At 69.0% G+C, this 55639-nt stretch carries 56 protein-coding genes and 1 pseudogene (1 of these 57 cut by a window edge); 27 read left to right on the top strand and 30 right to left on the bottom strand.

What is annotated here, in order from left to right; translation table 11 throughout:
• The 9 genes from WDU99_RS12895 to WDU99_RS12855 all read right to left on the bottom strand — a co-directional run.
• Positions 1-217, bottom strand: the 5' portion of a protein-coding gene (locus WDU99_RS12895; protein WP_337332862.1) for a Fur family transcriptional regulator. The gene continues 191 nt to the left of window position 1, outside the view; the window shows 217 of its 408 coding nt (coding positions 1-217); its start codon is at positions 215-217; its stop codon lies beyond the left edge, outside the window.
• 30 nt (positions 218-247) lie between these two features.
• Positions 248-1663, bottom strand: coding sequence for a DivIVA domain-containing protein (locus tag WDU99_RS12890; protein WP_337332861.1), 1416 nt, complete (start codon positions 1661-1663; stop codon positions 248-250).
• 44 nt (positions 1664-1707) lie between these two features.
• Complete coding sequence (locus tag WDU99_RS12885) at positions 1708-2571, bottom strand: metal ABC transporter permease (RefSeq protein ID WP_337332860.1); 864 nt, start codon at positions 2569-2571, stop codon at positions 1708-1710.
• Complete coding sequence (locus tag WDU99_RS12880) at positions 2568-3380, bottom strand: metal ABC transporter ATP-binding protein (protein WP_337332859.1); 813 nt, start codon at positions 3378-3380, stop codon at positions 2568-2570. The genes WDU99_RS12885 and WDU99_RS12880 overlap by 4 nt, the downstream gene beginning before the upstream one ends.
• Positions 3381-3487: 107 nt before the next feature.
• A complete protein-coding gene (locus WDU99_RS12875) occupies positions 3488-4483 on the bottom strand; it encodes a metal ABC transporter solute-binding protein, Zn/Mn family (protein ID WP_337332858.1) in 996 nt (331 codons plus the stop codon).
• A 205-nt stretch (positions 4484-4688) separates the two neighbouring features.
• The gene (locus tag WDU99_RS12870) at positions 4689-6077 is read right to left on the bottom strand and encodes a dihydrolipoamide acetyltransferase family protein (protein ID WP_337332857.1); all 1389 of its coding nucleotides are present in this window, start codon (positions 6075-6077) and stop codon (positions 4689-4691) included.
• A gap of 100 nt (positions 6078-6177) precedes the next feature.
• Positions 6178-7143: an alpha-ketoacid dehydrogenase subunit beta gene (locus tag WDU99_RS12865; RefSeq protein ID WP_337332917.1), complete on the bottom strand. Its 966-nt coding sequence runs from the start codon at positions 7141-7143 to the stop codon at positions 6178-6180.
• An 11-nt stretch (positions 7144-7154) separates the two neighbouring features.
• Entirely contained in the window at positions 7155-8282 is a 1128-nt protein-coding gene (locus WDU99_RS12860) for a thiamine pyrophosphate-dependent dehydrogenase E1 component subunit alpha (protein WP_337332856.1), read from the bottom strand.
• A 160-nt stretch (positions 8283-8442) separates the two neighbouring features.
• Complete coding sequence (locus WDU99_RS12855) at positions 8443-9510, bottom strand: histidinol-phosphate transaminase (protein ID WP_337332855.1); 1068 nt, start codon at positions 9508-9510, stop codon at positions 8443-8445.
• Positions 9511-9559: 49 nt separating this feature from the next.
• Between WDU99_RS12855 and WDU99_RS12850 the strand changes: the two genes are divergently transcribed.
• The 3 genes from WDU99_RS12850 to WDU99_RS12840 all read left to right on the top strand — a co-directional run bounded on the left by WDU99_RS12850 (position 9560) and on the right by WDU99_RS12840 (position 10616).
• Entirely contained in the window at positions 9560-9766 is a 207-nt protein-coding gene (locus WDU99_RS12850) for a ribbon-helix-helix protein, CopG family (protein WP_337332854.1), read from the top strand.
• Positions 9766-10137: a type II toxin-antitoxin system death-on-curing family toxin gene (locus WDU99_RS12845; protein ID WP_337332853.1), complete on the top strand. Its 372-nt coding sequence runs from the start codon at positions 9766-9768 to the stop codon at positions 10135-10137. The genes WDU99_RS12850 and WDU99_RS12845 overlap by 1 nt, the downstream gene beginning before the upstream one ends.
• A gap of 74 nt (positions 10138-10211) precedes the next feature.
• Positions 10212-10616, top strand: coding sequence for a phage holin family protein (locus WDU99_RS12840; protein ID WP_337332852.1), 405 nt, complete (start codon positions 10212-10214; stop codon positions 10614-10616).
• Positions 10617-10618: 2 nt separating this feature from the next.
• Here WDU99_RS12840 and WDU99_RS12835 read toward each other — a convergent pair whose 3' ends face one another.
• Both WDU99_RS12835 and WDU99_RS12830 read right to left on the bottom strand, forming a co-directional pair.
• Positions 10619-11926, bottom strand: coding sequence for a hypothetical protein (locus WDU99_RS12835; RefSeq protein WP_337332851.1), 1308 nt, complete (start codon positions 11924-11926; stop codon positions 10619-10621).
• On the bottom strand, positions 11926-12192 hold the full coding sequence (locus WDU99_RS12830; RefSeq protein WP_337332850.1) for a hypothetical protein: 267 nt from the start codon (positions 12190-12192) through the stop codon (positions 11926-11928). Before WDU99_RS12830 ends, WDU99_RS12835 begins: the two co-directional genes overlap by 1 nt.
• Positions 12193-12305: 113 nt before the next feature.
• On the opposite strand from WDU99_RS12830, the gene WDU99_RS12825 reads away from it, so the two are divergent.
• Positions 12306-12851, top strand: coding sequence for a low molecular weight protein-tyrosine-phosphatase (locus WDU99_RS12825; RefSeq protein WP_337332849.1), 546 nt, complete (start codon positions 12306-12308; stop codon positions 12849-12851).
• A 5-nt stretch (positions 12852-12856) separates the two neighbouring features.
• Positions 12857-14230, top strand: a complete 1374-nt coding sequence (gene purB, locus WDU99_RS12820) for an adenylosuccinate lyase (protein ID WP_337332916.1) — start codon at positions 12857-12859, stop codon at positions 14228-14230.
• Positions 14231-14416: 186 nt separating this feature from the next.
• Here the strand turns inward: purB and WDU99_RS12815 are convergent, their stop codons facing one another.
• Complete coding sequence (locus tag WDU99_RS12815; protein WP_337332848.1) at positions 14417-17926, bottom strand: glycosyl hydrolase family 95 catalytic domain-containing protein; 3510 nt, start codon at positions 17924-17926, stop codon at positions 14417-14419.
• A gap of 208 nt (positions 17927-18134) precedes the next feature.
• Here WDU99_RS12815 and WDU99_RS12810 point away from each other — a divergent pair, with 208 nt between their 5' ends.
• Positions 18135-19232: a PQQ-dependent sugar dehydrogenase gene (locus WDU99_RS12810; protein WP_337332847.1), complete on the top strand. Its 1098-nt coding sequence runs from the start codon at positions 18135-18137 to the stop codon at positions 19230-19232.
• Between the two features lie 19 nt (positions 19233-19251).
• On the opposite strand, the gene WDU99_RS12805 is transcribed toward WDU99_RS12810, so the two are convergent.
• Positions 19252-19665: a hypothetical protein gene (locus tag WDU99_RS12805; RefSeq protein ID WP_337332846.1), complete on the bottom strand. Its 414-nt coding sequence runs from the start codon at positions 19663-19665 to the stop codon at positions 19252-19254.
• On the bottom strand, positions 19662-20294 hold the full coding sequence (locus WDU99_RS12800) for an acyl-CoA synthetase (protein ID WP_337332845.1): 633 nt from the start codon (positions 20292-20294) through the stop codon (positions 19662-19664). The genes WDU99_RS12805 and WDU99_RS12800 overlap by 4 nt, the downstream gene beginning before the upstream one ends.
• A gap of 191 nt (positions 20295-20485) precedes the next feature.
• Between WDU99_RS12800 and WDU99_RS12795 the strand changes: the two genes are divergently transcribed.
• The 4 genes from WDU99_RS12795 (at position 20486) to WDU99_RS12780 (ending at position 23135) form a co-directional block, all read left to right on the top strand.
• On the top strand, positions 20486-21400 hold the full coding sequence (locus WDU99_RS12795) for a hypothetical protein (RefSeq protein WP_337332844.1): 915 nt from the start codon (positions 20486-20488) through the stop codon (positions 21398-21400).
• Positions 21401-21443: 43 nt separating this feature from the next.
• The gene (locus tag WDU99_RS12790) at positions 21444-21788 is read left to right on the top strand and encodes a PadR family transcriptional regulator (protein WP_337332843.1); all 345 of its coding nucleotides are present in this window, start codon (positions 21444-21446) and stop codon (positions 21786-21788) included.
• On the top strand, positions 21778-22731 hold the full coding sequence (locus WDU99_RS12785; protein WP_337332842.1) for an HAAS signaling domain-containing protein: 954 nt from the start codon (positions 21778-21780) through the stop codon (positions 22729-22731). The genes WDU99_RS12790 and WDU99_RS12785 overlap by 11 nt, the downstream gene beginning before the upstream one ends.
• A 77-nt stretch (positions 22732-22808) precedes the next feature.
• On the top strand, positions 22809-23135 hold the full coding sequence (locus tag WDU99_RS12780) for a helix-turn-helix domain-containing protein (RefSeq protein WP_337332841.1): 327 nt from the start codon (positions 22809-22811) through the stop codon (positions 23133-23135).
• Between the two features lie 97 nt (positions 23136-23232).
• Here the strand turns inward: WDU99_RS12780 and WDU99_RS12775 are convergent, their stop codons facing one another.
• From WDU99_RS12775 to WDU99_RS12760, 4 genes are all read right to left on the bottom strand, one after another.
• Complete coding sequence (locus WDU99_RS12775; RefSeq protein ID WP_337332840.1) at positions 23233-23820, bottom strand: ClpP family protease; 588 nt, start codon at positions 23818-23820, stop codon at positions 23233-23235.
• The gene (locus WDU99_RS12770; RefSeq protein ID WP_337332839.1) at positions 23817-24434 is read right to left on the bottom strand and encodes a ClpP family protease; all 618 of its coding nucleotides are present in this window, start codon (positions 24432-24434) and stop codon (positions 23817-23819) included. Before WDU99_RS12770 ends, WDU99_RS12775 begins: the two co-directional genes overlap by 4 nt.
• A gap of 86 nt (positions 24435-24520) precedes the next feature.
• Entirely contained in the window at positions 24521-24931 is a 411-nt protein-coding gene (locus WDU99_RS12765; RefSeq protein WP_337332838.1) for a hypothetical protein, read from the bottom strand.
• Positions 24932-25105: 174 nt separating this feature from the next.
• Positions 25106-26617 carry an MATE family efflux transporter gene (locus WDU99_RS12760; protein ID WP_337332837.1) on the bottom strand — a complete coding sequence of 504 codons (1512 nt, stop codon included), beginning with the start codon at positions 26615-26617 and terminating at the stop codon, positions 25106-25108.
• A gap of 197 nt (positions 26618-26814) precedes the next feature.
• Between WDU99_RS12760 and WDU99_RS12755 the strand changes: the two genes are divergently transcribed.
• The 4 genes from WDU99_RS12755 (at position 26815) to WDU99_RS12740 (ending at position 30171) form a co-directional block, all read left to right on the top strand.
• On the top strand, positions 26815-27777 hold the full coding sequence (locus WDU99_RS12755) for a DNA topoisomerase IB (RefSeq protein ID WP_337332836.1): 963 nt from the start codon (positions 26815-26817) through the stop codon (positions 27775-27777).
• Between the two features lie 100 nt (positions 27778-27877).
• Positions 27878-28105 carry a hypothetical protein gene (locus WDU99_RS12750; protein ID WP_337332835.1) on the top strand — a complete coding sequence of 76 codons (228 nt, stop codon included), beginning with the start codon at positions 27878-27880 and terminating at the stop codon, positions 28103-28105.
• Positions 28092-29366: a baeRF2 domain-containing protein gene (locus tag WDU99_RS12745; RefSeq protein ID WP_337332834.1), complete on the top strand. Its 1275-nt coding sequence runs from the start codon at positions 28092-28094 to the stop codon at positions 29364-29366. The genes WDU99_RS12750 and WDU99_RS12745 overlap by 14 nt, the downstream gene beginning before the upstream one ends.
• 37 nt (positions 29367-29403) lie before the next feature.
• Positions 29404-30171: an alpha/beta fold hydrolase gene (locus WDU99_RS12740; RefSeq protein ID WP_420064012.1), complete on the top strand. Its 768-nt coding sequence runs from the start codon at positions 29404-29406 to the stop codon at positions 30169-30171.
• Between the two features lie 31 nt (positions 30172-30202).
• Here WDU99_RS12740 and WDU99_RS12735 read toward each other — a convergent pair whose 3' ends face one another.
• The 7 genes from WDU99_RS12735 to WDU99_RS12705 are packed head-to-tail and all read right to left on the bottom strand — an operon-like array spanning position 30203 to position 35699.
• Entirely contained in the window at positions 30203-30382 is a 180-nt protein-coding gene (locus tag WDU99_RS12735) for a hypothetical protein (protein ID WP_337332832.1), read from the bottom strand.
• Between the two features lie 52 nt (positions 30383-30434).
• Positions 30435-31355, bottom strand: a complete 921-nt coding sequence (pucL, locus tag WDU99_RS12730) for a factor-independent urate hydroxylase (RefSeq protein ID WP_337332831.1) — start codon at positions 31353-31355, stop codon at positions 30435-30437.
• Between the two features lie 3 nt (positions 31356-31358).
• Positions 31359-31700, bottom strand: coding sequence for a hydroxyisourate hydrolase (uraH, locus tag WDU99_RS12725; RefSeq protein WP_337332830.1), 342 nt, complete (start codon positions 31698-31700; stop codon positions 31359-31361).
• The gene (gene uraD / locus WDU99_RS12720; protein WP_337332829.1) at positions 31697-32191 is read right to left on the bottom strand and encodes a 2-oxo-4-hydroxy-4-carboxy-5-ureidoimidazoline decarboxylase; all 495 of its coding nucleotides are present in this window, start codon (positions 32189-32191) and stop codon (positions 31697-31699) included. Before uraD ends, uraH begins: the two co-directional genes overlap by 4 nt.
• Before the next feature lie 2 nt (positions 32192-32193).
• On the bottom strand, positions 32194-33567 hold the full coding sequence (gene allB / locus WDU99_RS12715; RefSeq protein WP_337332828.1) for an allantoinase AllB: 1374 nt from the start codon (positions 33565-33567) through the stop codon (positions 32194-32196).
• 3 nt (positions 33568-33570) lie between these two features.
• Positions 33571-34437: a bifunctional allantoicase/(S)-ureidoglycine aminohydrolase gene (locus tag WDU99_RS12710; RefSeq protein ID WP_337332827.1), complete on the bottom strand. Its 867-nt coding sequence runs from the start codon at positions 34435-34437 to the stop codon at positions 33571-33573.
• The gene (locus WDU99_RS12705; protein WP_337332826.1) at positions 34434-35699 is read right to left on the bottom strand and encodes a DUF6986 family protein; all 1266 of its coding nucleotides are present in this window, start codon (positions 35697-35699) and stop codon (positions 34434-34436) included. Before WDU99_RS12705 ends, WDU99_RS12710 begins: the two co-directional genes overlap by 4 nt.
• Before the next feature lie 175 nt (positions 35700-35874).
• On the opposite strand from WDU99_RS12705, the gene WDU99_RS12700 reads away from it, so the two are divergent.
• The 3 genes from WDU99_RS12700 to xdhC are packed head-to-tail and all read left to right on the top strand — an operon-like array spanning position 35875 to position 40621.
• Positions 35875-37356, top strand: coding sequence for a xanthine dehydrogenase small subunit (locus tag WDU99_RS12700; protein ID WP_337332825.1), 1482 nt, complete (start codon positions 35875-35877; stop codon positions 37354-37356).
• A gap of 32 nt (positions 37357-37388) precedes the next feature.
• Positions 37389-39758: a xanthine dehydrogenase molybdopterin binding subunit gene (gene xdhB / locus WDU99_RS12695; RefSeq protein WP_337332915.1), complete on the top strand. Its 2370-nt coding sequence runs from the start codon at positions 37389-37391 to the stop codon at positions 39756-39758.
• 20 nt (positions 39759-39778) lie between these two features.
• On the top strand, positions 39779-40621 hold the full coding sequence (xdhC, locus tag WDU99_RS12690; RefSeq protein ID WP_337332824.1) for a xanthine dehydrogenase accessory protein XdhC: 843 nt from the start codon (positions 39779-39781) through the stop codon (positions 40619-40621).
• A 27-nt stretch (positions 40622-40648) separates the two neighbouring features.
• Here xdhC and WDU99_RS12685 read toward each other — a convergent pair whose 3' ends face one another.
• Entirely contained in the window at positions 40649-41179 is a 531-nt protein-coding gene (locus WDU99_RS12685; protein WP_337332823.1) for a nucleoside deaminase, read from the bottom strand.
• Positions 41180-41281: 102 nt separating this feature from the next.
• On the opposite strand from WDU99_RS12685, the gene moaA reads away from it, so the two are divergent.
• Positions 41282-42379 (top strand): GTP 3',8-cyclase MoaA, encoded by a 1098-nt coding sequence (gene moaA, locus WDU99_RS12680; RefSeq protein ID WP_337332822.1) that lies wholly within the window; start codon positions 41282-41284, stop codon positions 42377-42379.
• 16 nt (positions 42380-42395) lie between these two features.
• Here moaA and WDU99_RS12675 read toward each other — a convergent pair whose 3' ends face one another.
• On the bottom strand, positions 42396-42971 hold the full coding sequence (locus tag WDU99_RS12675) for an NADPH-dependent F420 reductase (RefSeq protein WP_337332821.1): 576 nt from the start codon (positions 42969-42971) through the stop codon (positions 42396-42398).
• A gap of 96 nt (positions 42972-43067) precedes the next feature.
• Here WDU99_RS12675 and WDU99_RS12670 point away from each other — a divergent pair, with 96 nt between their 5' ends.
• Complete coding sequence (locus WDU99_RS12670; protein ID WP_337332820.1) at positions 43068-43562, top strand: MarR family winged helix-turn-helix transcriptional regulator; 495 nt, start codon at positions 43068-43070, stop codon at positions 43560-43562.
• An 18-nt stretch (positions 43563-43580) separates the two neighbouring features.
• Here the strand turns inward: WDU99_RS12670 and WDU99_RS12665 are convergent, their stop codons facing one another.
• Positions 43581-44510 (bottom strand): VOC family protein, encoded by a 930-nt coding sequence (locus WDU99_RS12665; RefSeq protein WP_337332819.1) that lies wholly within the window; start codon positions 44508-44510, stop codon positions 43581-43583.
• 80 nt (positions 44511-44590) lie between these two features.
• Between WDU99_RS12665 and WDU99_RS12660 the strand changes: the two genes are divergently transcribed.
• Both WDU99_RS12660 and WDU99_RS12655 read left to right on the top strand, forming a co-directional pair.
• On the top strand, positions 44591-45247 hold the full coding sequence (locus tag WDU99_RS12660) for a histidine phosphatase family protein (RefSeq protein WP_337332818.1): 657 nt from the start codon (positions 44591-44593) through the stop codon (positions 45245-45247).
• 3 nt (positions 45248-45250) lie between these two features.
• On the top strand, positions 45251-46153 hold the full coding sequence (locus WDU99_RS12655; RefSeq protein ID WP_337332817.1) for a J domain-containing protein: 903 nt from the start codon (positions 45251-45253) through the stop codon (positions 46151-46153).
• 55 nt (positions 46154-46208) lie between these two features.
• On the opposite strand, the gene WDU99_RS12650 is transcribed toward WDU99_RS12655, so the two are convergent.
• Positions 46209-47501, bottom strand: coding sequence for an erythromycin esterase family protein (locus WDU99_RS12650; protein ID WP_337332816.1), 1293 nt, complete (start codon positions 47499-47501; stop codon positions 46209-46211).
• A 399-nt stretch (positions 47502-47900) separates the two neighbouring features.
• Here WDU99_RS12650 and WDU99_RS17280 point away from each other — a divergent pair.
• Positions 47901-48080: pseudogene (locus WDU99_RS17280) on the top strand (DUF4287 domain-containing protein); the annotation flags it as partial.
• A 6-nt stretch (positions 48081-48086) separates the two neighbouring features.
• Positions 48087-48494: a hypothetical protein gene (locus tag WDU99_RS12645; RefSeq protein WP_337332815.1), complete on the top strand. Its 408-nt coding sequence runs from the start codon at positions 48087-48089 to the stop codon at positions 48492-48494.
• A gap of 51 nt (positions 48495-48545) precedes the next feature.
• On the opposite strand, the gene WDU99_RS12640 is transcribed toward WDU99_RS12645, so the two are convergent.
• Positions 48546-49439, bottom strand: coding sequence for a Fic family protein (locus WDU99_RS12640; protein ID WP_337332814.1), 894 nt, complete (start codon positions 49437-49439; stop codon positions 48546-48548).
• Between the two features lie 447 nt (positions 49440-49886).
• Here WDU99_RS12640 and WDU99_RS12635 point away from each other — a divergent pair, with 447 nt between their 5' ends.
• From WDU99_RS12635 to WDU99_RS12620, 4 genes are all read left to right on the top strand, one after another.
• Positions 49887-50069, top strand: coding sequence for a hypothetical protein (locus tag WDU99_RS12635; protein ID WP_337332813.1), 183 nt, complete (start codon positions 49887-49889; stop codon positions 50067-50069).
• 73 nt (positions 50070-50142) lie between these two features.
• Positions 50143-53505, top strand: a complete 3363-nt coding sequence (locus tag WDU99_RS12630; RefSeq protein ID WP_337332812.1) for a hypothetical protein — start codon at positions 50143-50145, stop codon at positions 53503-53505.
• Entirely contained in the window at positions 53502-54335 is an 834-nt protein-coding gene (locus WDU99_RS12625) for a hypothetical protein (RefSeq protein WP_337332811.1), read from the top strand. The genes WDU99_RS12630 and WDU99_RS12625 overlap by 4 nt, the downstream gene beginning before the upstream one ends.
• Before the next feature lie 165 nt (positions 54336-54500).
• Positions 54501-55603 (top strand): IS3 family transposase gene (locus WDU99_RS12620; protein WP_337332914.1). Its coding sequence is split into 2 segments (ribosomal slippage): positions 54501-54723 and positions 54723-55603, totalling 1104 coding nucleotides; the frame shifts between segments, so codons are not numbered across the junction.
• The last annotated feature ends 36 nt before the right edge of the window (positions 55604-55639 follow it).

Below are 55639 nucleotides of genomic sequence, written 5' to 3'. Positions count from 1 at the left end.
TGCACGCCCGGTAGAGGGCCTCACCCTCGGGGCTCTGCAGCGAGTCCGCCTCGCCCGACGCCGCCAGTCCCGCCAGCGCCCGGTAGACCGTCGCGAGGCCGATGCCAGTGTTCGCCTGACGCAGATCGGCGTGCAGGCTCTGCGCGCTCACGAATCCGCGCGCGTCGGCGAGCGCGTCGCGCACGCGCTCGCGCTGCCAGGTGTTCCGCTGAGCCATGATCCGAGTCTAGGCCGGGTGCCTGATCGTTCAGTCGGTGGACGCCGAGGGCTCGTCGTCGAGCGGCTCGTCACCGCGGAAGCCCTCGTCGGAGGCCGTCTCGGCGTCGGTGTCGTCGTCCGTCTCGGCGTCGGCGTCGGCATCCATCTCGGCGTCGGAGGCGTCGTCGCGGAGCGCATCGGAGACATCGGATGCTGTCGCCGGCGGCCCGGTGAGCACGCCCTCCGGGCGCAGCAGCTCGCGCACCTCCGACATGAAGCTCGTCAGCTGCTGCTGCTGCCAGCGCAGCTGACGCGCCTGATCCTCGGCGTCTCGCAGCACGCCGGTCGCGTGACCGGTGACCGAGTCGACGATCTTCTGCGCCTTCGCGCGGGCGCGCTCCAGCGTCTCACGGGCCTTCACCTGCGCCTCGGCCTCGATGGCCTGCGCCTGTGACCGCATCAGCCGCTCATAGCCGTCGGCCTTGCCCGAGATCCGCTGCGCGTGCTCCAGCGACGCGGCGACCTGCTCGTTGGCATCCGATGTGATCCGCTCGGCGTGCGCCACGGCCTGATTGTGCAGCATGAGGAATTCCTGCTGCGCGTCGTCCTGACGACGGGTGAGCGTCTCTTCGAACTCCAGCACGCGCGCGTTCATCTCGCGCACCTCGCGCTCAGCATCCGAGCGCATGTCGGTGGTCTCGCGGGTGACCATCGCGCGCAGCGCGGCCGCCCCCTTCTCAGCCTCGGTGCGCACGGCAGCGGCCTCCTGCTCGGCCTGCACCACCTTCTCGGCGGCGTGCGCGGCCTCGCGCTCGAGCCGCGCCTCGTGCGCGGTCAGCTCGGTGTCGATCTTCAGGCGCACCTGGTCGGCATCCTGCTGCGCCTGCGCCGTGAGCCGCGCGACGTCGGCGGCGAGTTCAGCGCGCTTGGCCTCGGTCTCCTCGCGCGCCGCCTCGAGCAGGCGCTCCGCCTGCGTGGCGGCGTTGTGGATCAGCACGCTCGCCTGCTCCTCGGCCACGCGCAGCACGGCCTCGAACTGCTGGCGGCTCTGCGGCTCGTCGGCGTCCGCGTCATCCGGCGAAGCGGCAGGTGCGGCCGTGAGCTCGGCGGTGAGCGCCAGCACCTGCTCGGCCGAGCTCTGGGCCTGCGCCTGCGCGGCGGCGAGCTGCTCTTCGAGACGCGCCACCCGGGCATCACTGTCGGCGAGCGCACCGGCGAGCGACTGCTCCCCCTCGCCGCGCACGGCAGCGAGCTCGGCGCTGTGCCGGGCACCCGCCCCGTCGAGGTCGGCGGTGAGCCTGGTGATCTGATCCTTCAGGGTGGCGATGGCGGCATCCACCTCGGCCTTGTCGTAGCCGCGGAACGCCGGCGTGAACGCCGAGTGATCCCCCTTGGGTGCGGTCGTCAGCAGCTGATCGAAGAAGTCGCCGTTCTGCTGTCCGCCCGGCTCATGCGCGTCGCTCAAGGGAAGTCGCCTTTCTGAAGTGTCGGCCCCCGGCATCCATGATCTCACCCATTGGCTATGCGTCGGGTGCGACGGCGCAGGTGCTGCGCCAGCCAGCATCCGGCGTAGATCAGGAACGAGATGGTGGTGATGTACGGGCTCACCGGCAGGGTGCCCGCCAGGGCGAGCATGATGCCCCCGACGGCGGAGACGAACCCGAACAGCGCCGACAGCAGCGGCACCGCCACCGGACCGGCGCTGAGGCGCATGGCCGCGGCGGCGGGCGTCACCAGCAGCGCCATCACCAGCAGTGCGCCGATGATGTGCACGCTCACCGCGACGATCAGCCCGAGCAGCAGCATGAACACCAGGTTCACTGCCCGCACGGGCACGCCGCGGGCTGCCGCCGACTCGGGGTCGAGTGAGTCGAAGCTGAGCGGGTTCCACATCAGCAGGAGCCCTGCGAGCACGATCATGCTCATGCCGATCAGCCAGCCGAGGTCGGGGTTCGACACCGACACGATCTGGCCGGTGAGCAGTCCGAAGCGGTTGGCGCTGCGGCCGTCGTAGAGCGAGAGGAAGAGGATGCCGAGTCCGAGCCCGAACGGCATCAGCACGCCCACGATCGAGTTGCGGTCGCGTGCGCGTGAGCCGAGGATGCCGATGAGGATCGCCGCGGCGAGCGCACCGCCGATGGATCCGGCGACCACGCTGCCGCCGAACAGCAGGGCCGCGGCGGCGCCCGCGAACGACAGCTCGCTGATGCCGTGCACGGCGAAGGCGAGGTCGCGCTGCATCACGAAGACGCCGATGAGTCCGCCGACGATGCCGAGCACGGCGCCGGCGATCAGCGAGTTCGAGAGCAGGGCGAGCAGCTCGCCGTAGTCCTGGAACGAGAAGACGTCGCCCCAGTCGATCAGGGGGCTCACGCGTGGCCTCCCTGGGACGGCCCGTCGTCGTCGCCGTGGTCGTGATGCGGTTCGGCGTCGGGAACACCGACGACGACGAGCCGGTCACCCGCGCGCAGCACGAACACCGGCGTGCCGTACAGGTCGGTGAGCACGCGGCTCTGCAGCACCTCGTCGGGGGTGCCGAGCACGAAGCGTCCGCCGGCGATGTAGAGGATGCGGTCGACGCGGCTCAGGATCGGGTTGATGTCGTGCGTGACGAACAGCACGGCCGCGTCGTGCTCGCGCCGCTGGCGCTCGATGATGTCGGTCACCCCGCGCTGATTGGCGAGGTCGAGGTTCGACAGCGGCTCGTCGCAGAGCAGCAGCGCGGGCTGGTCGGCGAGGGCCTGTCCGACGCGGAGCCGCTGCTGCTCGCCACCGGAGAGCAGCCCGACCGGGCGCTCTGCGTAGTGCGACGCGCCGACGCCGGCGAGCAGCGCGTCGACCCGTGCACGGTCGCCGCGGCGCGGGATCGGCGGGCCGAAGCGCGAGCCGCGCACTCCGAGCGCGACGAGGTCGCGGGCGCGCATGCTGGTGTCAGGGGGCAGCGGACGCTGCTGGGGCACGTAGCCGATGCGGCGGTTGCCGCGCCGTGCGGGCTGCCCGGTGACGCGGATGCTGCCGGCCGACAGCGGCTGCAGACCGAGGATGCTGCGCAGCAGGGTGGTCTTGCCCGAGCCCGACGGCCCGAGCACGGCGATGAACTCACCCGGTGCGACGTCGAGGTCGAGGCCGGCCCACAGCTCGCGGCTGCCCCGGTTCAGGGCGGCCCCGCGGATCTGCAGCACCGGTTGCTGCGGTGCCGGTGACGGGTGCGGCGGTACGGGTGCTGGCTGCGGCTCCGGCGACGGGGACGGCTGCGGCTCCGGTGACGGCGCGCTCGCGGAGTCGCCGCTCATTCGCCGAGGGCGGCGGTGAGGTTCGAGATCGCTGCGCGCATCCACTCAGCGTACGACTGATCGGCCTCGAGAAGCTCGTTGAACGTGACCACCGGGATTCCGGCATCCTTCGCCGCCTGTTCGATCCGCTCGGTCTCGCTGCCGCCGGTCTGCGCGTTCGCGAGCACGGCGTCGACACCGCCGTCGATGAGTGCGAGGGCATCGAGCATGGTCGCCGGCGCGACATCGTTGCCCTCCTCCACGGCCGACGCGAAGCCCCCGGGGGCGACGTCGTCGAGCCCGGCCGCCTCGGCCAGCAGGCCCGGCAGCGGCTCGGTGATGAACACCGTGCGGCCCCCGTAGCGGTCGTGCAGCGTGTGCAGCTCTTCCTCGATGCCCTCCAGCTCGCCGATCAGCGATTCAGCGGCCGCCTCGTAGTCGGCGGCCCCTGCGGAGTCGAGCTCACCCAGGTCGTGGGCGATCTGCTCGACGACGTGGCTGATGGTGTGCGCGTCGAACCAGACGTGCTCGTTGAAGCCGGCGATGTGGTCGTGACCCTCGTGCCCGTCTTCCGCGTGGTCGCCCTCAGCGTGCTCGTGCTCGTCGTGCTCGTCGGCGTGCTCGTCGTCCTCGACGACGGCGTCGGGGTAGTCGTGCGAGTACTCCGCAGCGGTGATGACCGTGGCATCCGATCCTTCGCGCAGCTCGGTCATGAACGCGTCGTAACCGCCGCCGTTCTCGATGACGAGGTCGGCCTTCTGCACGGCCAGCCGGTCGCGCGCGGTCGCCTCGTAGGAGTGCGGGTCCTTCGCCGCGGAGTCGATCAGGCTGGTGACCTCGACGCGGTCACCGCCGATCTGAGCGGCGAGCGAGCCGTAGACGTTGGTCGAGGCGACCACACTGAGCGCGTCGCCCCCCTCGCCGGATCCGGCTCCGCCCGCGGCTGTCGAGCATCCCGTCAGGACGACGATGGATGCTGCGGCGAGCGCGAGGGCGGCGAGGGACTTGTTCATACCTCCATGCTAAATGCTAATGAGAACCATTATCAACTCGAGGAGCGGCCTTCTGCCCGAATCCGACGACCTCAGCATCCCTCCCCCCCTGTTCAGGTCGCAGAAAACGCCGCTTTCCCGCAGGAATAGCGGCGTTTTCTGCGACCTGAACGACGGCGAAGCGACCGAAACTGCGACCTGAACGTCAGCGACGCGACCGAAACCGTCAGTCGACCAGCAGGGCCGGCTCCTCGAGCACCGCGGCCACATCGGCGACGAACCGGCTCATCGCGTCCCCGTCGAGAACACGGTGATCGAACGAGCCCGAGACGGTCGTTACCCAGCGCGGACGCACCTCGCCGTCGACGACCCACGGCTTCTGCGCGATGGTGCCCATCGCCACGATGCCCGCCTCGCCGGGGTTGATGATCGGGGTGCCGGCGTCCATCCCGAACACGCCGATGTTCGTGATCGTGATCGTGCCGCCCTGCTGGTCGGCCGGGCTGGTCTTGCCCTCGCGCGCGGTGAGCGTCAGCCGGTTCAGCGCCCGGGCGAGGTCCTTGAGGCCCAGCGTCTGGGCATCCTTGATGTTCGGCACGATCAGCCCGCGCGGCGTCGCCGCGGCGATGCCGAGGTTCACGTAGTGACGCAGCACGATCTCGGCACCGCCGTCGGTGTCGACCCAGGCGGCGTTCACCATCGGGGTGCGCTGCGCCGCCCAGATCACGGCGCGGGCCATGATCAGCAGCGGCGACACCCGGATGTCGCTGAAGTCGGGCGACGCCTTCAGCCGCTTGACGAGCTCCATCGTGCGGGTGGCGTCGACCTCCTTCCACACGGTGACGTGCGGCGCCGAGTAGGCGCTGCGCACCATGGCCGACGACGTGGCCTTGCGCACGCCCTTGACGGGGATCGACTCGGTGCGTCCTTCGTCTCGCTGCGCTCGCTCAGGAACCGGATTCATGCCACGGGCCAGCCCCGCGGCATCGTCGCGCTGCACCCGCTCAGGAACCGGGAGCGTCTCCTCACGCACCTCTCCCCACTCGGGCGTCTCGATGTTGCGGAAGACGCTGGCCTGCTCGGCGTGCTTCACGACGTCGTCGCGCGTGACCTCGCCGCCGTTGCCGGTGGGTGTCACCTCGGTGATGTCGACGTCGAGATCACGGGCGAGCTTGCGGATCGGGGGCTTCGCGATCACGCCCACCGACGTGCGCACCGGTCGCTCGGCAGGACGCCGCCGGCGTGAGCTCGCCCCACCGCCCGTACCGTAACCGACGAGCACCGAGCCACCCTCTGCCGCGTCGGGCGCCTGATCGGTTCCTGATCGATCGGAGCGAGACGAAGGGCTCGCAGAAGAAGCGTGGTCAGCATCCGACTTCTCGACGAACGTGATGATCGGCGCGCCGACCTCGACGGTGACCCCCTCGGCGACGAGCAGCTCGCCGACGGTGCCGGCGTGCGGCGACGGCAGCTCGACGAGAGACTTCGCGGTCTCGATCTCGCAGATCACGTCGTTGATGGCCACCGTGTCGCCGGGCGCCACCTTCCAGGCGACGATCTCGGCTTCGGTGAGCCCCTCGCCGACGTCGGGGAGGGTGAAGGTCTGAGTGCTCATATGACGGAGTCCTTTGTGATCGCGTTTCGTCACTTCGTCTCGCTTCGCTCGCTCAGTGCATCGCTCGCACTGTTCGCTCGCTCAACGAGATGACGACAGGTCAGTAGGCCAGCGAACGGTCGACGGCCTCGAGGATGCGGTCGGCGTCGGGCAGATAGGCGCCCTCGAGCTTGGCGGGCGGGAAGGGCACGTCGAAGCCCGAGACCCGAAGCACCGGCGCCTCGAGGGCGTAGAACGCACGCTCCATCACGGTCGCCGCGATCTCGCCGCCCAGGCTGGTGTGCCCGGGCGCCTCCTGCGCGTAGACCATCCGCCCGGTGGATCGCACCGAGTCGAGGATGGGACCGTAGTCGACAGGCGACAGCGAGCGCACGTCGACGACCTCGCAGCTGGTGCCCTCGCCCTCGGCGATCGCAGCGGCCTGCAGCAGCGTGGTCACCATTGCACCGTAACCGACGAGCGTCACGTCGCTGCCGCGGCGCACGATGCGCGAGGAGTGCAGGGGAACAGCGGATGCCTCGAGCTCGACCTCTCCCTTGCCCCAGTACCGGCTCTTCGGCTCGAGGAAGATGACCGGGTCGTTCGAGCGGATCGCCTCCTGGATCATCCAGTAGGCGTCGTTCGGCGTCGACGGCGATACCACCCGCAGTCCGGGGGTGTGCGTGAAGTACGCCTCGGGGCTCTCCTGGTGGTGCTCGACGGCGCCGATGTGCCCGCCGTACGGGATGCGGATCACGATGGGCATCGACAGCGCACCCTCGTGCCGGTTGGTCATCTTCGCCAGCTGGGAGGTGATCTGGTCGAAGGCGGGGAACACGAAGCCGTCGAACTGGATCTCGCACACCGTGCGGAAGCCGGCCATGGCGAGGCCGATCGCGGTGCCGACGATGCCGGATTCAGCCAGCGGGGTGTCGATCACCCGCTGCGGACCGAAGTCGCGGTGCAGATGCTCGGTGACGCGGAAGACTCCACCGAGCGGGCCGATGTCCTCGCCCATCAGCAGCACGCGCGGGTCGTCTTGCATGGCCCTGCGCAGGCCGGCGTTCAGCGCCTTCGACATGGGCATCGACTCGATGGTCACTTCGCGTCTCCTTCGAATGCCGCCTCGTAGTCGTCGAGCCACGCCTTCTGCTCATCCATCAGCGGGTGCGGATCGCTGTAGACGTGGTCGAACATCAGCTCGCGACCCGGCGCGGTGAGCGCACCGGTGCGCGACCGCAGGTCTTCGGCAGCATCCGCCGCCTCCGTCTCGACGTCGTCGAAGAGGGATGCCGCCGCTCCGCGCCCCTCGAGGAAGGCGCGCATGCGCGTGATCGGGTCGCGCTGGGCCCAGGCCTGCTCCTCGTCGGAGCCGCGGTACTTGGTCGGGTCGTCGCTGGTGGTGTGCGCGCCCATGCGGTAGGTGACCGCCTCGATCGCACGGGGACCGCCGCCGGCGCGCGCGTCGTCGAGCTGAGCGCGCGAGACGGCGTAGCTGGCGAGCACGTCGTTGCCGTCGACACGCACCGAGGGGATGCCGTAGCCGGCGCCCCGGCCGACGAGCGGCACCTTCGACTGGGTGTCGACGGGCACCGAGATGGCCCAGTGGTTGTTCTGCAGGAAGAAGAGCACGGGGGCGTTGTAGCTGGCCGCGAAGACCATGGCCTCGTGCACGTCGCCCTGGCTGGAGGCGCCGTCGCCGTAGTAGACGACCACGGCCTCGTCGCGCTCCACGTCACCGGTGGCGGTCTTGCCGTCGAGCACCAGGCCCATGCCGAAGCCGGCGGCGTGCAGGGTCTGCGAGCCGAGCACCAGCGTGTAGATGCGGGTGTTGCCGTTCTTCGGGTCGGTGGGATTCCAGCCGCCGTGCGAGTTGCCCCGCATCACCGAGATGATGTCGAGCGGATCGACGCCGCGGATGCGGGTGACCGCGTGCTCACGGTACGAGGGGAACAGGGTGTCCTGCGTGCGTGCCGCGCGGGCCGAGCCGACCTGCGCGGCCTCCTGCCCGCGGCTCGGCGGCCACAGGGCGAGCTGCCCCTGACGCTGCAGGTTGGTGGCCTGGGTGTCGATCGCGCGGATGACGACCATGTCTCGGTAGAACTGCTCGAGTTCGGCATCCGAGAGCGCGTCGATGAGCGGCAGGTACTGCTCGGCTTCGGGGGTCGGGGCGTAGCTCCCGTCGGCTTGCAGGACGCGAACGAGGGGTGTTTCGGTCGAGGTCACGGCCCCACGCTACCGAGGTGCGCATGCCCGGTCACTCATAATTCGGGGCCCCTAGTAAGTGTCCGGATCCAGGAGATTCGAGCATCCGACATCCGCGCCATCTTCCTGCATCTGCCACATCGATCAATGTGGCAGATGCAGGAAAGTGGCGCGCGCGCAGTCAGCGCAGGGCGGCGGCGACCTCGAGCACGCGATCGATCGATTGCTCTTCGCCGACCGAGATGCGGATGCCGTCGCCCGAGAACGGGCGCACGATGAGGTCGGCCGCGACGAAGGCCGCAGCCGCCGCGTCGGTGCCCTCGCCGGTGGGCAGCCAGACGAAGTTCGCCTGTGCGTCCGGCACGTCCCAACCCTGCGCGCGCAGGCCCGCCACGAGGCGGGTGCGGCGCGCGACGATCGTCGAGACCCGGTCGCGAAGCTCGGCCTCGGCGTCAAGGCTGGCGATCGCGGCGCGCTCGGCGGCGCTGGTGACCGAGAGCGGGATCGCGGTGGAGCGTGCGGCGTCGAGCACCCTCGGATGCCCGATGGCATAGCCGACCCGCAGCCCTGCCAGTCCGAACGCCTTCGAGAAGGTGCGCAGCACGACGACGTTCGGATGCTGCTCGAAGACGCGCTCGGCGAGTCCGTCGACCGCATCGGGCGCGGTGACGAACTCGGCGTAGGCCTCGTCGAGGATGATCAGCACGTCGTCGGGGACCCGGTCGACGAACGCGGCGAACTCGGCACTGGTGACGATCGGTCCGGTCGGGTTGTTCGGGGTGCAGACGATGATCGCGCGGGTTCGGTCGGTGACCGCATCCGCCATCGCGTCGAGGTCGTGCCGGGCGCCGTCGGTGAGGGGCACCTGGATGCCCGTTGCGCCGGCGACCAGCGGGATGCCGGGATACGCCTCGAACGAGCGCCAGGCGTAGATCACCTCGTCGCCGACGGATGCTGTCGCCATCACGAGCTGATAGAGGATCGACACGCTGCCCGTGCCGATGTGCACCGCGTCGGCGGAAACGCCGTACTTCTGTCCGAGGCGTTCGCGCAGGGCGCCGGCGGTGGCATCCGGGTAGCGGTTGATCGGCGCGGTGTGCTGCAGCGCCTCGAGCACCGAGGGCAGCGGATCGAACGGGTTCTCGTTGCTCGAGAGCTTGAACGCCTGAGGTCCCGCCTGCTTGCCCTGGCGGTAGGGCGGCAGCGCGGCGATCTCGGGGCGGATGCGGGGCAGAATCGGCTCGGTCACGGGATCAGTCTATGGAGCGTCCGTCGAGACCAGGTGGTACCATTTTGGTATGGCAATGACGGTGCGCCTCCCGGAAGAGCTCGACGCGAAACTCGAGGCGATTGCGCGCTCGCGACACATGTCGAAGCATGCGGTGCTGATCGAAGCAGCCGAACGCTTCGCCAGCACTGAGGCGAAGACCGCCCGCGTGCTGACGCTCGCGGACGAGATCACCGAGCGGTATGCCGACGTCATGAAACGGCTCGAAGACGCGTGATGGTCGAGTACATCGAGCCAGCACAGGCGATCGCCGTCGTCGAGAAGCTCGGTCTGCATGTGCGCGACGAGGGACTGCTGTTCTCAGCGCTGGCGCGCCCGAGCGCCAGCATGTTCGGCACAGACGCCTACGTCACCATTGAGCAGAAGGCGGCGGCCCTGCTTAGTTCGCTTTCGCAGAACCACCCCCTGTTCGACGGGAACAAGCGACTGTCCCTGGTACTGACGTTGATCTTCCTCAGACTGAATGGATTCGCGCTCGACTTCAGCGACGACGACGCCTTCGATCTGGTTCTGAACGCCGCGCAGAGCCAGATGACCGTCGATGAACTCGCCCAGGTGATCGCGACCGGCATCCGCGCGGAATCCTGAACGACCGAGTTGTCGCGGATTCTGCGACAACTCAACCCGCTGACTTCGCAGGCCACACGTGGCACGATCGAGTCATGCGATTCCTCGTCCGCGTCATCGTCAACGCCTTCGCCATCTGGGTCGTCACACTCATCCCGGTGCTCGAGGTCAGCATCCGACCGTTCTCGCCGGGTGAGACGCTGCAGGTGGCCCTGACCTTCCTGGTCGTGGCGGCGATCTTCGCGCTGGTGAACACGATCATCGGCACGGTGATCAAGATCGTCGCGATCCCGCTGTACATCCTCACCCTCGGGCTGATCTCGTTCATCATCAACGGGTTCCTGCTGTGGCTGACGGCGTGGATCACCAGCGGGTTCTCCTGGGGCCTCGACGTCGAGTCGTTCTGGTGGGGTGTGGTGGCCGCCATCATCATCTCGATCATCAACGCCGTGTTCGGGGCGATCCTGCGTCCGCAGAAGAAGAAGAGCCGCCGCGACTGAGCTCACGGTCGCGTGGCCTTGAACTCCGTCGTCTCCACGCGCTCCGCATCGCCGAGTTCTGCGAAGAACGTCTCCTGCAGCTGACGCACCCTCGGGTCTCCCGAGGCGTCGATCTGCCCGGCGGTGTCGATGTACTCCTCGAGTCGGTGCGCGCCGACCGGCGACATCGCGTCGACCTCGGCCACCGCGGTGAAGCTCTCGGGTGAGCCCGTGCCGCCTGCGCTGCCGCCTCCCGCCAGATTCGAGAAGATGTCGCCCCGGTGCCGAAGGTCGACGAGCGTCTGATCCGACGCGAGCGACGCCTCGGTGGGATTACCGGCAGTGACCACCACACCCACGTCGTACACGCCCTCCATCGCGGTGAAGCTCGCGATGGCCGCCCCCTGCGAGTACCCGACCAGGTCGACCCTGTCACCGGGTGACGCACCGGCGGCCTCGAGCGCCTTGTCGACGGCGACCTGCGAGGCCGCTTGATCGCGGTCGACGTACAGGTCCCAGTTCGAGCCCATGTCCCACGGGTCGCTGTAACCGGAGGACACCGCGCGCGTGCCGTCGATATACGCGACGAAGCGCTCGGAGCCGTCCTTCATCGTGTACTTCTCGACCACGACCTGACCGGGCCGGTCCTTGGGGATGCGGGAGAGCGAGTCGCGCACCCCTGACACCGGGGTCGTGGTGCCCTTGGTCACCGGGTCGACGCGCACCGGGGGCGGAGGGCCCTGCAGCTTCGTGCCGTAGGGCAACAGCCCCTGACCGCTCTTGGCCGCAAGCTGCGAGACGGCCATGAAGGCGATCGCGAGAGCGCCCGGCCCGAGCGGCGACAGCTCTGTACTCGGGAAGATCGTCGCGAGCATGTCGTCGAGCGGCTGATCCCCGGTGCCGTCGAACCGCTGCTCCTGCCATCCGGCGACCAGCATGGTGGCCTTGTTCTCGATGTCGGGGTCACCGCTGATCAGCTCGTCGATGCGCGCCTGCAGCGCCAGTGCCGCTTCCGGTCGGTGCACCTCGAGGGCCGCCTGCCGGTTGCGCAGCTCGACCAGCTCGAACGTGTCGGCCATCAGCTCGACACGGTGCGCGTGGGTGCGGGTGGCGTCGGCGAGCGCGCCGAGGCGCTGCATGCATCCGATCATCCCGCCCGTGCCGATGGCCAGCGTCGGCGCCTGCGCACAGGTCGCCGACGCGGTCTGCACCAGCTCCGCCGCACCCTGCGCCTCGTGTGCGACCTGTCCCAGACGATGACCGATGTCGCGCACCATCGACGAGTCGATGGCGATGGCCCCGCCCGAGGTGATCTCGAGTGCGTCGCTCATCAGCGCACCGCCGCCCGTGCGACACCCTGCTGCTCCTGCACGCTCACGATCTCGGCGCGGATCGCATCGTGCAGCCGACCCAGTGCGTCACGCAGCGAACGGGCCGCCAGGCCCTCGTTGTGCCACGCCGCGTCGGCGACCATGCCCGTGACGACTGCTTCAGCGGCGGCCAGACGGTCTTCGGCGTCGTGCAGCAGGCGCAGCGCGGCGAACGCCGCCCAGATCTCGGTGCTGGTGGGGGCTTCGGCTGGCGCGATGGAGTACATGCCTCCACAGTGCGCGCGCGGCAGCATCCGACTTCGCACGATTCCCACGAACTGTGGACAACTTCTGCGCGAAGGTCATTGGGGACGACGGCCGATCGGGGCAGAATGGAGCGATGACCGACCCGGATCCCTTCCGCGTCATCTTCGTCTGCACGGGCAACATCTGCCGCTCGCCGATGGCCGAGGTGGTGCTGCGTGCCGTCGCCGCGCGCCACGGCCTCGATTCGAGCATGGTCTCCACCAGCGCAGGCACCGGCGACTGGCACGTCGGCGAGCGCGCCGACGAACGCACGATCGATGCGCTCTCGCGCCGCGGCTTCGACGGATCGCTGCATCGTGCGAAGCAGTTCACTGCGGCATCCTTCGCCGACAACGACCTCATCGTCGCGCTCGATCGCACCCACGAGCGCATCCTGCGCGCCTGGGCGCGCACCGATGACGACGAGGGCAAGGTCACCCTGCTGCGCGCGTTCGACCCGCACGCGTCCAGTATGGATGTGCCCGATCCGTACTACGCCGGGGCCGAGATGTTCGATTCGGTGCTCGCTATGATTGAGACCGCGACCCGCGGACTCTTCAGCCAGCTCGAACCGGCTGTGCGGGCATCCCATTCGTCGCCCCGCGCGATGCGGGGCCCCGAGCAGGAGGAACTCCTCTGACTTCTCTGCCCTCGCTTCCGACCCAGCCGCTCAGCCCCCTCGACGGCCGCTACCAGGCCGCTGTCTCGGGCCTCGCCGACTACCTCTCGGAGGCGGGCCTGAACCGCGCCCGCGTCGAGGTCGAGGTCGAGTGGCTGATCGCGCTCACCGACCGCTCGCTGTTCGAGACGTCACCGCTGGCGGATGCTGACAAGCAGCGCCTGCGGGCGCTGTACCGCGACTTCGGGCAGGACGAGATCGACTGGCTCGCCGAGAAGGAGGCCGTCACCCGCCACGACGTGAAGGCCGTCGAGTACCTCGTGCGCGACCGGCTCTCGTCGCTGGGGCTGGATGCCATCGCCGAGCTCACCCACTTCGCGTGCACCAGCGAGGACATCAACTCCGCCTCGTACGCGCTGACGGTCAAGCGCGCGGTGGAGGGCGTGTGGATGCCCGCGCTGGACGCCGTGATCGCGAAGCTGCGGTCGCTTGCCGTCTTGCATGCGGATGCCGCCATGCTGTCGCGCACCCACGGCCAGCCGGCGACCCCGTCGACGATGGGCAAGGAGCTCGCCGTCTTCGCGTGGCGCCTCGAGCGCGTGCGCGGGCAGATCGCCGGCTCGGAGTATCTGGCGAAGTTCTCGGGAGCGACGGGCACCTGGTCGGCGCACCTCTCGGCTGAGCCTTCGGTCGACTGGCCGCAGCTCGCCCGCGAGTACATCGAGGGCCTCGGCATCGACTTCAACCTGCTGACCACGCAGATCGAGTCGCACGACTGGCAGGTCGAGCTGTACGACCGGATCCGTCACGCCGGCGGCATCCTGCACAACCTCGCGACCGACATCTGGACCTATATCTCGCTCGGCTACTTCGCGCAGATCCCGGTCGCCGGCGCGACCGGCTCGTCGACGATGCCGCACAAGATCAACCCGATCCGCTTCGAGAACGCCGAGGCGAACCTCGAGCTCTCGGCGGCGCTGCTCGGCTCGCTGTCGCAGACGCTGGTGACTTCGCGCCTGCAGCGTGATCTGACCGACTCGACCACGCAGCGCAACATCGGCGTGGCCCTCGGGCATTCGCTGCTCGCGCTCGACAACCTGCGCCGGGGACTGAACGAGATCTCGCTGTCGCGCGATGTGCTGCTCGATGACCTCGACCACAACTGGGAGGTGCTGGCCGAGGCGATCCAGACGGTCATCCGCGCCGAGGTCGTCGCCGGCCGCTCGAGCATCACCGACCCGTACGCCCTGCTGAAGGAGCTGACGCGCGGACACCGCGTCGGGGCCGCCGAGCTCGCGGAGTTCGTGCAGGACCTCGAGATCGGGGATGCCGCCAAGCAGCGCCTGCTGGCCCTGACCCCGGCGACCTACACGGGTCTGGCGGAGCGCCTCGCGCAGTAGCGCGCGCCGTCTTCCAGTAGCATCCGCCCAGCTCGGTAGCATCCGCCCAGCGCATCGCCGCCCCGGCTCAGCTACGCCGCCCCTGCTCGTTCACGTAACTGAACAGGGGCGAGGTAGCCCTGCAGGGGCGGCGACGCACGCGATCCGCAGATGACGGGATGCTGACAGTCTGGGCGCCGACAGGACTCAGGCGGGCTCCTCGTCTCCCGGCAGGTCGGCGATGTGACGGGCGCGGCGGGTCATCAGGGCGCCCGCCCCTGCGATGGTCGCGAGGGCGCCGGCGATGAGGCCGCCGGGCACCGCAGCACCGGTCATCGCGAGTGCATCCGCACCGGAATCACTGCCGGAACCCGAAGCGACGGATCCACCGGATCCACCGGCACCCGAGCCTCCGGAACCCGCACCGCCCGAGCCGTTGCCTCCGGAGCCTCCATCGCCGGAGTCTCCACCGCCGGAGCCACCATCCCCGTCTCCACCACCGGTGTTTCCACCGCCGTCACCATCACCGCCACCGTCTCCACCGCCGTCACCATCACCGAGCTCGCGCATCGGCTCACCGGTTCGCGGATCGGCCGGGCGCACCCGGCGCCTCTCTCCATCGACGATGACCGTGATCGGCGAGGCGTCGGCGGCGCGGTCGGCGACCACGTCGTACGTGCTCACCTTGCCGTCGACCCATTCCACGCTGACCGAGTACCCGCCGCGGGCCCGCAGACCCGAGAACGATCCCTGCACTCCCCATTCCTCGGGCAGTGCAGGCAGCAGCCGGATCGCACCGTCGTGGCTCTGCAGCAGCATCTCGGCGATCGCGCCGGTGATGCCGTAGTTACCATCGAGCTGGAACGGCGGGTGGTTGGCCCACAGGTTCGACAGGGTGTTGTACGTGAGCAGTCCGCGCACCATGATCCCGGCTCGTTCCGCCTCTCCGAGCCGTGCGAACAGCGCGGTGCGCCACGGCCAGGTCCACGACCGGCGGCTGTCGCCGGACACTGTTGCGGCAGTGAACGGCACGCCCTCCTTCTCACCGCAGCGTGCCTTCAGCGACACCAGCGCGGCCGCCGCGAACTCCTCGTCGCCCGTCGTGATCTGGCGGCCGGGATACACCGCGAACAGGTGCGAGGTGTGCCGGTGGATGTCGTTCGGGTCGTCGCGGTCGGTCTGCCACTCCTGCAGCTGTCCCCAGCTGCCGATCTTGTTGGGCGCCAGGCGCGACTGCATGTCGGCGACGGTCGCCTGGTACTCCTCGTCGACGCCCAGGGCCTTCGCGCAGTCGAGGTAGTTCTGGAACAGGTCCCAGATGATCTGCTGGTCGTACATCACCCCGTCTTCGCGCGGTCCGTGCTCGGGCGACCAGCCGTCGGGCGCGACCAGCGTGCCGTCATCCAGCTCCTTCAGGCGGTCCTCCCAGAACCAGCAGATCTCGCGGATCAGCGGATAGGCGTGCTCACGCAGGTACTCCTCGTCCTGCGTGAACGCCCAGTGCTCGTAGAGGTGCTGCGCGTACCAGGCGCTGGCGACGGTGTTCCACTCCCAGGCGTTGCCGCCGAAGGCGCTCTGCGAGGTGCGCGCGGTCCAGCCGCGCACATCGCCGAACGCGTTGCGGGTGGCGACACGGCTGGGCACGGCGACCTGCTCGATGAACGCGGCGAGTGCCTGGTGCGCCCCGGGCAGATCGGTGGTCTCGGCACCCCAGTAGTTCATCTGCACATTGATGTTGGTGTGGTAGTCGCTGGCCCACGCCGGCTGGTTGCTGTTGTTCCACAGCCCCTGCAGGTTGGCCGGCAGCCCGCCGGGCTTCGATGAGCTCAACAGCAGGTAGCGCCCATAGGCGTACAGCGTCTGCTCGAGCGTCGGGTCCGACTCGCCGGCGCCGTAGCGCGTGAGGCGGGTGCGGGTCGGCAGGGCGAGCACGTCGTCGGAGGTGCGCCCCCAGTCGACGCTGGCGCGGTTCATCATCTCGGTGACCTCGTCGACGTGCGCTGCGCGCAGGTCGTCGTACGAGCGATTGGATGCTGCCGCGATGGCCTTCTCGATGCCGGGCATCGGGGCTGCGCCCCGCCAGCCCTGCTCGGCGTTCATCAGATAGTCGGTGCGTGCGTCGAGAAGCAGCGTGATCGTGCTCGCTCCGCTGACCCGCAGACCGGCACCGGAGGATGTGACCTCGCCGTCGGTGTCGGAGATCTGCAGCACCGCGGCGTAGCTGAGATCGTTCGCCATCGTGCCCGAGAAGCTCAGGCGGCGCGCGCCGGCATCCGATGTCGTGCTCGCCTCCTGCTTGGAGGCCATGGTGATGTCTGCGGTGAGGGCGCCGTCGGTGTCACTGGTGTAGCGCACGACCATGAGGTCGGCGTCGCGACTGGCGAACGCCTCGCGCAGCACGGTGCCGCCGGTGCTGGCGAAGTGCGTGCTGTGGATGCCGTCGACGATGTCGAGGGCGCGCCGGTAGTCGACGACGTAGCGCTGCGCGGCGGTGCTGTAGCCGCCGGCCGCGAACGCGACGCCGGCGAGGCGGAATGCGCCCGGCGAGGTGAAGACGATCCGGTACATCGCGTACGCGGTGGTGTTCGCGAAGGTGAACTCGGTGACGGTGCCGGATGCCAGATCCTGGCCGCTGCGCTGGTCGAGCGCCGTCCAGCTCAGGCCGTCCTGCGAGGCCTCGAGAGTCCAGTCGCGGGGTGCGGCCCCCTCGGCGGCGGCGGTGAGGGCGTACATGGTGAGTGCGCGCTTGGCGGTGAGCTCAAGCTGCCAGGCGGCGCCGTCGCCGGCATCCGACACCTCCCACACGGTGCCGGCGTCGCCGTCGACGCTGCCGACGAGCGAGTCGCTGTGACCGCTCGGCGACGAGATGTACACGGCCTCACCCTGTCCCAGAGTGACGCCTGCGAGTGAGACCTCCGACACTTGGAAGTGGCTCACGCCCGCCTTCGGGATGAACACGAACCGGTAGTAGCGGTATGCGGTGCCGTTCTCGAACGAGAACGCCTTGGCCTGACGACGGTTCTCGAACGGCGCGCCGCTGCGCGCGTCGAGCGTGCTCCAAGTGCTGCCATCGTCGGATGCCTGCAGGGTCCACTCCTGCGGATCGCGCGCGGGCACGTCGTTGGCGCTGGTGAGGGTGTAGCCGCCGACGGCGATCGGTGCGGCGAGCTCGGCCTGCCAGATCACCTCGGAGGGCGGCCCGTCGATGCACCACTTCGTGCCGGAGTCACCGTCGTAGGTCTTGTCGACCCGCTCGGACGTCGAGGCGTTGTACGGCCCGCCGGGGGCGGTGACCGTGTTGCCGGCGGCGAAGGTGACGTCGACCTGCCCGAAGTCGCGATATGAGCCGAAGCCGGTGACGCTGAGGTCGTACGCCCCGTCGGACTCGCCGGCCAGTGCGTTGTCGTAGTCGTTGAGTCCACCCCACAGGCTCTGCTCGTTGAACTGGATGACATCGGCATCGGGGTGGCCGAACAGTTTCGCGCCCAGGCGTGCATTGCCGATCGGCAGCGCCTCGGTCTCCCAGTTGCTCGCGGGCGTTCCGTACCAGAGTGCGTGCGACGAGAGCGCCGGGCGGGCGATGGCTCCGGCGGCGAGTGATCGCGATCTCGGGACGACGGTCGTCGATGCGGATGCCGGGCGCGCGGCGAGGATCTCGGGGATGAGCGGCACGAGGGCCGCCAGACCGCCGAGCTGCAGGGCTTGGCGCCGCGACATGGAACCGTTGAACACTGAGGGGACCTCCGAAGCATCGTTGCTGGACAATGTGATCGCAATAATGCCCGAGCAGAGATCGGATGTCTAGTGAGGCGTCGCGACTGTGAAGCGCGATTACCGCTTGTACGGCCCGAATTCGTCGGAGCAGCCCGATAGCGCAAACATTCTGTGGGTGCCCCTCGCGCCGGGCGCACGTCATGCTGTACATATGCGCGCGACAATTCGAGCAGCATCCGTCGGCATCCTGTTCGGGATGCTGACGCTGGCCGCCTGCACGCAGGCCGAAGCGCCCCCGACGAGCGCGCCGGCCGACTCTCCGTCGTCGACGACGGATGCCGAGCCGATCACGCTCGCGCAGGATCTCGACGCCCCATGGTCGGTGCTGCCGCTCGGCGGCGGCGCGCTGATCTCGCAGCGCGACGACGGGCGCATCGTCGAGCTCATCCCCGGCGGACAGCAGCGTGAAGCCGGCGTCGTGCCCGACGTGGTCTCCGGTGGCGAATCCGGCCTGCACGGCCTCGCGCTGCACGAGGCGGACGGGGTGCGCTGGCTGTACGCGTACCACGGCGCCGAGGATGACAACCGGGTGGTGCGGATGCCCCTGACCGGCGACGCGGGTGATGTGAGCCTCGACCTTGCGCGTCTCGAGGTGGTGGTCGACGGCATCCCTCGTGCGTCGAATCACAACGGCGGGCGGATCGCGTTCGGTCCCGACGGGATGCTGTACATCGCCACCGGCGATGCCGGGCTTCGCGATCAGGCTCGCGACCCGGATGCCCTGGCCGGGAAGATCCTGCGCGTCACTCCCGAGGGCGCGGACGCGCCGGGCAATCCGTTCGACTCAGCGGTATACAGTCTGGGCCACCGCAACGTGCAGGGCCTCGCCTGGGATTCGCGGGGAACGCTGTGGGCCAGCGAGTTCGGACAGAACACCTGGGATGAGCTGAATCGCATCGAGCCCGGCGGCGACTACGGCTGGCCGGACCACGAGGGCATGGCGGGTGCATCGGATGCCATCGACCCGATGGCCGTGTGGTCTCCGGCCGAGGCGAGCCCCAGCGGCATCGCGATGATCGACGACGTCGTGTACGTGGCGTCCCTCCGCGGCGAGCGGCTCTGGCTGTTCGACACGGCCGACTCCGACGCCGAGCCATGGGCGGTGTACACCGACACGTTCGGACGGCTGCGCGATGTGGTGCCCGGCCCGGACGGATCGTTCTGGGTTCTCACGAACAACACCGACGGCCGCGGCAGTCCTGGCCCGTCGGACGACCGCCTGCTGCAGCTGACGCTTCCCGAGGGCTGAGCGTCGAGGGGCCGGGGGCTTACGGAGTGGGGGGCTCGGTCTCGGGGGCCTCAGCCTCGGGAGCCTCGGTCTTGGGGGCCTCAGCCTCGGAAGCCTCAGCCTCGGAAGCCTCAGCGGCGGGGCCCTGGTCGTCGGACGCGAGCAGCACCGGACGGTCGACGCGCTTGGTGACATCTGCGGGGTCGATCGCGAGGATCAGCATCGACAGGCCGAGCAGGGTGACGATGAACGCCGCACCCCCGACGACCAGTCCAAGACCGATCGGGGTGAGGCCCTCGTAGGTGCCCTTGGCGATCGAGAGGTTCACACGCTCGGTGAAGGCGCCGGTCGAGACCAGGGTGACGACCGCCGCGAAGATTCCGCACGCCAGGGCGATCCCCACCAGGTGCAGCGGACGCAGAATGTCGCGCCTGGTCGGCTTCGGGTCGGTCATGCATTTCCTCCATGGTCTGCCAGGCGCTGCGCGCCGGCATCCGATTCGATCTCGTGCTTCGCGCGCGGCGTGAGGCCTGCGATGCCCAGGAACACCGCGACGATCGCGGCGTACCCGCCGAACAGTCCCACGCCGAGAACGATGCCGGTCAGCGTGAACTCCGTGTCGTCGACGACGTAGTGCTGCACGAGGTCGACCGGCACGATCAGCAGCAGCAGCGCCAGCAGCAGCCCCAGCGCGCCGACCGTGATCGCGTCGCGCGAGCCCTCGGCCGGGCGGGATCGGATGCCCGCGATCAGCTCGACCAGTCCCGTCAGGGCGGCCCAGATGATGACCAGCACGAAGAACAGCACATCGGAGCGCCAGGTCGGCACGCTCGCCGCCATGCCGAGCACCAGGGTGAAGGCACCCATCATCACCGCCGGCCAGCGCTGGCCGGAGGGGTAGACGATGATCGCCGACAGGATGAGCACGAACGCGGTCACGATCGCGAACCCGCCGAACACCGAGAGCCCGACCGCTGCGGAGTGGTCGGGCGAGAAGGTGATCATGATGGCGGCGACGGCGGCCATCAGGGCGCGACTCAGCTGCACATGGCGCGCAGTGAACGGGCGAGAAGGGGCAGGCATGACGATCCTCGAATCGGTGACCCTCCCAGTCTACGCCGGGGGCCTATGAAGGAGATCCGGCGGCCTCCCCAGGCGATCGCCGGACCCCCTTCACAAAGGGGACGGCACGACGACCCCTCCCCAGCAGAGGTCCGACGTCGTGTCGGTATGCCAATCTAGGCGGACGACCTTCACATACCGGGAGCGCTTCTGTGACGAGTGAGAGGATCTCGGGCGAACGAGCGATGACGCCCTTCGCCCACGCCCTGCGCGAGGCGATCGACGCGCGCCGGATGACCCTGTCGCGGCTGCACGAGCGGCTGTCCGACCGGGGCAACGCGGTGTCGATGGCGACGCTGAGCTACTGGCGCTCCGGGGCCCGCCGGCCCGAGGGCGCACAGTCGCTCGCGGCCGTGACCGACATCGAGGACCTGCTGGGCCTCGATCCCGGCAGCCTCACCGGTCGGCTGGGACCGACGCTGCGCACCGGCCCGCTCGGCCCCACTGCGTTCCCGTTCGACGAGCAGTCGCTCGAGGAGCGTGTGCGCGACACGTTCATCGCCATGGGCGCCACGTATCCCGATCCGACCCGCGAGCTCAGCATCCATGCGGTCACCGACGTCGGCGCTGATCACGGCATCGTGCGGCGCACGACGCGGCTGGTCGTGCAGGGAACGGCCGGGGTGATCTCTGCGATCCCGTTCGTCGAGATCACCCACGGCATCCCCACCGAGAGTCCGACGTTCACCGCATTGGGCGGCGGCCGCATCGCGACGACCCACACGGATCCGAGCCGCACGGTGCACGGGTTCCTGTTCGCCCTCGACCGTCCGATCACCACGCCGGAGGCCACCGTGATCGAGTGGTCGGTGGACTATCCACCCGGATTCCCCGAGGGCGACGGCAGCGGGCACGGAATCGCGCTGCAGTGCCGCGAGCTGCTGCTGTGGACGCGATTCCACCCGGATGCGATCCCGGTCTGGATCGAGGAGGTCGAGGAGACGCCCGCCGGTGAGGTGGTGGTGCCGCGCACGCTGGACGGCGGCTCCTCGCTCCACGCGGTACGTCGAAGTTTCGGACCGGGTTCGCTGGCGCTGCGCTGGGGCTGGGAGCCGCGCCTCGCCTGAATCTTGCATTGCAATACTTGCATAACAAGGTTACGGTGGCGTCATGACCGACAGCAGCGAGCGCATCGCCACCAACCTCCGCAAGGGAGTGCTGGAGTTCTGCGTGCTCGGCCTGCTCGCCGACGCCGAGCGGTACGGCCTCGAGCTGGCGGGCGAGCTGCAGACCCGCGGACTCATCGCGGGCGAGGGCAGCCTCTACCCCCTGCTGTCGCGGATGCGCGAGAGCGATCTGGTCACCACCCGCACGGCATCGGTCGGCGGCGGCAGGCCCCGCAAGTACTACACGATCACCGACGCCGGCCGTGCGCAGCTGGGAGCCTTCACCGAGGTCTGGCGCACGCTCGGGGCCGAAGTCGACAGCATCCTCGGAGGACGCGATGAGCACTGAAGACACCTACCTGCGCTCGGTGGAGCGGATGCTGCGCGACATCGCGCCCGAGCACCGCACGGCGGTGCTCGACGACCTGCGCCAGCACTTCGCCGATGCGGAGGAGGCGGGCCGGTCGGCCGACGAGATCGCGCAGAGCCTCGGCACCCCGCGCGAGATCGCCGACCGCGCGCACGACGAGTTCGGCACGACCGCAGGGCCAGTGGATGCCCGTGCCGAGTTCGCCTGGCGGATGCTGCAGTGGAGCGCCGTGGTGCTGGCCGTGGTTACCGGCGTGGTGACCGCCTTCGTGATGCCCTCCTATGCCGGGTCGACAGAGATCGTGGCATCCGACGGCACGGTCATCGCCGTCGAGACCGCACAGACGCTGTTGGCGGTCAACGGGCTGTGGATCGCCCTGATCGCCCTGGTACCGGCGATCGTGGCCGCCGTGCCGCTGATGGTGCCGCGTCGTGTGCGCGCGGCGACCGCCGCCGTGACCGCCGTGCTGCTGACCGCCATGGCGCTGATCGGCGGCTTCACGCTCGGGGGCTTCTTCGTGCCGACGGCGATGCTGAGCTGGGCGGCGCTGATCGCGTGGGTCCGCCTGCGCGACCGTGGCTTCGGAGTCGTCTGGCGCATCGTCGGCGCGGTGCTCACCGTGCTGCCCATCGCACTGTCGCTGCCGCTGGTCGGGGGGATGCCGGGGCGCTACGCCGACACCGCCGGCCCCAGCGTCAGCATCAGCGCCTGGGCCTGGCCGTTCTTCGCTGCGATCGTGCTGATCGCGGTGCTCATGGTGATCGGCTATCGCGCGCCGGGATGGGCGCTCGCGGCGATCGGGCTGGCGGTGCTGGTGACCGGCCTGCTCACCGGCGACCTGCTCACGCTGCTGATCATCTGGCTCGGCGGATTCTGGCTCACGATCGGTCTCGCCCACGCGGTGACCGCCCGCCGCCGCTGAGTGACCGCGCGGCGGCTGCGCTTCTGCTCAGAGCGGAACGGATGGAGGCCTCGGGCGCCCCGGACGTATCGTGAACCATGGCCGAGATCGTCCCGTTCCCCCCGTCCCGCACACCGCGCGAACCGGAGCCGCTCTGGCGGCATCTGGTCGGAGCGGAGCTGCGCAGGCGACGGCACGAGCGCGGCGACACGCTCACCGAGACGGCGGATGCTGCAGGCATCTCACCGCAGTACCTGTCCGAGATCGAGCGCGGGCTGAAGGATCCGTCCAGCGAGATGATGGCCGCCGTCGCCGGTGCGCTCGACCTCAGCCTGCTCGACCTCACGAGCGCCGTGGCCGAGGGCCTCGCCCCCGCTGCCGCACCGGCCCGTCAGGCACCCGGAGCCTTCGCTCTCGCCGCCTGACGCGCCCGCGACGCCCCCTCCTGCCGTCGAAGCCCCCTCTGATTTTCGTGATTCAGAGGGGGCGCGGACGCTGCGAGGGGGCTACGACGGAGCGGCTTCACCGCGGCTCGAGCACCTGATCGATCAGGCCGTACTCCACCGCGGCCACAGCGGTGAGCACTCGGTCGCGGTCGGTGTCGGCGCGCAGCTCTTCCACCGAGCGCCCGGTGTGCTGTGCGAGCACATGCTCCATCTCGCCGCGCACCCGCACGACCTCGTCGGCCGCGAGGATCAGATCGGGCACAGCACCACGGGTCTGCGCGGCCGGCTGGTGCAGCACCATCCGCGCATGCGGCAGCGCCGTGCGCAGCCCCGGCGCTCCGGCGGCGAGCAGGATCGCGCCAGGACCGATCGCCTGCCCGACGCAGGTCGTCGACACCCGCGGACGGATGTGCCGCATCGTGTCGTAGATCGCCAGCGCGGCGCTCGGGTCACCGCCCGCGCAGTTGATGGTGAACTGCACATCGGCGTCGGGCGAGGATGAGTCGAGATGCAGCAGCTGCGCGATGATCGCGTTCGCAACACCCGCGTCGATCTCGGTGCCGAGATAGACGATGCGCTCGGCGAGCAGGTTCGAGTAGACGTCCATGATGCGGTCACCGCGCGGATTCTGCGAGATGACGTTCGGGATCGTGTAGCCGCTCATGACGCCTGCGCACCCAATCCGATCCGCGACTTCTTGCGCGGATACACGTCGCCGACCGAATCGACGACATCGTCGATGAACCCGTACTCGATCGCCTCGGAGGCGGTGTACCAGTGATCGTGCAGCGAGTCCTCGAACACCTTCTCCACCGGCTGACCGGTGTCGTCGGCGATGAGGCCGAGCACGGTGTCGCGCATGTGCCGCAGGTCGTCGGCCTGCACCTCGATCTCGACGGCGGAGCCGCCGATGCCCGCCGAACCCTGATGCAGCAGGATTCGCGCGTGCGGCAGCGCCCTGCGCTTGCCCTTCGTCCCCGCCGACAGCAGGAACTGCCCCGCGCTGCACGCGAGACCCAGCGCGACCGTGGCGACGTCGTTGGGGATGGTGCGCATGATGTCGCGGATCCCGAGCATCGACGGCACCGAGCCGCCCGGCGAGTGGATCCACAGGGCGATGTCGGTCAGGGGATCCTCGGCGGCGAGCGCGAGGAACTGGGTCATCAGCAGGGCGCCGTTGTCGTCGTCGAGCACACCATCCAGCACGAGCACACGCTCGTGGTACAGCGCCCGACGGGCATCCGGCCCGAACTGGGGTACGGCTTTCTCATCGGTCATGACCCCAGCCTGCGCCGCGGGCGGGACCGGCGCTCGCGAATCCGCCTGCGGCGGATCCGCCCCCAGCAGAACTCGCCCCGCTGAGGTCAGGCCGTCGCGTGCGTGGCCGTCACCGGTGAGGTCATGACGGGCTGGGTCTTCACGGGCGTGGTCCTGACGGTGATCGGCGGCACGACCTGCACCACAGGCCCCGTCTCCACCGGAACCGCCACGGCTGCCGCGGAGCGGGCGGCCGGCAGCGTCAGCATCCGAATCATCCCTCCGACGACGAGGGCCGCGGCGAGCGCGCCCGACGCGAGCAGCACCGGGGTCCACTCCCCCGCGAACGACGAGGTGAGGCTGAGCAGGCCGCCGACGAACCAGACCCCGACGGCTCCGCCGGTGAGTCCGGCGGCGCCACGTGCGAGCGCGATCAGCGCGACCAGCGCGCAGACGATGGCGAAGACGGCTCCGGCCCATCCGATCGGCACGAAGAACGACGTCAGCGTGTTCGTCACTGGAAGTGTTGACATCACGACCCCCCGGTCATCGACGCGCCGCCCCCCGGCGAGTCCTGGCTACCAGGTTACGCGGATAGATGCGATTGTCACGTCCGTCGAGGAAACGATTCGGCATCATCCCAGAGGATGACATCTGCACGCGGGATGACGCGCCGATGAACGGCGCTGGACTCAGCGGCGCCGGCGTCCCACGCGCGGGATGCGCAGCCGGGTCGTACGCTCCCGCAGGATCGGCACCGGGGCGGTGAAGACCGCGTCGACCGTGTGCGACCCGTCACTGGGCCCGATCACCGGGATCGGCGTGGTGACGGTCGCGATCGGTGTCGTCAGGGTGGGCTCCACCGGGTCGACGGTCATCTTCGCGAACGCGCGGTGCGCGGCGACGTAGGCGGGGATCAGCAGCACGATGGCACCCAGCCAGGCGAGCGGGTTGCTCATCGCGACCCCCGTGAAGTCCCACATCGCTCCCAGGACGAGGGCCGCGACCACGCGCATGACCAGCTCGATCACACCGGTCACCGTCGGCACCAGCACCCGGCCGATGCCCTGCAGCACTCCGCGCAGCACGAACAGCACGCCGAGCATCGCGTAGCTGACGCCGTTGATGATCAGCATGAGGTGGGCCAGCTCGACCACACGGTCGGCGCCGTCGCCGACGAACAGGCGCACGACCGCCTCGCCGAACGCGATCATGATCACGCCCAGCAGTGCCGAGGTGGCGACCGCGATCCAGATCGCCTGGATCGTGCCGCGGCGGATGCGGTCGGGGCGCCGCGCGCCGAGGTTCTGCGCCGCGTACATCGACGCGGCCAGGCCCAGCGACGCGAGGAACGCCGTGGCGAGGCTGTCGACGCGGGATGCCGCGGTGTACGCCGCGACCTCCTCGGCGCCGAGCATGTTCAGGGCGACCTGCACGATCAGGGCGCCGATCGCGATGATCGAGGCCTGGAAGCCCATCGGCAGGCCGAGGCGCAGGTGCCGGCCGATGTCGTCGCCGCTGACCCTCCAGTCAGTGCGGTGCACGTGCAGCACGGGCAGCCGACGCCACACGTACAGCAGACACAGCAGCACCGAGATCGCCTGCGCGACGACCGTCGCCCAGGCGGCACCCGCCACGCCCCAGCCGAGCGGTCCGACCATGAGGATCACGAGGCCCACGTTGAGCGCGCACGAGATGGTGAGGAACACCAGGGGCGTCGTGGAGTCGCCGATCGAGCGGATGATCGCCGCCAGGTAGTTGAAGAACATGATCGTGCTGCCGCCGAGGAACGTCACCTGCGTGAACACGGTCGCCTCGGCCAGCAGCTCGGGCGGGGTCTGCAGCAGCTCGAGGAACGGGCGGGCGATCAGCGGGCCGAGCACGGTGAGGATCAGGCTGGTCGCCGCCGTCAGCAGCGTGCCGGTCGCCACCGAGCGGCGCACGCCCCTGGCGTCGCCCGCCCCGAACGCCTGCGCGGTCGGGATCGCGAACCCGCTGGCCAGACCCCAGGCGAACCCGATGACCAGGAAGATCAGGCTGCCGGTCGCGCCGACGGCGGCGAGCGAGTTCACGCCCAGCTGACGCCCGACGACGATCGTGTCGACGAACTGGTACAGCTGCTGCACGACGTTGCCGATGAGCAGCGGCACGGAGAAGGCCAGGATGACGCGCCAGGGGCGTCCGGTGATGAGGGTGGTTGCCATGAGGGATCTCGTGGAAGAGAGGGCGGATGCCGGGAGCGGCGAGAACACGAATGGCACCGCGATCGGTCACGGCGCCATCTGCGATTCAGTGTATCGAATCGATTCGGGAAACCGCTACGGCGAGTTCGTCGGCTCACGTACGGACTCCGTGTCCAGGGTCTTGTCCGCCGTCGTCGCCGAGGGATATAACCGACCCCATGACACGACTGCGTCGCAGCGATCCGCACCACCCCGGCATCCGCCGCGTCGCACGCGGTCGCGGTTTCGAATACCGGCTGCCTGACGGCACCCGCGTCGACGACGCCGCGGAGATCGATCGCTACCGGGCCCTCGCGATCCCGCCCGCCTGGACCGAGGTGTGGATCAGCCCGCACCCGAACGGTCACATCGCCGCCGCCGGCACGGACGCCGCCGGGCGACGTCAGTATCTGTACCACCCGGCGTGGCATGAGCGGATGGCGCGAGAGAAATTCGATCGGATGCTGGATCTCGCCGAGATCATCCCGGTCGTGCGCCGCGGTGTCACCCGGGATCTGCGCACCGACGGCTGCGGCCGCGCGCGGGTGCTCGCCGGCGCCTTCCGGATGCTGGATGCCGCACTGCTGCGGGTCGGATCGGAGCGCTACGCGAGGCAGCACGGCAGCATCGGCCTGGTCACCCTGCGCGGCGCGCATGCGCGCGTGCACGGCGGGCAGATCGTCGAGCTGAAGTTCCCGGGCAAGAGCGGTCAGCCGTGGGAGTCGGAGGTCGCCGACGAGGACCTCGCCGCGCTCATCGCCGATCTGAAGCGTCGCGGTCCGCGCGTGCTGCTGCTCTCCTGGCAGGACGAAGCGGGCTGGCATCCGCTGCACGCGTCCGACATCAACGACGACGTCCGCGCACGCACCGGCGGCGACTTCACGGCGAAGGACTTCCGCACGATGCACGGCACCGTCATCGCGGCGGAATCCCTCGCGGCCAGCGGTCCGAAGACGACGGCATCCGCGCGCAGCAAGGCGGCGCTCGCCGCCGTGCGCACAACGGCCGCCGCGCTCGGCAACACCCCGGCGGTGGCGCGCGCGAGCTACGTCGACCCCCGTCTGTTCGACCTCTACGACGACGGCGTGACGATCGACCCGAGCCGTCGGGTGGAGGGGCAGCTGGTCGAACTGCTGCACTGAACGCGGGGTCTAGCCGCAGTCGCGCAACGGGTCAACCCGGTGTGATGATCGAGCGCTCGCGCCTAGCGTCGCGGATGAACCTCGATCGAAGGAGAGTGAGATGAGCGACGCACAACGCGGCAACACCACGCACGGACCGAACCTCGACGAGCAGCTCGAGCAGGAGACCCGCGGGATGGTGCAGGGACACGGCGCTCCGCACGCGGAGCCGTTCCGCGAGACGGAGCCGCTGCCCGACGACACCGACTCTGGAGAGGTGCAGCAGGCGTTCGAGCGCACCGGCCCGGAAGTCGGCGACGATCAGGAGGACGACGATGAGCTCGCCTGAGATCGCAGGCCACAGCCTTCGCGATCTGCTCGCGGAGCCCGGCCACTGGAGCACGGTGTACACGGACGGGCCCCAGGGTGAGCCGCCGGGAGCTGTCGAGAGCCGAATGCGCTCGCTGAAGGACAGCATGCTCGACGCCGGCATTCCCGAGGACGACGCAGAAGCCGCCATCGCGGCGCTGCCCGACGACACCGGCACGCCGGCACCGTCGGCGCGCTGGCTGCTGATCAGTGATGGCCGCATCGTCGCCGACACCGGCTGGGCGACGGCGCGACGCGGCCAGGAACGACTGTCGTTCGGTGCGTTCCCGGATGTCCTGCCGCTGCTGCGGCATCGTTCCGACGAGACGCGCATCCTCGTGGTGGAGACCGCCCGCGATGGCGCCGACCTGTCGCTGCAGCGGCTGGGACGAGCCACTCCCGAACAGGAGCAGCACGTGTCGGGCGAGGATCACCCGATCACCAAGGTCAGCCCCGGCGGCTGGTCGCAGGCGCGCTTCCAGCGCAGCGTCGAAGAGGTCTGGCAGCGTAATCAGGACGAGATCGCCGCAGAGGTCGATCGGATCGTGCGCGCGCACCGGCCCAGCCACGTCTTCGTGACGGGCGACGCACATGTGCGCGGCCTGCTGCTGGAGAGCATCAGCCCGGAGGCACTCGATCTCGTCGTCGAGGTGGACGTCATCACCAGCGCCGCCGGCGCCGATGACACCGCACTCGTCGAGGCGATCGACGAGACCATCGCGGAGTCTCACGATTCACAGGTGAGCATCCTGCGGGATCAGGCCGCCGAGCGCGACGGCGTCAACGGCGCCGCCGGCCTCAGCGCCGTGGTGGAGGCACTCCAGCAGGCACAGGTCGACACGCTGCTGCTCGATGAGCGGATGTCGGATTCGTCGACGCTGCTCGCTCTGCCGGCGGAGCCCTGGATCGCGGTGAGCTCGGCGGACTCGTTCGACGCGGGCGCCGGCGTTCCCCTGCCGGCGATCCAGGCGCTGGTCCGCGCGGCGGTGCTCACCGACGCCGAGCTCGTGTTCCTCGCGGAAGAGCTTCCGGAGGGCGAGCCCTTCGATGACAGCACCGCCGCCCAGCCGCTCGCCGTGCTGCGCTGGCCCGCATCACCGGTGGCATCCGATTCCGACCAGGGATCGGGCGCCGGCGGAGGGGATCACCCGAGCCAGGCCGAGGGAGAGGACCCGGACGATCCGCCGACGAGACCCGATCCGCAGACCGCGGGTCACCCCTCGCAGGCAGAAGGAGCATGATGGAGAGGTGGCCATTCCTCTCGCTCAGCTGACCCAGATGCCGGATGCCCAGTTCGTCGAAGTGGGCGAAGGCGTGGCGCTGGCGACGTACTCGTGGGGCGCGCTCGATGCCCCGCCGGTCGTACTCGTGCACGGCTTCGCGTCGAGCACGCGCGATACCTGGGTGCTGACGGGGTGGGCTCGGATGCTGGAGCGCGAGGGGTTCCGCGTGCTCGGCATCGACCTGCGCGGTCACGGCGCCAGCGAGAAGCCGCATGATGTCGCCGGGTACACCGTGCGGCAGATGGCATCCGACGTGGAGAGCGTTCTCGACACCTTTCTCATCGATGAGGCCCTCTACGTCGGCTACTCACTGGGGGCCCGCATCGGCTGGGAGGTCGTGCGCGACCTCGGTGATCGGATCCCCCGTGCCGTGCTGGGCGGAGTGCCCGACGGCATCCCCCTCGAGCATCTCGACGTCGATCAGGTGCGCCGGTACATCGCCGACTCGACACCGGTCACCGATGAGCGCACCCGCAGCTACCTCGATCTCACCGAGCGCGTACCGGGCAACGACCTGAGTGCCCTGCTGGCCCTGGCGCTGGGCATGCGCGATTCGCGGGCGGTCGATCCCGATCCGCAGAACGCGCCGCAGCAGCCGATCCTGTTCGCGACCGGGACCGACGACGCCGTGATCGAGGGTTCGCGGTCACTCGCCGCGGCGGCACCGCAGAGCACATTCTTCGAGATCCCCGGGCGGCACCACTTCAACGCCCCCGGTTCGCGGCATTTCCGCATGGCCGCGCTGGAGTTCCTGCGCGGCTGAACGCGTCAACGCGTCAGCGTGGCTGAGCCCGTCAGTCGTCGGCGTTGCGGAAGGCTGCGCGCAGGCCGACGTAGACGGCGAGCGCCACGGCCGCGACGAGCGCGAGCTTCACGACGAACCAGAGCACCGAGAGCAGCGCGCTCACGATCCACCACGCGATCACGACCGCGAGGATCACTCCGAGGATGGTCCAGATCGTGTTCTTGTTCATGGCTCCAGCCTACGAGCAACACCGTCGCGCACGGGAGCGAGCGGGCGTCGCCTCAGCAGAAGGCTGACGCGGCCTCCCATGCCTGCGGCACCTCGGCCTGCCCCTCACGGGTGACCGCCGCCTCGATGAGCCCGTAGGGGCGGTCGGCGGCGAGGAAAACCTCATTCGGATTGTCGAGATCGAACGGGCTCAGGTCGACGACGAAGTGGTGCTTGTTCGGCAGTGACATGCGGATCTCAGCGATCTCGGGATGCGCTGCGAGCACGCGGTGGCCCATGTCGAACATGGTCGCCTGCAGCGCGGATGAGTACCCGCGGGTGAACTGCTCGAGCAGCATCCCCTTGACGTCGGCGTAGAGCGCGTTGAAGTCGAGGTCCCGCGCACCCTCCGCGTAGCGCCAGCGCGCGGTGACATCCGTGGCGAGGATGCGATCGGTCGTCTCGGGTAGCGTCGTGTACCGGTCCTTCGGGTATCCGGCGAAGCCGGATTCGGTGGTCTTCAGCACGGTGAGTCCGGTGAGCCCAGCGATGATGTGGCGTGCAGCGCCGTCGGCGACGACGACCGCGGTGCGGGTCTCCTGCCCCTTGCGCACGAAGGAGTGATCGTGCCCGCGGCCATCGACCTGGACCCTCTCCCACGCATAGCTCTCGGCCGACCAGCGGCCGCCCTCCACCCAGTCGAAGCTCGATGTGAAGTGGTCGGAGAGTCGCAGCAGGAACTGCTCGGGCGAGCCGATGCCGTCGCGCGCGAACGCGAACACCGTGTTCTTCTGAGTATCGGTCGGCACGACGTGGCCATTGTCACCGGCGAGATGAGCGGCGGCGAAGTCGCCACGCAGCTGCGAAGTGACACTGAGGTCCTCGATATCGTGACGGGCGCTGTCGCGGGTGACCTTGACGACGCGCACCTCGGCCTTGCCGTACTGGTTGGCGCCGAGCACGATGCCGTCGGCGCCGGAGGTGTTCTCAGACATGGGCTAACTCCCTCGGTAGGTCGAATAGGCGAACGGGCTCAGCAGCAGCGGCACGTGAAAGTGCCGGACCGCGTCGTCGACGACGAAGGTGAGCAGCACCTCGGGGAAGAACGCGGCGACGCCGCGCGCCGCGAAGTACCCGTCGGTGTCGAAGCGCAGCCGGTACGCGCCCGCGGGCAGCGCTTCCGGTCCGAGCTGCGTCGCCCGCCCGTCGGCATCCGTCACCGCCTCGGCGATCAGCTGCCAGCCGCCGTCGCGGAATGCCGACAGCTGCACCGGCACGTCGGAGGCCGGCAGCCCCTCGACGGTGTCGAGCACGTGCGTGGTGATGTGCGATGCGGTCATGACGTGATCACTCCCCTCAATCGGAGCAGTGCGATCTCGCGCAGCTGCTCGGCGACGATGCGATCCTCAGACTCATCGTCGTTCTGCAGTCGTTCTCGAAGAGCCGCCAGGATCTCGGCGGGGCTGCGACCGGCGGCGCGGATCAGGAAGACCCGCCCGAAGCGCTGCTCGTAGGCGATGTTGCCGTCGCGGAGGGCCTGCTGCACGGCGACGTCGGCGGGATCGACCCCCGACTGCTCGGCACGTGACATCGCAGCCTCGCGGCTGTCGCCTGCCGCCCGCTCCCCTATTCGAGGATGGTGCGCGAGCGCAGCGGCAACCTCGTCAGGTGTGAACGACGCGGCGGCGGCCGCCATCGCCACGAGCGCGTCGATCGACGCGTACGGTCGATGATCGACGAGCAGCTCGCACCACCGGGGCACGTCGGCACAGGGGCGCAGCGCCGCGAGCGCTGCGCTGCGCTCAGCCCGATTGAAGTCCTCCAGCAGCATCCCTACTCTCCTTCCGCGCTCGTCCCGCGCCGCAGCAGTCGCCCCCGCGGGGCGCTGCCGTCGACCGTGGCGCCGGCGAGGTAGGTCTGCCGCACCACTCCGCGCAGTTCGCGTCCCTGATAGGGGGTGATCGGATGCCGGTGCGCCAGCGTCGCGGCATCCACGATGAATATCTCGTCGGGGGCGAACACGACGAAGTCCGCCGCACCACCCTCCCGGATGCGACCCTTGTCGGCGAGCCCGATCCGGTCCGCCGGCCGCTCGGCCATCAGCGCCGCCACCCACTCCAACGGCAGTCCGCGGCGCTTCGCCTCGGTCCAGACCAGCGGCAGACCCAGCTGCAGCGACGAGATGCCGCCCCAGGCGAGGGCGAAGTCGCCATCGCCGGCGTACTTCAGCTCGGGTGTGGACGGCGAATGATCGGAGACGACGAAGTCGATCGTTCCGTCGGTCAGACCGCGCCACAGCTCGTCGCGATTGCCGGCCTCGCGAATGGGCGGGCAGCATTTGAAGGCGGTCGCGCCCGCGGGGATGTCCTCCGCACTGAGCGTCAGATAGTGCGGGCAGGTCTCGACGGTGAGGTCGATGCCGGCGGCGCGGGCGGCGGCGATCCGTCCCAGTGAGTCGCCATTGGAGAGGTGCAGGATGTGCGCGCGCGCCCCGGTCCGCTCGGCCGCGTGGATGACCTCAGCGATCGCGGAATCCTCGGCGGTCCGCGGTCGCGAGGCGAGGAAATCCGCGTACTCACGACCACCGGTCCGGGCGGAGTCCGCGATGATCCGCGCGTCCTCGGCGTGCACGATGAGCAGCGAATCCAGCCCGGCGAGCACCTCCATCGCCGCACGCATCTCGCCCGCCGAGATCTCGGGGAACTCGTCGACACCGGAGGGCAGCAGGAAGCATTTGAACCCGAACACCCCCTCCTCGTGCAGGGGCCGCAGCTCGGGCAGGTTGCCGGGGATGACGCCGCCCCAGAACCCGACGTCGACGTGCACCCGGCCGTCGGCGACGGCGCGCTTCTCGTCGAGCGCGGCGACGGAGACGGTCGGCGGGATGCTGTTCAGCGGCATGTCGATGATGGTCGTCACACCGCCAGCGGCCGCGGCCCGCGTCGCCGACTCGAACCCCTCCCACTCGGTGCGACCCGGCTCGTTGACGTGCACGTGCGTGTCGACGAGCCCCGGCAGCAGCACTTCCTCATCGGCGAGGTCGATCACGCGGGCGCCGGCCAGAGCCGTGTCCGCAGGCGCGATGCGGGAGGTCCGTCCGGCATCCACACCGATCTCGACCGCTTCGAAGCGACCATCGATCAGCGCTCGCCCGCGCAGCACCACGTCGTGCTCCGTGGAGTCGATGCTGTCGGACGCGCGGAGCATGGGTCAGCCCCAGGGCCGCGGGTCGCCGCCGCGACTCAGCCGCACCTGACGATTGACGTCCTTGTACAGCAGGTAGCGGAACGGGCCGGGCCCACCGGCGTAACAGGCCTGCGGGCAGAACGCGCGCAGCCACATGAAGTCGCCCGCCTCGACCTCGACCCAGTCGTCGTTGAGCCGGTAGACCGCCTTGCCCTCGAGCACGAACAGGCCGTGCTCCATCACATGGGTCTCGGCGAACGGGATCGACCCACCGGGTTGGAAGGTCACGATGTTCACGTGCATGTCGTGCGCCAGGTCGTCGGGGTCGACGAACCGCGTGGTCGCCCATGCACCGTCGGTGCCGGGCATCGGGCGCGGTTCGACCGCCTGGTCGCTCGTCACGAAGGACGCGGGCGCGTCGATGCCCGGCACCTGTTCGTACGCCTTGCGCACCCAGTGGAAGCTCGTCGCCTCGGCGCCCTCGTTCGCCAGTGACCATGTCTCGTCCGGGGCGAGGTAGGCGTAGCCGCCCGCGCCGAGCACATGTCGCTCGCCGGCGATGGTCACCGTCAGCTCTCCTGCTGTGACGAACAGCACTCCCTCGACGATGGCCTCGGCCTCGGGTTGCTCGGCGCCCCCGCCGGGTGCGATCTCGACGATGAGCTGCGAGAACGTCGTGGCGAACCCGGCGATCGGGCGCGCGATGATCCACGATCGCGTGTTCGTGAACCCCGGGAGGCTGCTGGTGACGATGTCGCGCAGCACCCCCTTCGGGATGACGGTGTACGCCTCCTTCACGATGGCGCGGTCGGTGAGCAGCTCCCGCTGTGGTGGCAGTCCGCCGGTCGGTGTGTAGTAGCTGGGCGTGTCGCGGCCGGTGCCGTCGCTCATGTCTCTCCTCGCGTCGCGTTCCGCCGGGGGTGCCCGAGTGCGCCGAGCGCGGTGGCGTCGATGCCGAGGGCATCCGCGATCTCGTCGTCATCGATGGCACCGCACTGCACGCCGCGCAGCACGAACCATGCCAGCGCCAGCGCGGTCGCCGGCTCGTCGAGCACGGCGCCGCTGTTCTCCGCGAGGTAGGAGCGAAGACGGGATACCGCGTCGGGCAGCCCCGCGCGGTAGAAGGCGTAGGTCGCGAGGAAGCGGGTCGGCAGCTGCCGTGCGTGCAGATCCCACCCCTGGTAGTACCCGCGCTCCAGGGAGCGACGCACGAGTCGGGCGTGCAGCGCCCACGCCTCAGCGCTGCGCCCACCCAGCGGCAGGATGTTCGTCGAGCCGTCAGAGAGTCGGATGCCCGTGCCGGCCGCCGCCAGCTGCATGAACTCCTTCGCGAGGTCGGCGACCGGATGCTCCATCGACTGCTGCGCCGCAGCGATCCCCAGCGAGGCGCTGTAGTCGTAGGTGCCGTAGTGCAGCCCCGAGATGCGGCCGGGTGCGGCGAGGGGCACGCGGGCCAGCGGCGAGCGCCCATCGGCGCCGAGCACGAGCTGCGGCGTCTCGACCTGCACCTCGAAGCGGATGCGCCCTGCGGGCAGCCCGTGCCCCCGCTCGAGCGCCGCGGCGGCATCCGCCATCGCCTCCACCTGGGCGACGGTCGACACCTTCGGCAGGGTGAGCATGAGTCCGTCCGGCAGCCGGCCGGCCTCGAGGAGGGCGCCGAGGAACAGGTCGAGCGTGCGCAGCGCGCGGGCCCGCGTCGGCTTCTCGAGGCATTTGAATCGGATGCCGATGAATGGCGGTGCGGTGCCGGCCGCCACCGCGGTCGCCACCGCGCTTGCGGCGGCGAGCGCATCGGAATCCTCCGTCTCGCCGCGGTCCCCGTAGCCGTCCTCGAAGTCCAGGCGCAGGTCCTCGATCGGCTCTGTCGCGAGCTTGGCGGCGACCCGTGCGGCGACGGGGCCGGCGAGGGCCTCGTCGATGCCGACCTGCTTGGCGAGGCGTTCCAGTCCGCCGGCCTCGTCGGCGGCGGCGAGCGCCTCGGCGCCCCATCGCGCGGGCAGGTCGGGGGTGAAGCGGTCGGCGGGCACGTAGACGGTGTGCACGGGCTGACGGGTGCCGTCGTCACCGGGATATGCGGATTCGAGCAGCGCGTCGGTCTCGGCGAGGCGGGCGTCGATGCGCGCGATGTCTGTGGGATCGAGCACGCCGGTCATCCGCTCACCTCCCCTCCGCTGTCTGGAGGCTAACGTCCGCACTGCGGAACCTCAAGACTCCCGTCGGACTCTCTCGGCGGCATGGTGGAGTGCTGTCGTGCAGAAGCCTAGACTCGCACCAACCGAGACAGAACCGGCTTCCGGCCCGCACCGCCGGATCTGAGGAGATCGTCTTATGACCGACATCGCCGTCACCGTCAACGGGGAGCCGCGCGCTCTTGCGGGTACCGCCGCCCACGCGACCGCGTTGGACTGGTTGCGCGAGCGCGGACTCACCGGCGCCAAGGAGGGTTGCGCGGAGGGCGAGTGCGGCGCCTGTGCGGTGCTGCTCGCGACGCCCGCCGCCGACGGCGCCGATGGAGGGGCCGCATGGACGCCCGCGAACGCCTGCCTGGTGCTGGCCTACGCGCTGGTCGGCCAGGAGGTCGTCACGGCCGAAGGCCTCGGCCGCCCCGACCAACTGCATCCGGTGCAGCGGGAGTTGGCCGAGGCCGGCGGGTCGCAGTGCGGGTACTGCACCCCGGGCTTCGTCTGCAGCATGGCCGGCGAGTACTACCGGGCGGATCGCGCGCCGATCGGCGCGCAGGAGCCCGAGCAGTATGCCGAGCACGGGCCGAACGGCTTCGACCTGCACGCCCTCAGCGGCAACCTGTGCCGCTGCACCGGCTATCGTCCGATTCGCGATGCCGCCTACGCACTGGGCGCCCCGGACCAGGATGACCCCCTGCGTCAGCGTCTCGCCGAACCCGCCCCCCGCGCCGTGGCGACGGATGTCGTCGTGGACGGCGCCCGCTTCGTGCGGCCCGCCGCCCTCGACGACACACTGCGACTGCTGCGCGACGAACCCGAGGCGCTGCTGGTCGCCGGATGCACCGACTGGGGCGTCGAGGTGAACCTCCGCGCGCGTCGCGCGCCGCTCATCATCGCCGTCGACCAGCTCCCCGAGCTGCGCACATTCGACGTCACCGACGGCCTGATCGAGATCGGGGCCGCCCTGTCACTGTCCGAGATCGAGCGACGACTCGACGGCTGCGTCTCGCTGCTGAGCGCGCTGTTCCCCCAGTTCGCCTCACGACTCATCCGCAATCGCGCCACCCTGGGCGGCAATCTCGGCACCGGCTCCCCCATCGGCGACGCTCCCCCTGCGCTGCTCGCCCTCGGGGCGCGTCTCGTGCTGGCATCAGCCGACGGCGAGCGCGAGGTCGACCTCGCCGACTACTTCACGGGCTATCGCCAGAGCGTGCGGCGGGCCGATGAGCTCATCCGCGCCGTGCGCATCCCGCTGCCGCTGGCGCGGACCACGGCGTTCCACAAGATCGCCAAGCGCCGCTTCGACGACATCTCGAGTGTCGCCGTCGCATTCGCCCTCGACATCGACGACGGCGTCGTCACGAGCGCGAAGATCGGCCTGGGCGGAGTGGCCGCCACCCCGCTGCGCGCATACGCCACCGAACACGCCCTCATCGGCCGTCCGTGGGACCTCGCGACCGTGCGCGAGGCCTCGGCCGTGCTCGGCGGCGAGGGCACCCCGCTCTCCGACCATCGCGCGAGCGCGGAGTATCGCGCCGTCATGCTCAATAACGCCCTGCTGAAGCTGTACAGCACGACGCAGCACCCCCAGGCCGAAGGCATCGACTCCCAGGAGGTGCCAGTATGACCGCCTCTCCGCACGGCGCCGGGCTGGCCAACCTGTCGGCCTTGGCCGACCGTCCGCCGAACCCCGTCGTCGGCAGGTCGGCCGCGCACGAGAGCGCCGCTCTGCACGTCACGGGAGCTGCGATGTACACCGACGACCTCGCCGCGCACACCGCCGGGGTGCTCACCGCGTGGCCGGTGCAGTCCACGAACGCGCACGCACTCGTGAGCATCGACGTCTCCGGTGCCTACGAGGTGCCCGGTGTCGTCCGCGTGCTGACGGCCGACGACGTCCCCGGCGTCAACGACGCCGGCATCAAGGAAGACGAGCCGCTCTTCCCGTCCGAGGCGATGTTCCACGGCCACGCGCTGGCCTGGGTGCTCGGCGAGACACCGGAGGCCGCCCGGTTGGGCGCAGCGCGAGTCATCGTCGACTACGAGCCGCTGCCGTCGCTGATCACCGTGCAGGATGCCATCGACGCCGACTCCTTCCAGGGCATCCCCCGCACCGTGCGGCGGGGAGACGCGACATCCGCCCTGGCATCCGCCGCCCACGTCTTCGAGGGTGTCTCGGAATTCGGCGGGCAGGAGCACTTCTACCTCGAGACGCAGGCGTCCTTCGCCGTCCGCGACTCGGAGGGCCAGTTCTTCGTGCAGTGCTCTACGCAGCATCCGTCCGAGGCGCAGGAAATCGTCGCGCACGTGCTCGACATCCCCTCCAACCGGGTGACTGTGCAGTCGCTGCGCATGGGCGGCGGGTTCGGTGGCAAGGAGATGCAGTCGCACGGCTTCGCCGCCATCGCCGCGCTCGGCGCGAAGCTGACCGGCCGGCCGGTGCGCGTGCGGCTGAATCGCACGCAGGACATCACGATGACCGGCAAACGGCATCCGTTCCATATCTCCTGGAAGGCGGGGTTCGACGAGTCCGGGATGATCCAGGCACTGGATGCCGTACTCACTGCCGACGGCGGATGGTGCCTCGACCTGTCAGAGCCGGTGCTCGGCCGGGCGCTGTGCCACATCGACAACGCGTACTGGATCCCGAACGTGCACGCGCACGGTCGCATCACGAAGACCAACAAGCAGTCCAACACGGCGTTCCGCGGCTTCGGCGGGCCGCAGGGCGTCTTCCTCATCGAGGATGTCCTCGGCCGGGCCGCACCGGCGCTGGGCATCGACCCGATCGAGCTGCGCGAGAAGAACTTCTACCGGCCCGGCCAGTCGACGCCGTACGGGCAGCCCATCAAGGACGTCGACCGTCTGACGACGATCTGGAATCAGCTGCGCGACGAGGCCGATGTCGACACGCGTCGCGCCGGGATCGCCGCGTTCAACGCCGGCAGTCCGCACCGCAAGCGGGCGTTGATGATGACGCCGATCAAGTTCGGCATCTCGTTCAACTTCACCGCGTTCAATCAGGCCGGCGCCCTCGTGCACGTCTACAAGGACGGCTCGGTGCTCGTCAATCACGGCGGCACCGAGATGGGTCAGGGCCTGCACACGAAGATGCTGCAGGTCGCCGCCACGGCGCTCGGGCTCGAGCTGCATCAGGTGAGGCTCGCGCCGACCCGCACCGACAAGGTGCCGAACACCTCGGCCACGGCGGCATCGTCGGGGTCGGATCTCAACGGCGGTGCAGTGAAGAACGCCTGCGAGCAGATCCGCGAGCGGATGGCCGTCGTCGCCGGCGGGATGCTGGGTGTCGACGCGCATGACGTCGTCTTCGAGGGCGGGCACGCAACCGGCCCCGGTGCTGCCACGCGCCTCACGTTCGCCGATGTCGCCGAGGCGTCGTATCTGCAGCGGGTGCAGCTGTTCGCCGCCGGCTACTACCGCACCGAGGGTCTGCACTGGGATCCCGAGGTCATGCAGGGCTCACCGTTCAAGTACTTCTCGTACGGGTGCGCGGCCACCGAGGTGGAGGTCGACGAGTTCACCGGCGCGTACACCGTGCGGCGGGTCGACATCGTGCACGACGTGGGCGACTCACTCTCGCCGATGATCGATATCGGGCAGGTGGAGGGCGCGTTCGTGCAGGGCGTCGGCTGGCTGACGCTGGAGGAGCTGCGCTGGGATGCCGGTGACGGGCCCGACCGCGGCCGGCTGCTGACGCCGTCGGCCTCGACGTACAAGCTGCCCAGCTTCTCGGAGATGCCGGCCGAGTTCCACGTTCGCCTCATGCGGGACGCCCGTGAGGACGGCGCGGTGTACGGTTCGAAGGCCGTCGGCGAGCCGCCCCTCATGCTCGCCTTCAGTGCCAGGGAGGCGCTGCGCGAGGCCGTCGCGCAGTTCGGTCCGGCGGGTCACGTGGTCGAGTTGGGATCGCCGGCGACGCCGGAGGCCGTGTTCTGGGCGGTGCGCGCTGCGCAGCACGCGTCGGATGCCATCGCGCCGGCTGACCGGACATTCGCGGCGGCACCGTGAATACGCCCTGAGGAAACACAGTGGACTGGCTCGATGCTCTGCAGGCGCTCCGCGCCCGGCGCTCGCCCGCCGTCGTCGTCACGCTGGCGATGGTGCGGGGGCACGCGCCGCGCAACGGCGGCGCCAAGATGGTCGTCGCTCCCGATGAGGTGGTCGGCACGGTCGGCGGCGGCAATCTCGAGGCGACGGTCATCGATCGGGCGCGGCAGATGCTGGCATCCGGTTCGGCGGAGCCGCAGCTTCTCACGCTCACCCTCAGCGACAAGACGACCACGGAGTACGGTGTGCAGTGCTGTGGAGGGGAGGTGACCATGATGCTCGAGCCGATGCGCGTGGTGCCGACGGTGGCGATCTTCGGGGTCGGCCATGTCGGCCTGGAACTGGCCCGCATCCTGTCCCGGCACGAGATCGAGCTGTGGCTCGTCGACTCACGAACCGAGATGCTCGCGCCCGAGCGGATCGGCGCCCCGGGCTCCAGCGGGGTGCTCGGTGACGCGGTCGCGCGCGTGCAGGTGCGTCACGCGCCCGTGCCGGAAGCTGCTCTGGCAGATCTCCCCAGCGGCGCGCATGTGGTGGTCATGACCCACGATCACGTCGAGGATCTCGCCGTGATCGATCAGGCGCTGCGCACTGCGGGCGTCGGCTCGATCGGGCTGATCGGCTCGGCGTCGAAATGGACGCGCTTTCGGAAGAAGCTCGGCGAGCTCGGGCAGTCGGATGCCGACCTGGCGCGCGTCACGACGCCGATCGGCATTCCGGAGGTCTCCGGCAAGCAGCCGGCCGTGATCGCAGTGAGCGTGGCGGCGCGGATGCTGCAGCTGATCGATGAGGCTGCACCGGTCGCGAGCGATCGTCGTCAGTAGTCGATGCGGGTCAATAGTCGATGCGCGTCAGTAGTCGATGCGGCCGGCGGTGCGGCTCCACTCGGTGAACGGGGAGATCCGCTGTGCGGGCTCCAGCGTCTCCTGGGTGACGGGCATGATGGCCTGGTCTTCGGGGTCGCCCTCGAAATAGCGGTAGAACAGGGCGTCGTCGAATCCGGCATCCGCCGCGTCGTCCCGGTCGGCCGCGTAGTGCACACGAGCGATGCGCGCCCACAGCGCGGCGGCCAGGCACATCGGGCACGGCTCGCAGCTCGTGTAGAGCACGGCGCCCGTCAGGTCGAACGTGCCGAGCCCCTGGCAGGCGCTGCGGATGGCCGTCACCTCGGCGTGGGCGGTGGGGTCGAGGCCGGCGGTGACGCGGTTGACGCCCTCGAAGATGCGGCCGTCGGCCGACACGACGATGGCGCCGAACGGGCCGCCGTCGTTCTGCACGTTGCGAGTGGCGAGGTCGACGGCGCGGGCCAGGTACTCCGCGGGCGACGGGCGCCCCGCGGTGTCGCTCACGCCGGATGGCGCGGTCTTGCCGATGGATTCCATGGGAGAGCTCCCTTACAGGTGTTCCGGGGCATTTCTCACGATACGGTACTCGCCACGCTGGTGGCGCCGAGTGCTACGGTGGCCACGCAAGAGAGGTGCACGATGTCGCTCAGTTCCGCTTCGAAGGCCGGCCTTCCGGCATCCGGAGCCCGACGTCTGCCATCGACCGGTGCGCTGACCGACCGACTCGATCGTCCGATGCGCGATCTGCGCATCTCGGTGACCGACCGCTGCAACTTCCGCTGCGTCTACTGCATGCCGAAGGAGATCTTCGGTCGTGACTACGCGTTCCTCGACCGCGAGGAACTGCTCAGCTTCGAGGAGATCGAGCGGATCGCCAGAGTCGCCGCCGCGCACGGTGTGCGCAAGCTGCGCCTGACCGGGGGCGAGCCGCTGCTGCGTCGCGGGATCGAGGACCTCATCGCGCGGCTGGCTGCACTGCGCACCCCTGAGGGCAACCGCCTCGACCTCGCCCTGACGACGAACGGGTCCGCGCTGGCGGTGAAGGCGCAGGCGCTGAAGGATGCCGGGCTCGGCCGCCTCACCGTGTCGGTCGACACCCTGGACGACGAACTGTTCCAGCGGATGAACGATGTGCGCTTCCCGGTGGCGCGGGTGCTCGACGGCATCAGCACCGCCGCCGCCGTCGGGCTCGGGCCCATCAAGCTGAACATGGTCGTCAAGCGCGGGCTGAACGACCACGAGGTCGAGGCGATGGCGGCCCACTTCAAGGGCACGCACTACACACTGCGCTTCATCGAGTACATGGATGTCGGAACCTCGAACGGCTGGTCGATGCACGAGGTCGTGCCGTCGGCTGAGATCATCCAGCGCGTCGACACGCTCTTCCCACTGGAGCCCGCCGCCCCCAGCGCGGTCGGCGAGACGGCGAAGCGCTGGCGCTACCGCGACGGCAGCGGTGAGATCGGCGTGATCTCGTCAGTGACCAACGCGTTCTGCGGCACCTGCAACCGGGCGCGCATCTCGACCGAGGGGCGGCTGTACACCTGCCTGTTCGCGACCGAGGGCCATGACCTGCGGGCACTGCTGCGCGGCGGCGCCGACGATGTCGAGCTCGCGACCGCGATGGCGTCGATCTGGGGAGCACGCGATGACCGCTACTCCGAGGAGCGCGCGGCCCTCACGCCGGCGCTGCGTGCCGCCCGTCCGCGGATCGAGATGAGCTACATCGGGGGCTGACGGGCGGCATCCGATCTCAGCGCGCGACCGCGAAGCCGGCGTTCCAGCCGACCTTCTCGGACACGGCCAGTGTGAGCTGCAGGAATCCGATGGCCTCCAGCTCACGGGCGCGCGTCAGGGCGCCGGCGTCGAGAGCATCCACGCCTCCCGCCTGGATGGCGGCGGCGAGCGCCTGCTTGGCGTCGGTGTCGTCACCGGCGATGAGCACCGTGGTGCGCTGAGCGCCGACGGCTCCCGAGACGAGGGTCGCGGCGAAGGTGGTGTTGAACGCCTTCAGCACGCGCGCCTCGGGCAGCAGGGCCTGCAACTCGGCGGCGGCCGAGCTGTCGGACGGCACCACGAGGGCGTCGAAGGTGGCGAAGTCGAGCGGGTTGGTGATGTCGACGACGGTCTTGCCGGCGAGCTGGTCAGCGTAGTCGGCGGCGATCTGCGCCAGGGCCGCGTAGGGCACGGCGAGCACGACGATGTCGCCCTCGAGGCGTGCCGTCTTGTCTGCGCTGCCGATGTACTGGATCGAGGCGCCGCCGCGGGCGAGGATGCCGCCGATGGCCTGGCCCATGGTGCCGTTGCCGAAGATGGTGATGGTGGTCATATCGTGCTCCTAGGTTGGGGAATTAAGTTTGAAGATTCAACCTCTTACTCGTCCCAACATCATTGAACTGTCAACTATTCCCGCTACGATCGGGCCATGGTCGCATCACAGACTCCCCGGGGTTTCACCGATGATGAGCGCCGCACGTGGGCGCCGCTGACGGCAGTGCTCGAGCTGCTGCCGCATCAGATCGACGCGCAATTGCTGCGCGATGAGGAACTCACGCACTTCGACTATGCGACCCTCTCGATGCTCGCCCTCGCCGAGGGCCGGCGCATGCGCATGACCGATCTCGCGACCGGGGTGAACGCCACGCTCTCGCGACTGTCGCACGCGATCAGCCGGCTTGAGAAGCGCGGGTTCGTGCGGCGCACCCGCACGCCCGACGACGCCAGGGCCACCACAGTGCAGCTGACCGCCGACGGTCACCGCAAGGTCATCCGCGCCACCCCGGAGCATGTCCGCACGGTGCGCTCGTTCGTCTTCGACGCCTTGGATGCCGAGCAGCGGCGCCAGCTGCACGACATCACCGCCGCGCTGCTGGCGCGCCTCGATCCCGAGCAGCGGATGCTCGCGAGCCGGATGACCTGACGCGAACCCTCGCGAACCTCAGCGGGCCAGGATCTCGTCGACGTCGGCGCCGGGCACCGCGACGGTGACGCGGGTGCCCCACGGGTCGTCGAGCGAGATCGAGCGGCCGTCGTCGGCGAACTGCAGCTTGCGGCGCGTGAGTCGTGCGGCGAGCGCATCGAGGTCATCGCGGGCGGGCACGGTGATGGCGACGTCGCCGAGGCCGAGGCTCGCGGCACGGGGCCCTGCGCCGGCGCTGTTCCAGGTGTTCATGGCGACGTGGTGGTGGTAGCCGCCGGCCGACGCGAACAGCGCGCTCGGGTAGGTGTCGACCGTGGTCTCGAAGCCGAGCGCGTCGACGTAGAAGGCACGGGCGGTCGGGATGTCGCCGACCTGCAGGTGCACGTGGCCGACCTTGCCGGCGTTCTGCGCGACGGTGGCGAGCACGTTCTCGTCGAGGTGGTTCCGCAGGTAGGCGTTGGGGTCGAGGTGCAGGGTGGCCATCTGCAGGGCGCCGTGCTCGTACTGCCACTGCGACCGCTCGCGGTCGACGTAGAGCTCGATGCCGTTGCCCTCGGGGTCGGTGAAGTAGAACGCCTCGCTGACCAGGTGGTCGCTCGAGCCGGTGAACTGTCCGCGCGGGTCCTGTGCGGCTCGCAGCACGGTCGCGGCGAGCGTGGCGGCGTCGTCGAACAGGAATGCCGTGTGGAAGAGTCCGGCCTGTCGGGGGTCGACGGCGGGCAGGCCCGGCGTGCCGATCAGGCGCACCATCGGGGTGCGGCCGCGGCCGAGCACCCGGTGCACCTCGGCGGCGCGCGTGCGCTCCTCGAGCGGCTCGAGCGCGAGGGCGTTCGCGTAGTAGGAGGTCATCAGTTCGAGGTCGCCGACGCGCAGCGTCACGGCATCCATGCCGGTCTGCGCACTGAGGACGCGATCGGGCGCGGATGCGGGAGCGGGCTGGGTGGTCATGGGTTCCTCCGGAGTCGATGCGTTGGTTGAATGTACAACCATTCGGCCCGCCGCCGTATTCCCGCGGGTACCGTGGCGGTGTGAATGACCTCGATCCGCTGCCCGATCAGCCCGCGCCCGACGCACCGCAGGGCAAGCTCGTGCTGCTGCGACACGGCGAGACGGAATGGTCGCGCACCGGGCGGCACACCGGCTTGACCGACATCCCGCTCACCACCCACGGTGAAGAGCTCGCTCGCGCGGCCGGCGAGCTGGTGCGCGACTACGACTTCGGGCTGGTGCTCAGCTCGCCCCTGCAGCGCGCAGCGCGCACGGCAGAGCTGGCGGGGTTGGATGCTGAGATCGACGCACGACTCGTGGAGTGGGACTACGGCGGGTACGAGGGTCGCACGACGAAGGACATCCGCGCCGAGCTGGGCTACAACTGGTCGGTGTTCATGCACGGGGTGGTGCGTGGCGAGACGCCAGGTGAGACGGTCGAAGAGGTCGCGGCGCGCGCTTCGCGCGTGCTGACCAGGGTGCTGCCGGCGATGGCGACCGGCGATGTCGCGCTGGTCGCGCACGGTCATTACCTGCGCATCCTCGCCGCGGTGTTCCTGCGTCAGGCGCCCCGGTTCGGCGCCTCGCTGCTGCTCGATGCCGGATCGGTCTCGGTGCTGGGTTTCGCGCGCGAGCAGCCCGCGATCCTCGCCTGGAATCACGGGCCGCATCTGCCGATGGCGCCGGCCGAGAGCTGACGCATGTTCGACAGCCCTCTTTCGGCGTCGGCGTACGAGATCCTGGGCGTCGCGCCCGATGCATCCGACGACGAGCTTCGCCGCGCGTTCCGACTGCAGCTGCGTCGCACCCACCCCGACACCGGGGGCGATGCGGCGGTGTTCATCCGGGTGCAGCGCGCGTGGGAGCTGGTCGGAACGCCGCGGGGTCGCGAGGCGTACGATCGCGGGCACGGCTTCGCCGGGGCGTCCGAGTGGAGTGGCTGGAGCGCACCGCAGCGCGCCGACACGCGCCCCCGCGCGCAGTTCCACGGCGAGGCGGGTGGCGCGCTGCGGCGCAGCTACGTCGAGCAGGTGCGGGCATGGGCGGATGCCGTCGTGCCGCATCCGTATGACCCGGCGTTCGTGCGCACCGTGCCGGTCGAACTGCGGGCCCTGCTGGCGCACGCCCTCGCTGAGGAGGCGACCTCGCGCATCCTCGCCGAACTGGGGATGGGCTTCACCGTGTGGCACGACGTCGCGGCCGCGACGCGCGAATCGGATGCCGTCGGCAAGATCGACCACGTGGTGCTCGGCCCGTCGGGGCTGTTCGGAGTGATGTCGGCCGACACCGGTGCCGACGTGCGGTTCCGCAGCGGCGAGATCCTGGGGGCGGATGCTCCCGTGAGCGACGTGATCGGTCGCATCCGACTTCTCTCGCGCACCGCACGCGTGCGGTTCAGTGCGGCACTGCTCGTCTTCCCCGACGACGATCTCGCCGAGCCCGTCGTGCCGTTGCGGAGCGAGCGCAGCATGCTGGTCGCCGTCATGCGCCGCAGTGTGCTGCCCACGGTGCTGCGCACGGGCATCCGCGGCACCAGGGTGATCGGCGGCAACGAGCTGTTCGACGTGCGCACCCGCCTGCAGCAGACGGTGCGGTTCGCCTGAGACGCTCGCGGCACCCCGTTTCAGGTCGCCGCGGTCAGGTCTGGATGGACAGGGCTCACCCGAGCAGGTTGAGATCGCCGAGGATCGGGTCGGTCGATGCCGTGGCGAAGACGAGTGCGGCGTCGAACGCGCTGATCGACAGCTCCGTCGTCGCGCTCTGCGAGCGCATCGTCGTGAGAGTGTCGTCGGCACTCGCGCTGGACGCACCGGCGGCGCTCGTGGCGGATGCTGGACGCACGACCGTCACGGGAAGCCGTTGCGCATCCCCTCGGACGGCGCCCTCGAAGCCGTCGGCGTCTATCGGAGCCGCGTCGACGCGCTCGACCCGGAAGCCGACATCCGTCGTTGCCGGGTAGACCATCTCGGGCACGGTGTCGTCACGGTGGGTGACGGCGATGGCGGTGTATCGTCCCCCGAGCGCCGTCGCGAGGAACGACCCGGCGGGATACGCGGTCAGCACGCCGCCGAAGAGCACCGGCGCCTTCTGGATGTGATTGTTGTGCGCCACGTAGGCGATCCGCTCACCGGGCTGGAGTCCCTCGACGGCTTCGAGGAGGCGCGAGGCCACGAAGCGCTCGCGCAGAGTGGTGTCGTCGATACGACCGCCGCCCGAGAACAGGTCGGCCATGGCACGCAGCATCAGATCGGTCGTCGCCGCCGTGGTAGCGAGCTGTCGGGCCGTCCGCCATGCGTCAGCATCCGACGATTCCGCACGCGCGCCGCCGATCGCGTCGACGCGGCCCTGAAGCCGCGCGACGGCCACGGTGAGCGCATCCTGAGTCGCCCGGTCGAGTCCCATCCAGGCCGTGGCGCTCGCGGCGGCCGAGCCGCCTGTGACGTTCTGTGCGAGCTTGCGCGCCTGCTCGGCGAGCTCTGTCGCGTCGGGATCGATCTGCGCGATGATCGCCGCGAGTGGCGCCAGGCTGGGTTCGATGGTCAGGGCGTTGGGCAGGTCGACGCCGAGTACCCGCAGACCGTGATCCACCGGCAGGCGTCGTCGCAGCTCGGTCAGGAAGGATCCGTAGAGCGCGTAGGTGAGAGGGCCCACGAGCTCCTTCAGCAGCTCTTCTCGAGCACCGCACAGCCACTCCTGGATGGCCGGCGCCTCATCGTGCCCGATCTCGAGGGCAACAGCGGTGACGTCGTGTGCGGTGGCGAGCCTCTCGACGATGCGCACGCGTGCGTCGTTGAACTCCGCGACGAAGTGCGCGGATTCTCCGATGCCGATGACGGTCGAGCCGGAGGCGAGCGGGGCGAGCGCGCCCGCTGTGACCGGATCGTCGCCATCCCACGCCGACACGTCGAACGTCGGCCGGTCTGGCGAGTCGTGAACAGGAATGGGTGACACGGGTCAGGCCTCCTCAGCTCGTGGCCGGCTTCTCTGCGGATCATGCCGAGACCATCACTGTAGGTGCTGATGCCGAGCTCTGCGAACCGCGGCTTCGCGGCTGCCGGAGCCCTTGAACAGGCGAACCGCCGCTCCTATGCTGGGAGCGGCGCCGCGTTGCGCCGGACCTCCGCGTCGGTACTCGCGCTACCGGCTTCGCCTCTGGCGAGGAGGCAAAGGGGACCTCGAGTGCTCGACGCGATCACGGACGACGTGCCACCGGCGCGGCGGACGGGCGCGAGCTGTCGGTCGGCGCCGGAAGACACGGAGTTCCGATGACCACGCAAGAATCCTTCAAGCGGCGCATCCGCGCACGCATGACCAAGACCGGCGAGCGCTACAGCGCCGCCCACCGCGCGCATTGCGCACGGCACCGCCACAGCGCCCACCGTCCGAGGGTGGGTCGCCGAACCAGATTCCAGTGACGAGGTCGTCACGGCGAAGACCGGCCGCAGCTGGGACGAGTGGGTCGCGCTCATCGACGACGGTCCTGGTCGGGACGCCGGGCACACCGCGATCGCGACCTGGCTGCGCGAAGCGCACGACGTGCACCCATGGTGGGCGCAGGGCGTCACCGTCGGGTACGAGCGGATCACCGGCATCCGCCTTCCCGGTCAGATGCCCGACGGCAGCTTCACCGTGAGTCGCAGCCGCACGCTCCCCGGCACTGTCGCCGCGACGCGCGACCTCATGCTCGACGACGGCGCGCGTGCCGAGCTGCTGCCGGGATTGCGTTCGACCCTTCGCTCGTCGCCGACGGCGAAGCAGCTGCGGTTCGACCTCGTCGATGATGCGAGTGGCGAGGCCTCAGGCGTGCTTGCGGTCTCGATCGACGAGGCGAAGAGCGGTGTGAAGCTCGTGATCACCCACGAGAGGCTGCCGTCGATCGCGGCCGCTGACGTGTGGAAGTCGTTCTGGGGAGACTGGGTCACCGACCTGGAGCTGCCGGGGTAGCCGGTGGGTTCGCCCGTGAGCGTCGCCAACCCACTCCCTATCGGCGCTGGGTCAGGGGTTCAGCTCGTCGCGATGATCGGAGGCGATCATCCAGCGATCCCGCACCCGGAAGGCAGGGAGCGTCTGGCGCTTCGCGCGGTTCGCCGCAACGTTGCCGCGCATTCCCACGGTCCGTGCCCAGTCGGATAGCGGGATGATCTGGGGGCTCGTGAGCAGGGTGATGCGCTTGTGCAGCGCCTCGAGCACCAGCAGCGCGAGCAGTCGGGTCATGTCATCGTGCCTGTCAGTGCGCGAGTACGAGTCCAGCGCGGGATAGTACTCGGCATGCCGACTGCGTGCGCGGACGATGACCGGGGGCAGACCTGCCCGCAGCAGCTGGTGATTCATCAGCACGCGACCAATGCGCCCGTTGCCGTCGACGAACGGATGGATCACCTCGAACTCGCAGTGGAACCACGCGATCCGCTCAATGGTATTCGCCGGAGGGCCGGTGACGTACCGTTCCAGGGCGCGCTCGACCATTCCGCGGACGAACATCGGATTCGCGCCGAGATGGCTACCCACTCGCACCCACTCGTCGCCTTGTCGGAATCGCCCGGCGGCGTCGTCGCGGATGCCCGTGAGCAGTGCACCATGCCAACGAAGAATCTGACCGATGGTCAGCGGGCTGCTGGGCTCGTTGGACGCCGTGGTCAGCAAATCCTCCGTCACGCGCGCCAGGTTGCTCGCTTCGAACACCTCGCGCAGCTCGTGCGATGCGGCGGGCAGTCTGCCGGCGAGGATCTGTTCGGTCTCCTCGAGGGTCAGCGTAGAGTTCTCGATCGCGTTGGACTGATGCACGGCCTCGGGGATCTCACTCAGCGCGATCTGCGCCAGCGCCCCTGGATGATCCGACGCAAGCGCACGGTAGGTCTGCCGCAGTGATTCGATGCGGTCGACTGTCACCTGGTTGATCATCGGGGACCTCCGGCAATCAACTTACCGTGAATAGTCGCCTGAGAACAGGCTCAATCACAGTAAATCGTCGTGGATGAACGGCATATGTTGCCGGTCAGTTGAAGTCGCGACCTGTAGGAACCGCTTGGAGATGTCCGCGCGGTCGACGCGGTGACTCAACAGTCGGACGCGAAATGTCCACCCGGTTTCTGCTGGACCTCAGCGCATAATGTCCACGCCATGCCAGGAGATGAGGGGCACTATGCAACAGCGGTAGGCACTTCGCCTCAGCGGAGCGAAGTGCGGGCGAATCGCGAACCAACTGTCGCGTACGAATAGTGATATCCTGAGGGACTTTGCTTCCTTCGCGAGCTGGGCCGCGAGACCGGGGCGACCAGGCGGGGCTTCATTCTCGCCGCTGGATCTTCTAGTCCAATGCCGCGAAAGGAAACCGTCATGGCACTCTTCAACTCCGCCCAGCAGTCCCGCGACAGCGTCGCCGCCAACCTGGGTGGCCGAATTCTCGACGTCGCGCGGGACTCGAACTTCCAGCGCGTGCTCCGCCAGGAGGGCTGGCGGTTACTAGTCACGGTCGCCGCTGAAGCGCGCGATGCCTGGCTTCGGACGGGTCGCCCATAACGCGTGCCGCGCCATCACGGGCCCAGGTCCGGAGTCCCGTAGGGTCAGACCAGGAACAGAACGGAGCCGAGCAGTGAGCGATAGAGACCTTTTGGCGCGCCTGAATGCGGGTCCGCGGTTCCTCCTACTCGGACAGGGACTCATCCGTACAACTCTTGCGGACCTTCCCTCCAGCGCGACCGGACACTTCCCGGAAGAGTTCACGCCTGATACAGCGACCGGAGTCGCGACTCTTCTCGCGACGGACCTCGAAACATACGAGCACTCGACGAACGATGCGGGCCGCCCGGAGACATTCGATGCCGTGGCGGCTGTCCCCTGGAATACGGTGCTGACATCCCGCATCGACAGTTCACTCAGCATGTGGTTGGAAGCCGACTGGCGGCGGGTCGTCCCGACCGCTTCCCAGGACAGCCGAGGCTCACGATCAACGACCGAACTCCAGGTTCGATATCTGTTTGGTGGTCTCGGGCTCCCCGCAGACGAACAGCCACCGACTGATGAGATCGACTGGATCGATGCACAGCGCACGGCTTCCGACGCTCTTTCGTCTCTCGCGACGAGTCTCATCACTCCGAAGGGTGTGGTACTCGTCGACGAATGGTCGACCCAGGATTGGCTATCAGCGCGAGACCTCTATAACTTCGCGAGCCGTTTGGGCGCCGGCCAGGTACACCTATTCTCGGTCGACGAGGCGACGGCTGCGGATCCGCTGATCGACGCTGCGGCTCGCAAGGGTGTGCTCACAGCGCACACCGAGTCTCTCGGCGAGTTCCTCGAAGCAGCTACCCAGGACGGGCTGCTCAGGGACTCCGCGAGTCCGGGGGCTACCGCGTCGCGCTTCATCCCTGCCGGAGCCGGTTTCGTTCCCATCGAGGTTGCCGCGTGGAACCGAATCGTGGGAACCGCCCGGCCAGTCGACCTGGAGCTGCTCGAGCCTTACGCGCATGCCTCCGAGGCACTCACGTACCAGCGTTTTCGGACATTCCTCGGGTCACCCGAAGGGGCGCCTCCGTGGCGGGCCATCGCAAGTGGTATGAAGCTTTCAAGAACCTACGAATCAAGCCTGTGGAAGGTCGTCCACGCAGCGCTCAACGATCCCGAAGAGGCTGCCCCAATCATCCTGCAGGGCCAAACCGCGACGGGAAAGAGCCTCGCCCTCGTCTGGCTTGCCCAGGAGCTTGCCAGGTCCGGGAAGGCGGCCGTGCTTCATCAGGCCCGACGCCGTGATCGCCCGATCGCATCCGAAGTCGAGGCATACAGCATCTGGGCAGAAGAAGTGGCCGGCTTAAGGACGGTCCTCGTCTGGGACGGGATGGTCGACCCGGACGACTATTTCGCATTGCACCGACAGCTCCGAGCGAGAGGTCAACGGGTGCTCATTGTGGGGAGCACCTACCTCAGCTCGATAGCCGACAAGGATCGCACGGTCTTGGCTCCGATCCACCTCGACGCACAAGAAGCAGCGGCCTACAGGCCGTGGCTGGAGTCCTACGGACTCGACCTTCCCGGTCTTAGCGCAGCATCCGACACGTCGATTCTCGCGATGCTCTATCGGGCAATCCCGGAAACGGAGTCCGGTCTGCGACGAGGGCTCGCGCTGGAGATGCGCGCCGCCGAATCCGGCATGGAGTCACTAGCCCGGGAACGAAAGCAGCAGGAGCCCGAAGCGCGTATGACAGCCGTCGCGGCCGCTCTCGCTGCTGCGGGTTTCCACGTCGAGTCCCTCACGCCATCGGACCATGCTATTGAAGAGCTAGCAGACCTCTCGTTTTCAGAACGCAGTACCACCGAGCAACTCAGCGCGATGCTTCTGACCGCCGGCAGGCGTGGACTCAACGTCCCGCTCGAGCTCGCCCTTCGCGTGGTCGGACGTCAAGGTTCAATAGCGATTGTTGATTTCATCCGTCACTTCGACATCTTCAGGTGGACCGAAGATGCCAACGGGAATCAGTTTCTCGGCGTCCGTACTCGCCTAGAGGCTGAGCTGCTCGCTCGTGAAAGTCTGACGGACCTCACCGAGGTTGATGTCGTCACATCCTTCGTTCACTACGTTCGGCCCCAGTTCAGCGGAAGAACCGGGGGTGATGAGGTCCAGTTCATCGTGGATTTGATGGACCAGATTGGTCCGCAGAGTGCTGAGAAGGGGCGCTACGCGCGGTGGTACGGCGACATCGCCGATGCGTTCGCCGAACAGCGAGAAGGCAGCGGCGTTCTCCATCCAAGACTTGTCCTCCAGGAGGTCAACCTCACACGAGAGTTCGTCAAGCGTGCCCAGCGGTCGGATGAGATGACGCGACCGGAACGCATCGCTCGGCTTCGCGGGTCGGAAGACCTCCTACAGAGAACCCTCCAGGAGGGCGACAGCTCACCTCGCGCACGGTTGAACCTGTATGTGGAACTCGCGGCAGCCCTCGGCTCGCAAGCATACGAACTCGGCATCGGCGACGGCCCGCACTCAAGCGAAGCGCTCACGCCGCTACTGGAGCGTCTACTCGACGCTGTCATGCGCGCACGCGCGGCCGATCCTGAGAACATCTACCCGGTCGACGTACTCGCTTGGGCCACGAAGGATGCCGTGTCCTCGGGTGGCCTAACCACCACGGCGCGAGTTGGACTGCTCGCTGACGCGAAGGCGTCACTCGACTCGATCGACCCCGAAGACTTGTCGGCCGGCCAGCTTGCGAAGTATCGCTCCCGGCAAGCAGAGATCTCCGGGCTCCTCGGTGACAAGGAGTTAGAGACGAGCTTCCTCCAGGAGCTGATGCAGATGGAGGACCCTGCGGCCTATTACCTCCTAGCGCTGCGGGCGCTGGGAACCACGAACGACCCCGCGAGCGTCAAGATCGCTCTACAGGTCCTTCTCGAGGCGCCGGCTTCTATCCGTGAGGACTGGAAGTGTGCGCGCCTCATACTCGACCTCTACTGGCGAGATCGGACCGGTGAACGACTGCTGAGAGGAGAGCGGAACACCGTCGCCTTCACCGAGAGCGACTGGCAAGAATGCCTTGCGCTCCTTGACACCCTGCGCGGCGCCGCGAGCTTCGACCACTACCGCATTGCATTTCTGCACGGGCTCGCCCTCTTTCACGTCGGCTCCATGGCGGCATCCCAATCCGAGTTCCGTGAGCTCGGATCGCTCGGCCTTGACGTGAGCCGACGTGTCTACCTCGCCTACCTCGCGAGCGACAGCGAAGGCCGTCCCAGGAAGTTCACGGGCCGCGTCGCGTGGGCGTCGACCGACGGTCGCAAGGGGAGAGTCTGGGTGGACCAGCTCAAGGCCGAAGTAGATTTCGTGCCGCTGCGATTCTCGCCTGATGCGTACCGTACGAAGGGCGAAGCAGTTCCGACATTCCACATCGGCTTTAACTATCTTGGCCCCATCGCGGATCCGATTCGGCCCCGAATGCGCCCGACCGGAAGTCGATCGGCATGACGCTCAGTCGCGTGCTCGACCTAGTCGACGAACTGAACCGCACAAAACAAATCGCGGTCGGCTCAGGGAGCCCTGCGTTCCCGACGACACAAATCGACGCACCGAGTGTCGCGTTCGATGATGCCGTCACGGCGGTCTGGACTTGGTACGAAGAAGAATTTCGCCACGACCGTCTCTTCTTGACCGCTCGTGCCGACCGCGCACAGAAGGCTATTCTTCGAGACTTCAGCGCACTCCTCGACGGGCAGCGACACCTTAAGCAGCATGCTGGCTTCAGTCGGTCTGTCCAAGCGATGGCATGGAGATGCGAGGCATCGACGACCGGAGACGAGCCGTCCGACGCTGAGCTGCTCCAGGCCCTGCTGTCCGAACTGGTCACCGCGCTCGCGGCACTGGCATCCGTCGCAGAGACAGTTGGCCGAGACGTTGCTGGCAGAGATGCATGGAGCGGCCATGAAGCCCGGACGCCGGAAAGTGAGGTCCGCGCCGTACTAGCCGATATAGGACGCGACGCGCTGCCCCAACAGCGCATCGACACCATCGTTAGACGCTTCGAGGGTCACCCGAAACTGAAGCACGCGCAGACGCCACGCGACCGGACGAGAATCGCCGCAGTCGTTGCGATTGAGATGAACCTCTCTCCTCTGCCGGTCTCACATAGCGAGATCCTCGATGAGTTCGGCGTAATCGGAGACCCAAGCGGTATCGCGCTGCTATTGGTCGCGCACGGCGTACAAGAAGCGGGATTCACGGGCACCCGTCTGCTTCCAGCTCTCCGACGAGCCTGGGGTGGCATCCATTCGAACAACGCACCAAGACTGGGGAATTGAGCACCGCAGCGGCTCCCGTGCGATAGTCATCAGAATTGCCATACCGATTAGGCCATACCGACGCCGGTTCGCGGGAACGCTGTGGGCTGACCCCGTTTCGTAGGTCCAGTCGTTATGAGAGTCGTCCTGTTGCCCGCGGTCGCGGGCAGGGAGACTGGTCAGATCATGACGAACAGCAGGAAGCGTCACACCCCGGAGCAGGTCGTCCGTAAGCTCGGGCAGGCCGACAGGATGCTCGCCGACGGTCAGGACGTCGCGGCGGTGTGCCGGGAGCTCGGGGTGTCCGAGCAGACGTACTACCGGTGGCGGAACCAGTACGGCGGCCTCAAGGCCGACGACGCAAAGCGGCTGAAGGAGCTGGAGAAGGCCACGCTCAAGGAGCTGGCTGAGGGAAACTTCTAAGCCCGGACAGGCGCCGCGCCGCCGTCGATCACCTCAAGCGCAAGCTGCGGGTGAGCGAACGGATGGCGTGCCGTCTGGTCGGGCTGAGCCGCTCCGCGTACCGGCGACCGCTCAAGGGCGACACGGTCGCGGACCCGGATCGGGCGCTCAGGGAGTGGCTGCGCGCCTGGGCGAAGGACCACCCCCGCTACGGGTATCGGCGAGCGTATCACGACGCCCGCGCCGAGGGGTGGGTGGTGAACCACAAGAAGATCCAACGCCTGTGGCGTGACGAAGGGCTCCGGGTCCCGCAGCTGCGTCGACGCAAGCGCGTCGGGTCCTCGACCGTCGACGCGCCGACGGCGGACGCGCCGAACGTGGTGTGGGCGGTGGACTTCCAGTTCGACGCCGACGAGCACGGCCGACCGATCAAGATCTGCTCGATCTTCGACGAACACACCCGGGAGTGCGTCGGCGGCCTCGTGGAGCGCTCGATTACCGCCGACCGACTCACCGCCCACCTCGAGGACCTCGTCGCCGCCCGGGGCGCCCCGGCGGTGCTCAGGTCGGACAACGGGCCGGAGTTCATCAGCGAGGCGATGGCCGACTGGGCCGGCACCCGCACCGGCCTGTCCTACATCCCTCCGGGCTCGCCGTGGCGCAACGGGTACGTCGAGTCGTTCAACAGCCGGATCCGCGACGAGTGCCTCAACATCAACAGCTTCTACTCGCTGCTGCACGCACAGGTCATCATCGGCGACTGGAAGGACGAGTACAACCACCACCGCCGGCACTCCTCGCTCGGCTACCTACCCCCAGCCGAGTACGCTCGGCAGTGCACCCATCAAATGGAAACCGACGACTCACAGAACGTCCGGACCGAATGAAGGGGGCGGCTCAGTATCACATTGTCGTGTCAGGCT

This window comes from Microbacterium bandirmense, assembly GCF_037204185.1.
Classification (GTDB): Bacteria; Actinomycetota; Actinomycetes; order Actinomycetales; family Microbacteriaceae; genus Microbacterium; species Microbacterium bandirmense.
The sequence above is the reverse complement of the archived record's forward strand: the minus strand, read 5'-3'. Positions and strand labels throughout refer to the sequence as shown.

What these genes read in the sequence shown, in the direction of transcription:
- WDU99_RS12875 (WP_337332858.1), bottom strand. Translation starts at nt 4,483, where the DNA reads ATGAACAAGTCCCTCGCCGCCCTCGCGCTCGCCGCAGCATCCATCGTC.
- WDU99_RS12870 (WP_337332857.1), bottom strand. Translation starts at nt 6,077, where the DNA reads ATGAGCACTCAGACCTTCACCCTCCCCGACGTCGGCGAGGGGCTCACC.
- WDU99_RS12865 (WP_337332917.1), bottom strand. Translation starts at nt 7,143, where the DNA reads ATGCCCATGTCGAAGGCGCTGAACGCCGGCCTGCGCAGGGCCATGCAA.
- WDU99_RS12850 (WP_337332854.1), top strand. Translation starts at nt 9,560, where the DNA reads ATGGCAATGACGGTGCGCCTCCCGGAAGAGCTCGACGCGAAACTCGAG.
- WDU99_RS12845 (WP_337332853.1), top strand. Translation starts at nt 9,766, where the DNA reads ATGGTCGAGTACATCGAGCCAGCACAGGCGATCGCCGTCGTCGAGAAG.
- WDU99_RS12840 (WP_337332852.1), top strand. Translation starts at nt 10,212, where the DNA reads ATGCGATTCCTCGTCCGCGTCATCGTCAACGCCTTCGCCATCTGGGTC.
- WDU99_RS12835 (WP_337332851.1), bottom strand. Translation starts at nt 11,926, where the DNA reads ATGAGCGACGCACTCGAGATCACCTCGGGCGGGGCCATCGCCATCGAC.
- WDU99_RS12830 (WP_337332850.1), bottom strand. Translation starts at nt 12,192, where the DNA reads ATGTACTCCATCGCGCCAGCCGAAGCCCCCACCAGCACCGAGATCTGG.
- WDU99_RS12825 (WP_337332849.1), top strand. Translation starts at nt 12,306, where the DNA reads ATGACCGACCCGGATCCCTTCCGCGTCATCTTCGTCTGCACGGGCAAC.
- WDU99_RS12815 (WP_337332848.1), bottom strand. Translation starts at nt 17,926, where the DNA reads ATGTCGCGGCGCCAAGCCCTGCAGCTCGGCGGTCTGGCGGCCCTCGTG.
- WDU99_RS12810 (WP_337332847.1), top strand. Translation starts at nt 18,135, where the DNA reads ATGCGCGCGACAATTCGAGCAGCATCCGTCGGCATCCTGTTCGGGATG.
- WDU99_RS12805 (WP_337332846.1), bottom strand. Translation starts at nt 19,665, where the DNA reads ATGACCGACCCGAAGCCGACCAGGCGCGACATTCTGCGTCCGCTGCAC.
- WDU99_RS12800 (WP_337332845.1), bottom strand. Translation starts at nt 20,294, where the DNA reads ATGCCTGCCCCTTCTCGCCCGTTCACTGCGCGCCATGTGCAGCTGAGT.
- WDU99_RS12790 (WP_337332843.1), top strand. Translation starts at nt 21,444, where the DNA reads ATGACCGACAGCAGCGAGCGCATCGCCACCAACCTCCGCAAGGGAGTG.
- WDU99_RS12785 (WP_337332842.1), top strand. Translation starts at nt 21,778, where the DNA reads ATGAGCACTGAAGACACCTACCTGCGCTCGGTGGAGCGGATGCTGCGC.
- WDU99_RS12780 (WP_337332841.1), top strand. Translation starts at nt 22,809, where the DNA reads ATGGCCGAGATCGTCCCGTTCCCCCCGTCCCGCACACCGCGCGAACCG.
- WDU99_RS12775 (WP_337332840.1), bottom strand. Translation starts at nt 23,820, where the DNA reads ATGAGCGGCTACACGATCCCGAACGTCATCTCGCAGAATCCGCGCGGT.
- WDU99_RS12770 (WP_337332839.1), bottom strand. Translation starts at nt 24,434, where the DNA reads ATGACCGATGAGAAAGCCGTACCCCAGTTCGGGCCGGATGCCCGTCGG.
- WDU99_RS12760 (WP_337332837.1), bottom strand. Translation starts at nt 26,617, where the DNA reads ATGGCAACCACCCTCATCACCGGACGCCCCTGGCGCGTCATCCTGGCC.
- WDU99_RS12755 (WP_337332836.1), top strand. Translation starts at nt 26,815, where the DNA reads ATGACACGACTGCGTCGCAGCGATCCGCACCACCCCGGCATCCGCCGC.
- WDU99_RS12750 (WP_337332835.1), top strand. Translation starts at nt 27,878, where the DNA reads ATGAGCGACGCACAACGCGGCAACACCACGCACGGACCGAACCTCGAC.
- WDU99_RS12745 (WP_337332834.1), top strand. Translation starts at nt 28,092, where the DNA reads ATGAGCTCGCCTGAGATCGCAGGCCACAGCCTTCGCGATCTGCTCGCG.
- WDU99_RS12740 (WP_420064012.1), top strand. Translation starts at nt 29,404, where the DNA reads ATGCCGGATGCCCAGTTCGTCGAAGTGGGCGAAGGCGTGGCGCTGGCG.
- WDU99_RS12735 (WP_337332832.1), bottom strand. Translation starts at nt 30,382, where the DNA reads ATGAACAAGAACACGATCTGGACCATCCTCGGAGTGATCCTCGCGGTC.
- pucL (WP_337332831.1), bottom strand. Translation starts at nt 31,355, where the DNA reads ATGTCTGAGAACACCTCCGGCGCCGACGGCATCGTGCTCGGCGCCAAC.
- uraH (WP_337332830.1), bottom strand. Translation starts at nt 31,700, where the DNA reads ATGACCGCATCGCACATCACCACGCACGTGCTCGACACCGTCGAGGGG.
- uraD (WP_337332829.1), bottom strand. Translation starts at nt 32,191, where the DNA reads ATGCTGCTGGAGGACTTCAATCGGGCTGAGCGCAGCGCAGCGCTCGCG.
- allB (WP_337332828.1), bottom strand. Translation starts at nt 33,567, where the DNA reads ATGCTCCGCGCGTCCGACAGCATCGACTCCACGGAGCACGACGTGGTG.
- WDU99_RS12710 (WP_337332827.1), bottom strand. Translation starts at nt 34,437, where the DNA reads ATGAGCGACGGCACCGGCCGCGACACGCCCAGCTACTACACACCGACC.
- WDU99_RS12705 (WP_337332826.1), bottom strand. Translation starts at nt 35,699, where the DNA reads ATGACCGGCGTGCTCGATCCCACAGACATCGCGCGCATCGACGCCCGC.
- WDU99_RS12700 (WP_337332825.1), top strand. Translation starts at nt 35,875, where the DNA reads ATGACCGACATCGCCGTCACCGTCAACGGGGAGCCGCGCGCTCTTGCG.
- WDU99_RS12685 (WP_337332823.1), bottom strand. Translation starts at nt 41,179, where the DNA reads ATGGAATCCATCGGCAAGACCGCGCCATCCGGCGTGAGCGACACCGCG.
- moaA (WP_337332822.1), top strand. Translation starts at nt 41,282, where the DNA reads ATGTCGCTCAGTTCCGCTTCGAAGGCCGGCCTTCCGGCATCCGGAGCC.
- WDU99_RS12675 (WP_337332821.1), bottom strand. Translation starts at nt 42,971, where the DNA reads ATGACCACCATCACCATCTTCGGCAACGGCACCATGGGCCAGGCCATC.
- WDU99_RS12670 (WP_337332820.1), top strand. Translation starts at nt 43,068, where the DNA reads ATGGTCGCATCACAGACTCCCCGGGGTTTCACCGATGATGAGCGCCGC.
- WDU99_RS12665 (WP_337332819.1), bottom strand. Translation starts at nt 44,510, where the DNA reads ATGACCACCCAGCCCGCTCCCGCATCCGCGCCCGATCGCGTCCTCAGT.
- WDU99_RS12655 (WP_337332817.1), top strand. Translation starts at nt 45,251, where the DNA reads ATGTTCGACAGCCCTCTTTCGGCGTCGGCGTACGAGATCCTGGGCGTC.
- WDU99_RS12635 (WP_337332813.1), top strand. Translation starts at nt 49,887, where the DNA reads ATGGCACTCTTCAACTCCGCCCAGCAGTCCCGCGACAGCGTCGCCGCC.
- WDU99_RS12625 (WP_337332811.1), top strand. Translation starts at nt 53,502, where the DNA reads ATGACGCTCAGTCGCGTGCTCGACCTAGTCGACGAACTGAACCGCACA.